The organism is Enterobacter cloacae complex sp. 2022EL-00788, from assembly GCF_026627565.1.
Lineage (GTDB): Bacteria > Pseudomonadota > Gammaproteobacteria > Enterobacterales > Enterobacteriaceae > Enterobacter > Enterobacter pasteurii.
Window position 1 is genome coordinate 114,103 of sequence record NZ_JAPNMC010000008.1, and the last position, 57,671, is coordinate 171,773.

Genomic DNA, 57,671 nt, shown 5'->3' on the forward strand with positions numbered 1-57,671 from the left:
CGCATCACGCAGCGCTGCGCGCAGCGGCACGGTGAACTTACGGCAGAACTTCATCAGCTCTTTGCTTTCGTTGGTGTCGGCCACCTCAACGCGCAAATCGCCGCCCTTCTCCACCACGCCCTGTAACATGCCCACAATCGGCGTGATGCGGTCTTCCGGCGGAAGATCCTTCAGCAGCTCGCCGGCAACGAACATCTGGCGGGCGAAGATCAGCGAGCTGAACGGCAGCTCACGCGCCAGCCTGTCGGCATCATCAGGCTGATAGCATTCAAATACCACGTAGCCCGCGTTCTCTTTGACGCGAGCAAATCCGAAGACTTCACGCTTCGCCGCTTTATCGGTGATTTCCGCGGCGCACTCTTTCTCAAACCCCGGGCGACAATATAAAACAACCTTATTCATGAACAACGCCCTTGCGTTTCAGACGGATGGCTCCGATAAACATTAATACCCAACCCGCCAGGAAGCTGAAGCCGCCGACGGGTGTAACAAACGCCCACAGGCGTAAATGCGACAGCGCCAGACAGTAGAGGCTGCCGCTGAACAGTACGGTACCCAGCGCCAGGAAGACGCTGCTCCAGTAAAACCAGATGCTGATGCGGCGCTGCATCGCCACCGCCAGCCCAAAAATCGCCAGCGTGTGGAATGCCTGATACTCAAGGCCGGTCTGGATCCAGCCCATCTCCACAACGCCCAAAGACTTGCTTAACACATGCGCGCCAAACGCGCCCAGAGCTACAAAAATAAAGCCACTCACCGCGGCGAAAATCAGCATGAATCGGCTGGTCATGTTTATGTCCTGAAGTGATGCGTGCCCGGCACACAAAAGTTATTGTTCATACCTGAAGCGGAATTTTTCTTGCTCGCTTGCCGCTTTCGCCAGTATCCACTGCCGGAAAGCGGCTATTTTACCCAGTTCTGCCTGACTGTCATGACAAACCAGATAAAACGCATTCTTGCTGACCAGAACATCATTAAATGGGCAAACCAGTCGGCCTGCCTCAATTTCGGACTGCGCCATGACGTTATTGGCCAGCGCTACGCCCTGCCCGTGAATGGCAGCCTGTAGCACCATCGCACTGTGGCTAAAGATGGGCCCCTGCTGCACGTTTATATGGTTAAGACCTAATTGGCGGGTATAAGTTTGCCAGTCACGGCGCGAAGCATCGTGCAAAAGCGTATGTTGCGCCAGATCGGCGGGCGTTTTAAGCGCTTTATCGCCCGTCAGCAGCAGCGGCGAGCAGACCGGCAGCAGATATTCTGCGTATAATTTCTCCACGCGCAAGCCCGGCCAGTTACCGCGACCGTAAAAAATTGCCACGTCTACATCATCCGCCAGCTTGTCTTCCTGACGGTCGACAGCCTGGATCCTTACGTCGATTCCCGGATAAGTTGAGTTAAAGCTTGAGAGCCTCGGCACCAGCCACTGAATGGCAAAACTGGGCAATAAACTGACGGTCAGCGCCCCTTTTGCACTTCGGGCCTGCAGTTTGCGAGTGGCTTCCGTAAGCTGGGAAAAAATCTCTTTAATATCCTGAAAATAGCTCTGTCCCTCTTCGGTCAACAGCAACGACCGGTTGCGGCGACGGAACAGCTTCAGGCCCAGAAAATCCTCCAGAGACTTGATTTGATGACTTACTGCGGCCTGCGTCACAAAAAGCTCATCGGCTGCGCGGGTGAAGCTAAGGTGACGTGCTGCTGCATCAAAAACACGTAATGCATTAAGGGGTGGCAATCGCTTGGACATGGTTATCTGGCTTAGATGTTAACGAGATTTAACATATAGGAAACAACGTTTAACCTATTAGTTTTTTTTATCTGAGCCATTATAATTTGTCCGTTGAGGAACTACCAGCAAATACCTATAGTGGCGTCACTTCCTGAGCCGGAACGAAAAGTTTTTTTGGAATGCGTGTTCTGAAGGGCTTTTGGCTTACGGTTGTGATGTTGTGTTGTTGTGTTTGCAATTGGTCTGCGATTCAGACCACGGTAGCAACGCTACCAATTTTTCACTTCCTGTACATTTACCCTGTCTGTCCATAGTGATTAATGTAGCACCGCCAACTTGCGGTGCTTTTTTTTGCCTGAGATCTGTTAATGCTCGATCTCTTTCATCTCTTTCACGTCCGTGCGGTTAATCTGCTGCTTGTTCCCGTTAGCATCTTTGTATGAAATCATACCGGTATCATTATCGGTTGTCGGTTTCCCTTCAGAGACGATAGATCGACCATCGTTGGTATGCATTACGTAGTTATTACCAGAACAGGCGCTCAGGGCAAAGGTCAACGCACAGGCAGAAATGATTGCAGCTGTCTTTTTCATGATTATTCTCCTTTAGCAATTAATGCTATTCAAACCTCGATTTATAACAGGCTAAAACATCCGCCTAACACTATTTAGCATAACCTGCTTTTTCAGACTCGCCAGGATAAGCAGACAAATCTGATAGATATCAACTTCCTTGCCCTGCCGCTGAAATTGCGCGACGATCGCAGGATCGATATGAGGAATGCCATGAACGCTTTCAGTCCCGCGCAGTTTCGCGCACAGTTTCCCGCGCTGGCCGATGCCGGCATTTACCTTGATAGCGCCGCCACGGCCCTTAAACCGCAGGCGGTGATTGAGGCAACCCGCCAGTTTTACAGCCTGAGCGCCGGGAGCGTGCACCGCAGCCAGTATGCCGAAGCCCGCCGCTTAACGGCGCAATACGAAGCCGCACGCGACCAGGTCGCGCGCCTGATCAATGCCGACAGCGGTAAGAATATCGTCTGGACGCGGGGCACTACCGAAGCCATTAATATGGTGGCGCAATGCTACGCGCGTCCGCTGCTGCGGGCTGGAGATGAAATTATCGTCAGCGAGGCGGAACATCACGCCAACCTGGTGCCGTGGCTTATGGTGGCTGAACAAACGGGAGCGCGGGTGGTGAAGCTCCCGCTGGGTGCAGACCTTGTGCCGGACGTAGCGCGTCTGCCTGAGCTGATCACTGCGCGCAGCCGCATTCTGGCGCTGGGGCAGATGTCCAACGTCACCGGCGGCTGCCCCGATCTGGCTCGCGCCATCGAGATTGCCCACGCCAGCGGCGTGGTGGTGATGGTCGACGGCGCGCAGGGGATAGTGCATTTCCCCGCTGACGTGCAGGCGCTGGATATCGACTTCTACGCCTTCTCGGGGCACAAACTGTACGGCCCAACCGGGATCGGCGCGCTGTACGGCAAACCCGAGCTGCTGGCCCGGATGACGCCGTGGCTCGGTGGCGGCAAGATGATAACCGAAGTATCCTTCGACGGCTTTAAAACCCAGGAGGTGCCTTACCGCCTGGAAGCCGGTACGCCAAACGTGGCCGGAGTCATCGGCCTGAGCGCCGCGATCGAATGGCTGGCGGAAACCGACGTGGTTCAGGCAGAAAGCTGGAGCCGTGGCCTGGCGACGCTGGCTGAGGAGGAGCTTAAAAAACGGCCCGGCTTCCGTTCGTTCCGCGTGCAGGATTCCAGCCTGCTCGCCTTCGATTTCGCGGGGGTGCACCATAGCGATATGGTGACGCTGCTTGCCGGGTACGGCATAGCCCTGCGCGCCGGACAGCACTGCGCACAGCCGCTGCTGGCGGCTCTGGGCGTGAGCGGTACGCTGCGCGCCTCTTTTGCCCCCTACAACACTAAAAGTGACGTCGACGCGCTGGTTGCCGCCGTTGACCGCGCCATTGAATTACTGGTGGATTAATGACGAGTTCAGCTTTAGCCGGACACCCATTCGGCTCCGTTATTACCGAAGAGACGCTAAAACAGACCTTCGCCCCGCTCACGCAGTGGGAAGATAAATACCGTCAGCTGATCCTGCTGGGTAAACAGTTGCCCGCGCTTTCGGACGATCTGAAATCGCAGGCGAAAGAGATCGCAGGCTGCGAGAACCGCGTCTGGCTTGGGTTTAGCGTATCCGGTGAGAAATTGCATTTCTTTGGCGACAGCGAAGGACGCATCGTTCGCGGCCTGCTGGCGGTGCTGTTGACCGCGGTCGAAGGAAAAAGCGCCGCGGAGCTGCTGGCGCAGTCACCGCTGGCGCTGTTCGATGAGCTGGGACTGCGCGCGCAGCTTAGCGCCTCGCGCGGACAGGGGTTAATCGCGCTCAGCGACGCGGTACAGGACGCCGCGCGTCAGGTTCAGGCCTGACGCTCCGCCTTCGCCATCATCTTCTTCAGGGCGTGAGAGACCGCCACAAACCCGAAGGTGGCAGTCACCATCGTGGCTGCCCCAAAACCTGAGGCGCAATCCATCCGCTTCGGTCCTTCCGCCGTGCTTTTCATCGCACAGACCGAGCCGTCCGCCTGCGGATACACCAGCGCTTCGGTGGAGAACACGCAGTCAACGCCCAGCTTGCCCTTGCTGTTTTTCACGACGTTGAAGTCGCTTTTTAGGCGCTCGCGCAGCTTAGCGGCCAGCGGATCCTGAATGGTTTTCGCCAGATCCGCCACCTGGATCTGCGTCGGATCGATTTGCCCGCCCGCCCCGCCGGTGGTCACCAGCGGCACCTTATAGCGACGGCAGTAAGCGATCAGCGCCGCTTTCGGGCGCACGCTGTCGATGGCGTCAATAACGTAGCTGTAGCCTTTGCTTATGTACTCCGCGACGTTATCCGCCGTCACGAAGTCGTCAATCACCGTCACGCGGCACTCCGGGTTGATCAGACGAATACGCTCCGCCATCACCTCAGACTTCGCCAGGCCGACGCTATCACGCAGGGCGTGAATTTGACGGTTAGTGTTAGTGACGCAAACATCATCCATATCAATCAACGTGATTGCGCCAATGCCGGTTCTCGCCAGCGCTTCTGCCGCCCAGGAGCCGACGCCGCCAATGCCCACTACGCACACGTGCGCATCCGCGAACAGCTGCAGGGCTTTTTCACCGTATAACCGTGCCGTGCCGCCGAATCGCTGGCGCCAGGCATCGCTGATTACCACAGACATAAAACCTCAGATGTAAAAAGGGTGAGGTTTTCCTCACCCTGAACCCTAATCCGTATTGCGCTCAGAATACCACAATCAGCCGCTGAATACGTTTCCGGTGCCCGGCGCGGTCTTCAGCACCCATACGCGTCCGTAGTGGTTATACCAGCCTGCGCGATGGCCGGCATCCGGGCCAATGCCCTGATAGATATCAAAGTGCTGCCCTTTGATCGCCCCGCCAACGTCCAGCGCCACCATCAGACGCAGCTCGTACTTGCCGTTGAACTTGCCGTTGTTATCGAGCAGAGGAACTTCCGCCAGCAGCGTGGTGCCCGCAGGAATGATAGAACGATCCGACGCTACCGACGCACGGCCAATCAGCGGTACGGCGCTCGCCCCCTTCACCGGCGCGAAGTTCTGCGGTTTGAAGAAAACAAACGATGGGTTCTGCTCAAGCAGTTCACGCACTTCGGCTTCGCTGTGCTTTTCGCCCCACTCGCGGATCGCCTGCATCGACATATCTTCTCTCTTCACTTCGCCACGGTCGATGAGCACCTTACCGATGCTGCGGTAGGCGTGGCCGTTCTTGCCGGCATAGCTAAAGAAGTTAAGCGGCGAACCGTCGCCAAAATCGATATAGCCGCTGCCCTGCACGTCCATGATGAAGTTATCCATCAGGGAGTTGCTGTAGGCCAGGACATAGTTTTCGCTTAGCGCACCGGCGTAGATTTCGGCGCGTGACGGCAGACGACCGCGTTTTGGCGGCATGCGGTAAATCGGATACTGGAATTCACCCTGACGCGTGTGTCGCGCCTGGACAACCGGGGTGTAGTAACCGGTAAACTGAACGTTACCGTAGTTATCCGCCCCTTCCATCTGCCACGCGTCAATACCAAACTGGCGCATATTGCGGGTATCGCCGCCCGCGCGCAGCCAGTCCTGGACGGCGCTATAAACGTTGTTTTGCGAACTGTATAAACGCGGAGACGCTTTGCGGATCTGGTAGACCTGCTCGGAGAAATCCCCGGCATTGATCGGTGCACCCACGGCATCTGGCTGGTTAACTAACGAGAAAGGCTGGGATAACTTCCCGTCTTTATACTGTTGACCGCGATCGGTCGGTTTGGAGGAGCAGGCCGCAAGAATAGCTACCATTGCGCCTGCCATCAGATACTTCGCCCAACGTCCTTTCATTATATCTCGTCTTTTAGTTGCCCAATTCCGCGTGATGAAGATAACAAACCCACCGTGCTAATGAAATGCAATCGCCTTCCCTTTGGCAAATTCTGGACAAAAAATAGTCCAAAGTGGCTATTACCGTTCATTTTGCATACAAAATAATGAATTATGTGAAAAAGGGGTTGCATCACAAACCTATCCGAGTATAGTGCGCTTCCACGGACGCGGGGTGGAGCAGCCTGGTAGCTCGTCGGGCTCATAACCCGAAGGTCGTCGGTTCAAATCCGGCCCCCGCAACCAATTAAAATTTGATGAAGTATCTTCTACGACTGTAGAAAGACGGACGCGGGGTGGAGCAGCCTGGTAGCTCGTCGGGCTCATAACCCGAAGGTCGTCGGTTCAAATCCGGCCCCCGCAACCAATCAAAATTTGAGAAGTATCTTCTACGACTGTAGAAAGACGGACGCGGGGTGGAGCAGCTTGGTAGCTCGTCGGGCTCATAACCCGAAGGTCGTCGGTTCAAATCCGGCCCCCGCAACCAATACTTCTAAAACATTAAACACCCTTCCGGGTGTTTTTTTGTATCTGTAGCTTATATAAATGCCGGGCAACTTACCCGGCCTGATGATTTATCCTCGCCGCGCCAGCGTTTCTCCGTCGGAGAAATAGGCCCTGATCCCCGCCAGAATTGACTCCGCCACTTCCTGCTGGAATTTAGCCGTCTTGAGCTTGCGTTCCTCTTCCACGTTACTGATAAACGCGGTTTCGACCAGAATGGACGGGATATCCGGCGCTTTCAGTACCGCAAATCCGGCCTGCTCGACGCTGTTCTTGTGCAGCTTATTGACGCGGCCCAGCTTGCCCAGCACCGCTTTACCGAACTTCAGGCTGTCGGTAATGGTTAGCGACTGCACCATATCGAACATCGTATGGTCGACATAGCGGTCACCGCTTTTGCTTACGCCACCGATTAAATCCGAGGCGTTCTGCGTGTCCGCCAGGTACCTTGCGGCGGTACTGGTCGCCCCTTTCGTTGACAGGGCAAATACGGAAGATCCGCTCGGCTGACGGCTGGTAAAGGCATCCGCGTGGATAGATACAAACAGATCCGCGCGCTGCTTCTGCGCTTTCGCCACGCGGACCTTCAGCGGGATGAACACGTCTTCGTTGCGCGTCATATAGGCGCGCATGTTGCCTTCTTTGTCGATTAACGCCTTCAGACGACGGGCAATTTGCAGCACCACATCCTTTTCGCGGGTGTGGTATTTCCCCACCGCGCCGGAGTCTTCGCCCCCGTGGCCGGGATCGAGCATGATCACAATCGGACGATCGCGTCCCGCCTTGCCCGGCTGCGGCCCGCTTTGCGCAGGCGGTACCTGCCGCTGGAGATCGCCTTTGTTGTAATCCTCCAGCAGGGCGAGGAGCGGATCCTGAATATCCGTCGCATTCGACGGATAGAGATCCATCACCAGTCGCTCCTTGAACGTCGCAACCGGTGCGAGTGCAAAGAGCTGCGGTTTTACGTTCTGCTTCAGCTCAAACACCATGCGCACGGTTTGCGGATCGAACTGCCCGACGCGCGCCGATTTAATAAACGGATCGTCGCCGCGGATCTGCGCCGCCATGCCCTTAAGCACGGAGTTGAGATTTACACCTTCGAGATCAACCACCACACGTTCAGGATTGCTGAGGGCAAATTGCTTGTATTTCAGCACGCGGTTGGACTCGACCGTCACGCGCGTATAGGTCGACGACGGCCAGACGCGCACCGCGACTACCTGGCTTGTGGCGGCAAGACCCACCTGGCTGACGCTAAGCAACCACATCGCCCCGGCCCCTTTTAACAGGCGGCGGCGGCTTATTGCTGAATTGGATCCCGACATGCTTCTCCCGAGCAAGAAATCTGATTAATGAACAAAACGCCCAAATTGACCGAAAACTTTAACGAATGACGCATAAGCTGTCATCTATAAAAGGGTAAACATTCAAACGTTAACGCACGGATTACTTATTATTTTCTGTGGGTCGCAGAAAATTTAGGCTTGCACACGCGGCCACAATCGAATAAAAATACAGAAATTACGAATAAACATTCATTAAGGGTTGTGTCATGGTGAAGGAACGTAGAACCGAACTGGTCCAGGGATTCCGCCATTCTGTTCCCTATATCAACACCCATCGCGGAAAAACGTTTGTCATTATGCTGGGTGGCGAAGCCATTGAGCACGAAAACTTTTCCAGCATCGTCAATGACATCGGCCTGTTGCATAGCCTGGGCATCCGGCTGGTCGTGGTGTATGGCGCGCGCCCGCAGATCGAAGCTAACCTCGCGGCCCATCACCATGAGCCGATTTACCATAAACATACCCGCGTAACGGATGCGAAAACCCTCGAGCTGGTCAAACAGGCGGCCGGTTTGCTGCAGCTGGATATCACCGCCCGGCTGTCGATGAGCCTGAATAATACGCCGTTGCAGGGCGCGCATATCAACGTGGTGAGCGGCAATTTTATCATTGCCCAGCCGCTCGGCGTGGACGATGGCGTGGATTACTGCCACAGCGGCCGCATTCGTCGTATCGATGAAGAGGCCATTCACCGCCAGTTAGACAACGGCGCGATCGTTCTGATGGGGCCGGTTGCCGTCTCCGTCACGGGCGAAAGCTTTAATCTGACGTCAGAAGAGATTGCCACCCAGCTGGCCATCAAGCTGAAAGCGGAAAAGATGATCGGCTTTTGCTCCTCGCAGGGAGTCGTGAATGATGAAGGCGTTATCGTCCCCGAACTCTTCCCGAATGAAGCCCAGGCGCGCGTCGAAGCGCTGGAAGCACAGGGCGATTACTACTCCGGAACCGTGCGTTTTCTGCGCGGTGCCGTTAAAGCGTGCCGCAGCGGCGTGCGTCGTAGCCACCTGATCAGCTATCAGGAAGACGGCGCGCTGCTGCAGGAACTGTTCTCCCGGGACGGTATCGGCACGCAGATCGTAATGGAGAGCGCCGAGCAGATCCGCCGCGCGACGATCAACGATATCGGCGGCATTCTGGAGTTGATCCGTCCGCTGGAGCAACAGGGCATTCTGGTTCGCCGCTCCCGCGAGCAGCTGGAGATGGAGATCGACAAGTTCACCATTATTCAGCGCGATAACCTGACCATTGCCTGTGCGGCGCTTTACCCGTTCCCGGAGGAGCAGATTGGGGAAATGGCGTGCGTCGCCGTGCACCCCGATTACCGCAGCTCCTCGCGGGGCGAGCTGCTGCTCGAACGCGTGGCGGCGCAGGCGCGCCAGATGGGGCTGAGCAAGCTGTTTGTGCTCACCACGCGCAGCATTCACTGGTTCCAGGAGCGCGGCTTTACGCCGGTAGACATTGATTCGCTGCCGGAAAGCAAGAAAGAGATGTACAACTATCAGCGCCGCTCGAAGGTGCTGATGGCCGACCTGGGATGACGGACTACCCTCTCCTCCCGGAGAGGGCGCTCGCTCAGACAGATTCAAATATCGCGCTCAGTCCGCTTCTGCGCTCGGTACGGGTGGCAATCGCCTGTACCAGCACGCGTTCATCCGTATACAGCGAGAGGCGCTGGCGCGCGCGGGTAATGGCGGTATAGACCAGCTCGCGGGTCACCACCGGCGAAAGCTGTGTCGGCAGGATCAGCGCCGCGTGGTTGAACTCGGAGCCCTGCGATTTGTGTACCGTCATCGCCCACGCCGTTTCATGTTCTGGCAGGCGGCTCGGCTGTACGGACTTCACGCTGCCATCCGGCAGCTGGAACCAGACGCGCAGCCCGTTACCGCGATCGAGCGCAATCCCGATATCCCCGTTGAACAGGCCCAGCGCGCTGTCGTTGCGCGAAATCATCACTGGCCGGCCTTCATACCACCGCGAATGCGGCTGTCGGTGAATTTTGCGTTTCTGCACCAGCAGCTGCTCCAGCCTGTCGTTCAGGCCCGCAACGCCAAACGGCCCTTCCCGCAAGGCGCACAGAAGCTGGTACTCACCAAATGCGGCAATGACCTGCTCAGGATCGCTGCGCTGCTGCACGCGGCTCAGGAAATGCTGATATCCCTGAAGAGCGTCCTCAAGCATGGCCTGGTACTCTTCCCCGCTTTGCAGCGATTTCTTTTCAATATCGGTGAAGGTGCCGTCAAACACCGTGCGCGTGGTATGCCGATCCCCACGGTTGACTGCCGCTGCCAGCTGGCCAATGCCGGAGTCGCTACCGAAACGGTAGCTTTTTTGCAGCAGGCACAGGCTGTCGCGTAGCGCACCCGCAACCGGCGTAGTGTCCGGCTCAAGGGAACAACCTGTCAGACGAGCCAGCTCCTGCGCCCGCGCGGGGGTATAACCGTAGCTGGCGTAGGTGCAGATATCCCCCAGCACCGCCCCGGCCTCAACGGAGGCGAGCTGGTCACGGTCGCCCAGGAAAATCACGCGCGCATGCGGCGGCAGGGCGTCGATCAGGCGCGACATCATGGTCAGGTCAATCATGGAGGCTTCATCCACCACCAGCACGTCCAGATGCAGGGGGTTCCCGGCATGGTAGCGCAGCCGCTGGCTACCCGGCTGTGCGCCGAGCAGCCGGTGTAAGGTGCTGGCTTCTCCCGGGAACAGCGCGAGCTGCTCCTGCGTCAGCGGCAGCCGCTGCAGCGCACCACCCAGCGATTCGGTCAGACGCGCCGCCGCCTTCCCGGTGGGCGCAGCGAGACGAATACGGCACCGCTGCTCGCCAGAGAGCTGAATCAGCGCTGCCAGCAGCTTTGCCACGGTCGTGGTTTTACCGGTCCCCGGCCCGCCGGAAATCACCGAGATCCGCCGCGTCAGGGCAACGGCCGCCGCCACTTTCTGCCAGTCTGTTACTTCGCCAGAGTTGAACAGCACGTCCAGCGTCTGGCGAAGCTGCGCTTCGTCACAGGGGAGCGGCGCATTGGTCTCGCTAAAGAAGCGGGCAACGGTCAGCTCGTTTCGCCACAGGCGGTTCAGATACAAGCGCTCTCCCGTCAGGATCAGCGGCGCCTGGTTTTCTCCCGGCCCGACGGCCGACGATTCGCGCAAAATATTTTGCCAGTCCACCGCCTCTCCCAGCAGCGCAAAGCAGGACTGGAGGACAGGCGGCATTTTCTCGTCACACTTCAGGCGCGAGAGCGGCAGGCAGACGTGGCCCTCCCCGGCGTCTTTACTCAACAGCGCAGCGGCAAGCATCACGGCGGGCTGGTCAGCGGCAATCATCATGGCAAACTGCACATCCAGCTGACGCAGCACGCGTTGCTCTACCGCCTCCAGCAATAGTTCCTGCATCGTCATGCCATCTCCTCCGCGTTTGCTGCAAACAGGCTGTCCATTTTATCGATCAGGTCGGCATCCGGGCGGGTGCTGAAGATGCCCGAACGCGGATCGGCTGCGTCCACCCCGCGCAGGAACAGGTAGATAACGCCACCAAAATGGTCGTCATAGCGGTAATCCGCAATGCGGTGGCGCAGGTAGCGGTGGAGAGCCAGGGTATAGAGTTGATACTGGAGATCGTAGCGATGCATTTGCATGGCCGCCGCCATCGCCTGTTGGGTATAGGCCTCGCTGTTCTCGCCCAGCCAGTTTGATTTGTAATCCAGCAGGTAATAGCGCCCTTCGTGACGGAAGACCAGGTCGATAAACCCTTTCAGCATGCCCTGCACCTGACGGAAGTTCAGCGGCGGACAGCCGGCTGACAGCGGATCGTACTGGCGGATCAGCGCGTCAAGCGCGTCGGCCCTAAGCGGCCCCGCGACGGGCAGATAAAACTCCATCTCAACCTGCTTATTTCTGGCCGTTAACTGGCTAAGAGAGATGCCCTGCTCCGTCAGCGGCGCCTGCAAAATGGCGTTGATCCACTCAGTCAGGACGGGCTGCCAGTGCGCGTCATAGCCTCCGCTCTGCAACATCTTTAATACCCACTCCTCGCTGACGGGCTGGGTGAAATCAAGCTCTTCAAACAGGCTGTGTAAAAAGGTTCCCGGCGACGCGCCGCGCGGAAACTGATGCGGGGTTAACGTCGGCTCAGCCGGAACATCACCCACCCCTGCGGCATCCACGTCGAGCTTCGGCATCAGATCCTGCGCGATGCTTTGCCCGTGCTGCTGAAGGCCGGAATAGCTGGTAACCCGCCAGTCGTCGGCAAGCACCCGCGTGATCTGGCGCGCGTTAAGATCGGACTCTGGCTCTTCCGCCATCTGCCAGCGGCTATTGTCTGGCAACGCGGGAATATGCAGCGCAATATCGTCGCCGCAAAGGGATTCAATACACAGACGCAGCCCCGCCGCGTCTTTCGGCTCGCCACGCTGGATAAGCCGCCCTAACGCGCTTAAGTGGAAATCACTCTCCCCTGCTTTCTCACCGCGACGGCGGAAAACCGGCGCCACGCCGAGGCTGCAATGCCAGACGGAACGGGTCAGCGCTACGTAAAGCAGACGCAAATCCTCCGCCAGACGCTCCGCTTCCGCCAGCTCAACGCTGCTTTCCGCTTTGCTGAGGTCGAGCACCGCGTCGAAAGATTCACGATCGTGGTAAAAGGCCTGGTCCTGTTCGCGGTAGTTAGCGATAAACGGCAGCCAGACCAGCGGATACTCCAGCCCTTTCGATTTGTGAATGGTCACGATTTGCACCAGGTGCTTATCGCTTTCAAGACGCATCTGCTGGCTTGAGGAATTGCTGTTGGGATCGGCTATTTGCTGCGCCAGCCAGCGCACGAGCGCATGCTCACTTTCAAGCTGGGTACCGGCTTCCTGCAACAGTTCGCTGATGTGTAAAATATCGGTAAGACGACGCTCGCCGCCGGATGTCGCAAGCATATTCTCGGCAATCTGACGGCGCGTCATCAGCTCGCGCAGCATCGCCATGACGCCGCGCTTTTGCCAGCGCTCGCGGTAATGGACAAACTCTTCCACCACCGTATCCCATGCATTCTCATCATGGTTGAGCACATCGATATCCCGCGCGTTCAGCCCCAGCATGGAGCTGGCCAGCGCGCTTCGAAGCGTACTTTCACGCTCCGGCGCCAGCACTGCCTGAAGCAGCCAGAGCATTTCCTGAGCTTCCAGCGTATCAAACACGCTGTCGCGGTTAGAGAGATAAACGGACGGAATATCGAGCAGCGTGAGCGCATCGCGGATCAATGCCGCTTCCTGGCGACTACGCACCAGCACGGTGATATCGGAGGCCTTAACAGGGTTTGCCTGCTCCCCCTTCCATAACAGCGCCTCGCCGCGCGCGCCCGCGCTCAGCCAGTCCCGGATTTGGGCGGCGCAGTGCTGGGCCATCGCCGCCTGATACTCTGCCACGCCAAAGCCTTCCCCCTCGAGCAGCCAGAAGTTCATGGCGGGCTGCATCGCGCCCCCCACTTCAAAGCGTAAGGTCGCGTTTTTCGCGGCGGATTTCACCGGCAGGAAGGGGATTTCACTGAACATAAACGCCGTCTCCATGCGGCTGAACAGCGTATTGACGCTCTCAACCATGCCCGGGGCGGAGCGCCAGTTAGTGTCTAGCGTGTAGTGCGCGACAACCTCGCTGCGGGCTTTCATGTAGGTAAAGATGTCTGCACCACGGAAGGCATAAATCGCCTGCTTGGGATCGCCAATCAGCAGCAGGGCCGTGTCCGGCTGCTGTCGCCAGATGCGGCGAAAAATGCGGTACTGCTGGGGGTCGGTGTCCTGAAATTCGTCAATCATCGCCACCGGGAATCGGGTACGAATTGCGCTGGCAAGCGCGTCGCCGTTCTCGCTGGACAGAGCCTCGTCCAGGCGGCTCAGCATGTCATCAAACCCCAGCTCGCCCCGGCGACGTTTTTCACGCGCTACGGCGTCGCGGATCTCCTTCATGGCGCGGGCGATCATCAGGTCGTTGAGCGTTAAGGGCTCGGCAAGCAGCGCTTCAATCGCAACAAACAGGGGATGCTCCGGCACGATGCCGTCGGCTTTGGTCCGCTCGGTCAAAAACCGCTGGGAAAATTTCTCCAGCGCGTCCGGAAGCTGGTAACCTCGCGTCTCCTCCTGGGCCCAGGCGCTGATCTTTTCGATCCACTTCCCCTGGTTTCCGCGGTTGAACTTGCGCCTGTCGATACCGGAATTTTCGATAATCCCTTCAATTTCACCGACCGACTCATTCCACTTCTGCTTAAGCGCGGCAATTTTGCTGACGATCTTTTCATGACGCGAGGCCAGCGTTTCATCGGCAGGCGGCGGGGATTTAATGACCGGCGCTTCGCCCTGCAGATAGCGGTCGATGGCGCGCAGGAGCTCTTCGGGGCCTTTCCACAGGGCGTGAACCGCTTCGGCAATATCGCGCGGCAGCGGGTAGCAGTGACGACGCCAGAAGTCCGCGCAGGCCTGATACCGAAGCTCGGATTCATCTTCGATAAGCTGCTGCTCAAACAGCATGCCGGACTCAAACGCGTTCAGGCTCAGCATGCGCTGACAAAAGCCGTGAATGGTGAAGACCGAGGCTTCGTCCATTTGCCGTTCGGCCAGCAGCAGCCATTGCGCAGCCTGCTGCTTATCCGCGATTTCGTCCAGCAGGCTTGCGTAGAGGGGGTTATCCGTGGTCTGGCGCAGACAGGCGATGCGCAGTTCATGAATATTGCTGCGGATACGGCCGCGCAGCTCGGCAGTGGCCGCTTCGGTGAACGTCACCACCAGCAGCTCTTCCACGCTTAGCGGGCGTGAAAAAGCCGCGTTACCGCCCAGCCCTAACAGCAGGCGCAGGTATAGCGCGGCGATAGTGTAGGTTTTTCCCGTTCCCGCTGAGGCTTCAATCAGTCGCTCACCCTGTAGTGGTAATCTGAGGGGATCAAGCGGCTCAGCGGTATGGGTCATTCTTTCTTACTCCAGGGCATAGTTTGTTGCAGTGCGCTAACGCTCTTCCAGAGGGTCCACTCCTTCGACTTCACGTAGTCCGCTTTCCCGCTCTGGCTACCAGAGACCTGGGAAAGGATGGCCATACCCTGCGGTTTTACCACCGCCTGATGGAAGAAATCGGCAACCTTTTGTGGCGTTAGCTGTTTTATTTCGGCCACGATTTTATCACGCGAATCGAATTTCATATTACCGCGATCAAAATCTTTGCTCAGCTGCGACGCCTCTTCACCCAGCGTCTGCGGTGGCTGCATTACCTGGGCAATGACCGCCTGCTGGATCTGGGCAAACTCTTCCGGCTTCATGGCGCGAAGCTTGGCTTCCGCCTGCGGGAAGAAGGCCTGATAGCGCTGCCACAGATAAGCCGGTTGCCTGTCGCTGCTTTGCAGAAGGAAGCCCAGCCCCCACTGACGGCCCACGTTCATGGAGAAGGCGAACACCGCGTAGCCCAGCTGTTCTTCGGTGCGCAGCTGGTTGTAGAACCACGGCTGAATAATTTGTCCGAGCACGGCGCTCTGCGCCGAGCTGGTATATTCGTCATAACCGGTAGGGACAAACACGGCGGCCAGCGCGGAGTCGGTGCTGCTCCCCGCCTTCTCGAAGAGAACGTTCTGCTTTTTCTCCACCAGTACGTCCTGATTACGGCACCACTCATCGCCCTTCGAGCCCAGCTGCTTACGCACGTTTTGCGCCAGCGTTTTTGCCTGATCTTCGCTCATGTTCCCCACCACCAGGAACTCTGGACGGGTGTTGCTTTTCAGCGCATCGCGGTAAGCCAGCACCTCCTTTAAGGTGATTGAGGGCAGTAACGCGCGGCGATCTTCGCGCTGGAAGTAAGGAATTTGCGACAGCATCTGGGCAGGCATAATGGCCTGATCGAAGGCTTTGCCCTTCTCCGCAGAATCCATCATCTGCGCATACCAGGATTTGGCCTGCTCCAGCTGCTCTTCCGTTGGCGTGTAGTTGAAATAGCCGTCCAGCAGCGCCTCGAACAGCTGCGGCAAACGCTGGGTGTAGCCGTTGGCGTTAACCATCAGGCCGTTATTGGCGTTGGTCGAGAAACTGATACCGCCAACGGCGGCCTGGTTGCTGAGCTGATCGAGGGCAATACCGGCCAGATAATCGTTGAGCGCAAACATCACCTGATTTCTGGCGCTGTCCATCGCCTTTGGATTGCGCAGCACCACGCTGACGTCGGCTTTGGGCTCGTCGGCAAAATAGCGGCTTGGGGTGTAAACCACGCGCAGCGTCGGCTCATCAACAATCAGCGTCGGGTGCGGATAAGCTTTGGCGGTTTTGATTAGCGAGAAGTCATCCGGGATGTAGGGATTAAGCTCCGGCAGCTTCAGCGCAATCTCGCCAGCCTTTTTCTGCCAGCCAGCGAAGGTTTGTTCGCTAATTTTTTCTACCTGATACGGGGCATCGACGAAATAGGCCGTTTTGTTATGCGGTTCGTTCGGGCTGATATACCAGACCCTGGCGTTCTGCGGCGTCATCATCGCCAGACGCGCGTTAAGCGCTGCGGCGTCATACTGGTCGGCAATGTTTACCGCATCCAGCGTATGCTCCACCGGCACGCGGATCATGGTATCTGCCAGCCACTCAACGTAATCCATGTCACGCGTAATAGACGGGTAGCGGAAGTCGAGATCCAGCACGTGGGCCAGCTCGTCAAAATAGCGTTTATCGACGCCTTTCTCCCGCAGCAGAGCGAGATAGCTGAAAATGGCCGCAACGACCTCGTCACGGTGCGCCAGCCCTTTATCCGTCAGCGTGGCGGAGATGGCCAGCACGCCGCTGTTACCGTTCACTACGGGATCGGAGTCGGCGCGAATGCCTTCCACCAGCCCCTGCTTTTGCAGCCAGTCGGAAAGCGTGCCCGGGCTGCGGTTGCCGATAAGATAGGTCACCAGCTCGTCGGTTTTGCTGCGGAACTGCGCCGTATTGTTATCAATACGAAACTCAACGCGTAACACCTTGCGCGGCAGTGCCGGCACGTAGTGGATAACGATGCCTTTTTGCGCGTCGGTGACAACCGGCACGTTAATCTTAGGCAGATCGATATTTTTATTTGGTACCCGGCCATAGGTCTTTGCCGCCATGGCCGCCAGCTCCGGCAACGGTTTGTTGCTGTAGATGACCGCCTTCATCAGGTTGGCGGAATAGTATTTATCGCGAAACGCATGCAGCGCGTCGAGCACCGGGCTGCCCGGTTTATCGCTCAGCGTTTCAAGGTTGCCGCCGGAGAAGCGCGAGCCCGGGTGGGCAGGGTTGATGGTTTCAGCGCTAACCTGCGCCATGCGCATACCGTCTCGGGTGCGCGCCATCGTCAGCTCAGCGTTCACGGCGTTGCGTTCACGGTCGGCGTATTTTTTATCCAGCAGCGGTGCGGCAATGGCATCCGCCAGTCGGTCCACCGCTCCGTCAAGCGCATCATTTTCCACTTCAAGGTAAAACGCGGTGCGATATGGTGCGGTGCTGGCGTTATGGCTGCCGCCGTGCATCTTCAGAAATTCGGACAGGCTATCCGGCTGCGGGTATTTTTTAGAGCCCATCAGCGTCATATGTTCGAGATAGTGCGCCAGCCCAGGATGGGCGTCAGGATCTTCCAGCGATCCAACCGGCACAACCAGTGCGGAGAGCGACTTTACCGCCTGCGGATCGGAAACCAGCAGCACGGTCATCCCATTATCAAGACGAATAGCCTGATACTGGCGGGTATCCTTCTCGCTCTTACGGATTGTTTCCTGAACGGGTTGCCAACCGGAAGCTGCCTGAGTGACGGGAGCCCAAAGGGCGATAAACAAAACAAACGCTTTGAACAAGGTGCTGCCTGGCATTACGACCTCTTTATCACGGCTACATCATTAACAACGTGCGTGCTGGACGTGCCAGCATCTCTTTCTTTAGGTACATCAGTCCGTGATAAGAGGTGCATCATAAATGAACACCTCATACTGCGCAATTTTTATACAGCGCTCAGGACTGATTAAATTTAAACAACGGTAACAGGTAGCGTTGTGCCTCTTCCGTGATAATGTCGAAGTATTCTGGCTCAAGCGTGCGCCATAAGCGCTGATACCAGACATCTTCACCTTCGCCACGCACCATCATGTTCCCTTCGTAGGCCTGCAAAAACTTGCTGCGCGCTTTTTGCAGCGAAGCATCATCCGTTAACATGGCATCATTCTGCGCGTCGTAACAGGCTTTTATCCACGCCCCCCCACTTTCAGGCAGCAAAAGCAGAGGTTTGTTCATTCCCTGCCGGTAACCTTCAATATAAAGCGACAGATACGACAGCGCCTGCTCAGGCTTCATCGGTGGGAAGCGCCACTCGCCGTCCTTACGCACAAACAGCCGGCTTTCGCCTTCGTTACCACCCGCACTGTAGACAAGATGTTCGAGCCAGAGTTGCAGGCCATGTGAAACGCTGAGCAGGGACGGACGCCAGCGCAGCAGCCCGTCAGACTGCACATGGGTGAGCCAGCCGCTGAGGTGCACACCGTTACAATCGAGATCGATTTCAATGCTGCTTCCAGGCTGTCGACATGCGATAACGCGGTCAGCAAGGGCTCGCATCTCCTCGCACTGGGCATCCCAGACGATCTCTCCAAAAGCCCCGTACGGTAATAGCCCGGATGCCCGGTAACGACGGAACAGCTTGCTGGCATCTTCCTCATCGACCAGCGCATTCAGAAGCTGGGAATTGAGCTTAAAGCGCTCCAGCCCGTCCAGAATAAACGGTTCGGCATCCGGAATTTCGCTCTCTTCTGAGCGGAAGTTCACCTGCAGGCGTTGCTGGAAAAAGGCCCGAACCGGGTGCGCCCAAAAGCGCTGCAGCTGCTCAAAGGTCAGAGCGTCAATGACGCGCGGCTCAAGCTCCTGAATAAAATCGGTTTGCGGCGTCCCCGCTTTCTTCGCGGCGGGAAGCCACTCCCGGGCGTAGCTCTGCTGTTCATCAGGAACATAGTTGACCGGATCAAACGGCATACGTGAATGGTGACAGGTGATATGCGCTTTCACCCGACGCTCGCTTTCGTCGCAGTTAAGGGCTTCATCCCCAGGCAGGTAGTGACTCTGCCCGATGTAGTCCACCAGCTCCTGCACCAGCACGGACGGGAAACGCTCGCTGTTGTCCTGAATTGACCGCCCGATATAGCTGATGTACAGCCTGCTCTGCGCAGAAATCAGCGCTTCCAGGAACAGATAACGGTCATCATCGCGGCGGCTGCGGTCGCCCCGCTTCGGCTGCGAGCTCATGAGATCGAAGCCCAGCGGCGGCAACGCGCGCGGATAAATGCCGTCGTTCATGCCGAGCAGACACACCACCCTGAACGGAATGGAACGCATGGGCATCAGGGTACAGATATTCACCGGCCCCGCCAGGAAGCGCTGGCTGATACGCTCCTGATCGAGACGCTGCGTCAGCTCATCGCGCAGAAGCGAAAGGGGAACCGCCTCGTGATAGTGTGAGTTTACGCCCTCATCAACGATGGCCTGCCACTGCTTCTCGATAAGCGCCATGGCGGCTTCCGTTTCGCTGTCAGGCAGGAAGAAATCGTTCAGCATTTCGCGGCAAATCGGCAGCCACTCTTCAAGCGGACGAGGCTGCATCAGCGAACGACGCCAGCGATTGAGCTGCATCAGCAGCGAGGCTAAATGGCCGACCAGCTCCGCGATTAACCCACTGGATTCGTCATAGGGCAGCACGTCATTCCATTCTCCCTGGCTGCTCTCCATCGCATACCCCAGCAGCATGCGCGTCAGGCCAAACTGCCAGGTGTGCTGGCCTGTCGGAGGGAGCTCGAACTCCTGGACGTTATCATCGTCAATTCCCCAGCGGACGCCGGATTCGTTGACCCACTGGCGCAGGTAGCGCAGCCCTTCTTCGTTGATATCGAAACGTGCCGCCAGCACCGGCACATCCAGCAAGGCCAGCACGTCTTCAGAAATAAACCGGCTATCAGGCAGCGAAAGCAGGCTGATAAAGGCCTGCAGCGCCGGATGAGACTGGCGGGCGCGGCGGTCTGAGATCGCGTACGGCAGGTAGCGATCGCCCGTTGCGCTGCCAAATACCGCCTGGATAAACGGGCTGTAGCTGTCGATATCCGCCACCATCACCACGATATCGCGCGGCGTCAGGGTTGGGTCGTCGTGCAACATAGCCAGAAGGCGATCGTGCAGAATTTCAACTTCACGCTGGGGGCTGTGGCACACGTGGATCGCGATACTGCGATCGTCGGGATCGAGCCTGCGCTTCTTATCGCTACGGGCAAATTCCTCGGCGGTGATCCCGGCAACGGCACGGTTTTCTAAATCCAGGATATCGAGCTGAATGTTGTGCAGCAGGCTGTCCGGCGTTATGTCCGCAAACGCATCCACATCGCCTTCACCGGAGGAGGTGATTTCCGAAAGCAGATAGATATAGTCGCGCCCAAGCTTGCCCCACGAGGCCAGCAGCGGGTTCGGCAGGTTCTGGATCCCCTCTTCATCAAACAGCTGCGCCGCGTTTTCGCTGTCTTTAAACAGGGGCACGGCGCGTTCTTCAAAGAGGCGCTTTCTCTGGCGGGTGACCAGTCGTGAAAGCCAGCGCGGATCCTGAATATCCCCCCAATAGTGTCGACACGGGTTGGTAAAGAGAATATGGATATCAGTATGGTTACCCAGCGCTTTTAGCGCGTTCAGGTAGACCGGCGGCAGCGCGGAGATACCGCAAATGAACACGCGTGACGGCAGGCGAGCGGGCCGTTCCGGGGTGTTCTCAAGAATTGAGATAAACCGATCGTATAAATTAGCGCGGTGCCACTTAGGCTGACCAAGTTTTTCGGTATGCTCAACCAGCGCTTTCCAGAGCGGAGCCTGCCAGATTTGCGCTTCCGGCAAGCCATCCACCAGTTCACCGGCTTCCCAGCGAATCAGCCACTCCGCGCGGTAAACCAGATACTGGTCATAGAGGTCGGCGGTGCGTGAGGCCAGCTGGAAAAGCTTGCGCTTGTCGGTGTCGTCGTTCAGATAGTGGCGCAGCATGGCAAACTCATCCTGCTCCAGCATGTCCGGGAGCAGCGTCATCAGCTTCCAGGCCATGCTCTGTTTGTTGAAAGCGCTCTGCTCAGGGATATCCGGCAGCACGCGTACAAACATCTCCCAGATAAAGCTCGCGGGCAGCGGAAAGTCGATGTTCGCCGCAATGCCGAATTTCTGCGAAAGGGACATTTGCAGCCACTGCGCCATACCGGTGCTCTGCACCAGCACCATTTCTGGCTCAAACGGATCGTCAAGACGCTCTTGCTCGACGATATACTCCATCAGTGCTTCCAGCACATCCAGACGATTTGAGTGGTAAACCCTTAGCATAAACGCTCCCGACTACCGGCTAACCGGGCAATGCAGACGCGTTAACGCGCTCTGCCGCCCCAGAGGAGAAATAAGTGTGACCGTGATGCTGACACATCCGGACTGCGTTGTCTGCCCCCGACTGACCTGCCAGCCGGGCGGAAGCGGCAACGTTGAGAGCTGCGACTGATTCCAGGCATGATGCCATAGCTGCCGATACTGGCTCAGCGCCGTAAACCGCGTTGCCAGCGCGCGATAATACCCGGTCAATGCCGTGACAACCACAACCAGCAGCATCATTGCCAGCAAAGCTTCCACCATGCTAAATCCTTGTTGCTTACTCAGGGTAACTGACATAGCGCATTCTCCTTAAGCGGGCAGAAATCGCTCCAGCCGTGGGTGGAAAACCGTATCTGCCCTCCCGCCACCTCTCCTCCTCGCCACAGCAGCAGGTCGTCATTGCCGGCGATGAGCAACACGCGATCGTCAAACCGCCGTAAGCAAACCCGCACACGCTGCACCTGCCTGCACTGCACCTCCGGCTGCAAAGCCCAGCGCTGAACCCGTCCCCACTCCAGGGCAGATTGCACGGCAGCCTGCTGGCGGACAAAATGGCTCTCGCCACTTACCAGCATGCTGTAGGTTTGCAGCTGCTGGTTTAATCCGGTGAGGATCAGCGTGCCGAGCATCAGCACAAGCAGAACCAGCGCCAGCGACGCCATTCCCCTCTGGCGACTCACAGGTTAAACCCCGTAACGCTATAGCGGGCCGAAAAGGGCGCGGTCAGTGCACCCTTGCTGCGGCCGCTCAACTCAAGCGTCATTACCGGTGCAAAGCCAGGATGGTCGGATTTGCTGACCCTGAACTGCTCTATGAAGATCCGCTCAGGATCGGTGAGTTTATCCCACCCCTTACCCTCACAGGATGTCGCGCCCCGCAGCGTTTCAAGCGAACCGGCCTCAAGCCGATACCCCGTGCTGTCATTTTCTGACGCGGTGGCATCCCACTGGCCGTTGCTGTTGGCATCCCATCGCACAATAAGACACTGCCCTTGCCTGCCGAGGGTCATTCCCTGCCCCTGGCAATGCCCGGCACAGTAGCCTGCTCTCTGTAGCTGTTTACCGATCGCGAGCAGACGCTGCCAGACCTCACCTTCCAGCTCAAGCTGCCCGGATTGCAGCAAAACGCTCCGCTGAAGCCCCGGCAGCAAACGCGACGTGCTGAGTAACAGAATGCTGCCTATTGCCATTGCAATCAGCACCTCCGTGAGCGAGAACCCTTTTTGATTTACTGACATCCAGCTTCTCCTGCGGCATTGCACAGCCGGATACGCCCGCCGTTTGAGACAATCACCCACCACGTACCGGCACGGCTCTCCACCCGTATATGTCCGGCCCACGCGGTGTCCCTTAAGCCGTAAAACCCCAGCGATGGCGTGATGTCGCCCATCGCGATCCCGGGCCACAGCGGCTTCATCGCAAAGGGGCTGGCGCTATCACACCCCGAAGCCGCAGAGCTGACCAGGCAGGCGTTTTCCCCGTCACTCTGAAGCGCGATCGTATGTTCGCGGTTGTGACGGTTAGCGTCATTACGCAGGAACACCAGGAAATCCCTCACCTGACAGGCGGTTTGCCAGAGCCGCTGCCGCTGCTGCCAGCGGTCCCAGCCGGAAAGCCCTGTGGCGCTGAGGATCACCACCAGCGAGATGGCAATAAGGGTTTCTGTCAGCGTAAAGCCATGTTCTTTTTTCATGGCGGGAGTGTGGCGGAATGCCCTTTTAGGCGCGAGCGGCAAACCATAGCGTTACGAGGCGCATTCCGGAGAATTTAGCCTGTTGCAGCGCGTTGCATATTCTCTGGAAACAGGCTCGAAGAACGCAACGGGCGCAAAAAAAAACCGGCGCCAGGAAGCGCCGGTTGTGTCAGGATTTGCCGTATCAGATGGCGACAGGTGCCTTGATGCCGGGATGCGGGTCGTAGCCCTCGATCTCGAAATCATCAAAACGATAGTCAAAGATCGAGTCCGGTTTACGTTTGATCACCAGCTTCGGCAGCGCGCGTGGTTCGCGCGTCAGCTGGAGATGCGTCTGTTCCATATGGTTGCTGTAGAGGTGAGTATCCCCACCCGTCCAGACAAAATCGCCTACTTCAAGATCGCACTGCTGGGCCATCATGTGCACTAACAGCGCGTAGCTGGCGATGTTAAACGGCAGGCCGAGGAACACGTCGCAGGAACGCTGATAAAGCTGGCAGGAGAGCTTGCCGTCCGCCACGTAGAACTGGAAGAAGGCGTGGCACGGGGCCAGCGCCATTTTATCCAGCTCACCGACGTTCCAGGCCGAAACGATGATACGGCGCGAGTCCGGGTCATTTTTCAGCTGGTTCATTACCGTGGTGATCTGGTCGATATGGCGACCGTCTGGCGTAGGCCACGCGCGCCATTGCTTGCCGTAAACCGGCCCCAGGTCGCCGTTCTCATCTGCCCATTCGTCCCAGATTGAGACATTGTTTTCATGCAGATAAGCAACGTTGGTATCGCCTTGCAGGAACCAGAGCAGTTCATGAATGATCGAGCGCAGGTGGCAGCGCTTCGTCGTCACCAGAGGAAAGCCTTCCTGCAGATTGAAGCGCATCTGGTGGCCAAAAATGGAGAGCGTCCCGGTGCCGGTGCGGTCGTTTTTCGGCGTGCCCTCGTCGAGCACTTTTTTCATCAATTCAAGATACTGTTTCATGATTCCTCAGGAAAGTTGTTGCTGTGGACGACGGCGATACGCCCAAATCATCATAATGGCACCCGCGACAATCATCGGAATGGAGAGGATCTGCCCCATGCTGATGTACTGTACCCATTCGCCGGTAAACTGTGCATCCGGCTGGCGGAAGAACTCGACGATGATACGAAACGCGCCGTAGCCAATCAGGAACAGACCGGAGACGGCCCCCATTGGGCGCGGTTTGCGGATGTACAGATTCAGGATGATAAACAGCACCACGCCTTCCAGCGCCAGCTCGTAAAGCTGGGACATGTGGCGCGGCAGAACGCCGTAGGTATCGAAAATGGACTGCCACTCAGGATGCGAAGGCAGCAGCGCGATATCCTCTGCGCGGGAGCCCGGGAACAGCATGGTAAACGGCACGCTCGGATCGACGCGACCCCACAGCTCCCCGTTGATGAAGTTGCCCAGACGCCCTGCGCCCAGGCCAAACGGGATTAACGGCGCAATAAAATCAGCCACCTGGAAGAAGTTACGTTTGGTGCGTTTGGCGAAGATCACCATCACCAGGATCACACCAATCAGCCCGCCGTGGAAGGACATGCCGCCGTCCCAGACGCGGAACAGATAGAGCGGATCGTTCAGGAATACCGGGAAGTTATAGAACAGGACATAGCCGATGCGCCCGCCCAGGAACACGCCGAGGAAGCCAGCATAAAGCAGGTTTTCCACTTCGTTCTTCGTCCAGCCGCTGCCCGGACGACTGGCGCGACGGCCAGCAAGCCACATGGCAAAGACAAAGCCCACCAGGTACATCAGACCGTACCAGTGAAGCGCTACGGGACCAATTGAGAAAATAACCGGATCGAATTCCGGAAAATGCAGATAACCACTGTTCATCTGTCACCACAAGATGTTGTTATTCCGCTGAAAGTGGACAGCGGCTGAATTGCATTCCCGCCAGTGGCAGGTGCTCCAAAGTTGCGAATAATAGCATAAGGCAGGCGCGGAGGATGCGCCTGAGATGTAAAAGATGTGTATATGGAATGGTGCATACTGATGCCCTCCCCCGTCTCTCTTATTCAACAGGAGGGATAAAGAGGGTTTAGCGGCCGCCGCGGATCAACCCGCCCATGCCGCGTCGTTCCATAAACGCAGCCACCTGATGGCGCACCTCGGCGGCCAGCTGTGCTTCCAGGCTACGCGCGGCCAGCTCGCGCGCATCGTCATGTGCGATATGACGCAGCAGGTATTTCACGCGCGCAACGGAACGCCCGTTCATGGACAGGTGACGGAAGCCAAGGCCAATCAGGATCGCCACGCACATCGGATCGCCGGCCATTTCACCGCACAGGCGCAAATCGATATTATGCTGCTCGGCTTCACGGGCTATCATCGCCAGGGCACGAAGCATCGCCGGATGCAGGCTGTCGTAAATGCTGGCGACGCGGGTGTTGTTGCGATCTACCGCCAGAATGTATTGCGTTAAATCGTTGGTGCCGACGGAGATAAAATCAACGCGGGTCGCCAGCTGCGGCAGCATAAAGACCATCGAGGGCACTTCAAGCATCACGCCGATACGTGGTTTAGGGATCGCATAGCCGATCATCTCTTCCACTTCGCGTCCTGCTCGTTCAATCAGCCGCCGCGCCTCGTCGATTTCGTCAATGCTGGTGACCATCGGCAGCAAAATGCTGAGGTTCCCGGTGGCCGCATTGGCGCGCATCATTGCCCGGACCTGAATCAGGAAGATTTCCGGCTGGTCGAGCGTAATGCGGATCCCGCGCCAGCCAAGGCAGGGGTTCTCTTCGCTGATGGGCATGTAGGGCAGCTGTTTATCCGCGCCGACGTCCAGGGTACGCAGCGTAACGGGCTTATCGTTAAACATCTGCAGCATGCCCTGATACTGTGCGACCTGCTCCTCTTCCGACGGGAAGCCGCTTTGCAGCATGAAGGGGATTTCGGTTCGGTACAGACCAATGCCATCGATGCGGCTGCCGAGCTTTTCTTCGTGCTCGGGGCTTAAGCCCGCGTTAAGCATCACCTTCACCCGCTCACCGCTTTTCAGCTGCGCGGGCAGGTTGACGTCATCTTCCGCCAGCTTGCTTAATTCATTCTCTTCGCTAATGAGACGCTGGTACTCCTGGAGGAGAACCGGCTCAGGATCCACCAGCAGCTCACCGCGATATCCGTCCACCACCAGCGTGCGTCGGTGCAGCACCGACGGCTGAATGTCCGCGCCCATCACGGTCGGGATTCCGAGCGCGCGCACCATAATGGCGGCATGGGAGTTAGCGGCACCATCGCGCACCACTACGCCCGCCAGCCTGTCCTGCGGTAATTCTGCCAGCGTCGTCGCCGAGAGCTCGTCCGCCACCAGCACAAACCGGTTCGGCCAGGCGTTTGCACCCTGAATGGTATCATCGAGGTGGAACAACAGACGCTGCCCAAGCGCGCGCAGATCGCCAGCGCGCTCTTTCAGGTAACCATCCGTCAGGACCGCAAACTGCTCGGCAAATTTTTCAATGACCTTTTTAACCGCCCACTCAGCCACCGCGCCTTTATCGACCTCGGCGAACAGCTCCCGTCGTAAGCGCGCATCGGAAAGCAGGTGCGAATAAAGATCGAAAATGGCCGCCGTCTCTTTTTGCGCGCCTGCGGCAAAGCGTTTGCTGTAGCGACGAAACTCATTCGCCGCCTCTTCCAGCGCGGCGGTAAGCCGTTCGCGCTCGAGTGCTTCATCAAGCGTCGAGGCTTCGTATACCTGCTCCATCAGCGGCAGCGTGGCGTCCATCCAGCCTTCGGCAATGGCGACGCCCGGCGAGGCCGGAAGCGCGCGGATACGCGTATGACGATACTGGCCAAATAGCGCGGCGAGCTGAGACTGAGAGAGGATGGCGGCCATCTGCGTTGCCAGCGTGACGAGGAAAGATTCTTCGCTTTCATCATACTGACGCAGCTCGCGCTGCTGGACAACGAGCACGCCAAGCAGCTGGCGGCGCTGAATAATCGGCACCCCGAGGAAAGCGCGGAAGCGCTCTTCTTTTACGGAGGGGATATATTTAAAGCTGGGGTGTTTTTGCGCGTCAGCAAGGTTGATTGGCTCGGCCAGTCGCCCGACCAGCCCAACAATACCTTCATCAAACGCAAGCGTGACGGTGCGGCCCCGCGGTTTTTTTAATCCCCGGGTCGCCATCAGGTAGTAGCACCGTCGGTCATGGTCGGCCAGATAGACCGAACAGACCTCGGTTTCCATCGCAAGACAGATGTCCGTTACCAGAATGTTTAGCGCCTCGTTGAGGCGAGGCGCGCTGGCAACCTTTTCAACTATTTCTCGCAAGCGGGTGAGCATGATTTGCGTAGCTTAACCTCTTTTACGTCGCCAGGCAGGTGCGCTCTGCGGCTTAGGAGGCGTCTCCTGAAGCTGCATAACAGCACTTGCGAACTCTTTCATCACCCTACGGTAAACATCGCGCTTAAATGACACGACCTGACGAACAGGATACCAGTAGCTTACCCAGCGCCAGCCATCGAACTCCGGCGTGCTGCTGGTTTGCATATTGATATCTGAATCGTTGCCCACCAACTGCAAAAGAAACCACTTCTGTTTCTGGCCGATACAAACCGGCTTTGTGTCCCAACGCACCAAACGTTTCGGTAACTTGTAACGCAACCAGTTGCGGGTCGACGCCAGGATGCGAACATCTTTCCGGCTTAAACCAACCTCTTCAAACAGCTCCCGGTACATCGCTTGTTCTGGGGACTCTCCTGGGTTGATCCCGCCTTGCGGGAACTGCCAGGAGTGCTGACCATATCGCCGGGCCCACATCACCTGGCCCTGACGATTACAAATTACTATTCCTACGTTTGGGCGGTAGCCATCGTCATCAATCACCGGACTACCTCAAACTAAATCTGATATATGAATGATTGTTTCACACTACAGGGAGGCGGTAAACCACTCTCTTACAGGCCTGCAGCCTAATAACAATTGAATAACTCACAATTTTGTGGGGAGTTATAAACAGATAGAGGCGATCGAGACCATTTTTATTCACCTTTTCTGTGGATATAGTTGTGAAGAAGTACGGAATTACCGATGAACAACCTTTCAGACCACCTTATCCCCTCCGCCAGCCATTTTTAAAAATCCGTTTAATTTCATTATATTGATAGCATACAAAAGGGAGAAAAGGTGATTAACGTGACGATCGTCACATCAAAGATCCCCGTGCTGATGAAAGATCGAACAGCGTCGGTTTTATCCACAGATTGTGCCAATAAGTTAGGCACAATTTGTGTGAAAATTCGATTTTCATCGCACGTCAAGGCTGTAAATTGAAACAGTAGTGGGGGTTATTCCCAGTTATCCCATTTTTCTGTGGATAACATGGTGTAAGATCCTGTTTATTGTCAGTGACCAGAATTGAACAACCCATTTTTTAGCCGTATCCTGACGCTTTCAGCGCTGAAAATTATTATTAAAATCATCCACATGTAATATTTACTCAGAAAAAGGTAAACTCTATCCACAAGGGATAAAATATCAGCTCATTTTTTAATCAAAAAGGTTGTTAACATGCATTCGCTCGCCCCATTGCCCAGTGCCCCCGTCAGTGAAGCCCAGCTGCTCCAGCAGGCGCAGCGTCTGGCTGGCTATACGCTGGGCGAGCTCGCGGCGATGGCGGGGCTGACGATACCTAACGACCTTAAGCGCGATAAGGGCTGGATCGGCGTGCTGCTGGAACGCTGGCTGGGCGCAAGCGCGGGCAGTAAGCCCGAGCAAGATTTTGCGGCGCTGGGCGTTGAACTGAAAACTATCCCCATCGACGCTCAGGGCAGACCGCTGGAAACCACCTTCGTCTGCGTTGCGCCGCTAACGGGTAACAGCGGGGTGACATGGGAAACCAGCCACGTCAGGCATAAGCTGAAGCGGGTTCTGTGGGTACCCGTTGAGGGCGACAGGCAGATCCCGCTGGCAGAGCGTCGCGTTGGCGCTCCGCTGCTCTGGAGCCCTGACGAAGAAGAAGAGAGGCAGCTTTCCCAGGACTGGGAGGAGCTGATGGACATGATCGTGCTGGGACAGGTGGAGCGGATCACCGCCCGGCATGGTGAGGTGCTGCAACTGCGCCCGAAGGCCGCCAACAGCAAAGCGCTCACTGAAGCGGTTGGCGCACGTGGCGAGCCGATCCTGACGCTGCCGCGAGGCTTCTATCTTAAAAAGAACTTCACCGGAGCACTGCTGGCACGCCATTTCCTGCTGAAAACATAGTTTTTTACCAATTATGCGCTCCGGCTAACATAATCTCCCGCTTTTTAAGATTTCCCCCCTTTCACCTGTCGTAATATCAGGTTATTACTACACTATGATTTGATACGAGCCAGGTGAGGACGAGAACGATGAAAAAATGGGCAGTAATTATCTCAGCAGTCGGTTTAGCGTTTGCAGTATCGGGTTGTAGCAGCGACTATGTCATGTCAACCAAGGATGGCCGCATGATCCTGACCGATGGCAAACCCGAAGTCGACGACGATACCGGCCTTGTGAGTTACCGCGATCGGGAAGGCAATCAAATGCAAATCAATCGCGACGAAGTATCCCAGATTATCGAACGATAAACCGATAAAGGTCAGTGGCTTGCTGGCCTTTTTGATTTTTTCCTTCCCCTTTTGCCTTCCCTCTGCCATGTTTATATTCCTTTGTCGGGAGGTTCCTGACGCGGTCTGTATATCTTTAAAGGAAACCGGCTATGCATTATCACCGTATCCCCCACAGCGCTCTGGAGATCAGCCAACTGGGGCTGGGCACGATGACATTTGGTGAACAAAACAGCGAAGCCGATGCCCATGCACAACTTGACTACGCGGTCAGCCAGGGTATTAACCTGATTGACGTGGCGGAGATGTACCCTGTTCCTCCACGTCCGGAAACGCAGGGCCTTACCGAAACGTACGTTGGCAACTGGCTGGCGAAACGCGGCAATCGCGAAAAGCTGGTTATCGCCTCCAAGGTCAGCGGCCCTTCCCGCAATAACGATGCCGGGATCCGCCCTAACCAGATCCTCGATCGCAAGAATATCCGTGACGCGCTGGATGCCAGCCTTAAGCGCCTGCAAACCGACTATCTCGATCTGTATCAGGTGCACTGGCCGCAGCGTCCGACGAACTGCTTCGGCAAGCTCGGCTACGCCTGGAACGAAAGTGCTCCGGCCGTAACCCTGCTGGAAACGCTGGAGGCGCTCGCGGAGTGCCAGCGCGCGGGTAAGATCCGCTACATCGGGGTTTCCAACGAAACGGCGTTTGGCGTGATGCGCTACCTGCATCTGGCCGATAAGCACGACCTGCCGCGCATCGTCACCATTCAGAACCCTTATAGCCTGCTGAACCGCAGCTATGAAGTGGGCCTGGCGGAAGTGACGCAGTACGAAGAGGTGGAACTGCTGGCCTATTCCTGCCTGGGCTTCGGTACCCTGACGGGGAAATACCTGAACGGCGCGAAGCCCGCCGGCGCACGAAACACGCTTTTCAGCCGCTTCACCCGTTACAGCGGCGAGCAGACGCAAAAAGCCGTTGCGGCCTATGTGGATATCGCGAAGCGCCACGGGCTCGATCCGGCGCAGATGGCGCTGGCCTTCGTGCGTCGTCAGCCGTTTGTCGCCAGCACCCTGCTGGGCGCGACGACCATGGAGCAGCTGAAAACCAATATTGAGAGTTTCCACCTGACCCTCAGCGAAGAGGTGTTAGCGGAGATTGAAGCGGTGCATCAGGTTTATACCTACCCGGCACCGTAATAAAAGCATCGGCAACGCGCGTTGCCGTTTGTTGTGTTTTCACCCTCTCCCGGCGGGAGAGGGTCTGGTCGAGGGCATCAGACCGCACAGATCAGCGGCGGCGCTGCCAGATCCACAGCCCCGCGATCGCCAGCGCAAACAGCGCGCCAAACCCCACGCCAATGGCCACCACCGGTGCGCCCGCTTTTACCGCCAGCGAGTAAACGCCAAGCATCAGCAGCATCGCCATGTTTTCCCCGAGGTTTTGCACCGCGATGGCGTTGCCCGCCCCAACGGTCTGCTTGCCGCGCTCCTGCAAGAGCGCATTCAGCGGCACCACAAAGAAGCCGCCCAGGATGCCGATCAGTAACAGCAGGGCATAGGCAGGCAACAGGGCATGTTGCAGGGAGAAGAAGAGAACGCCAGCGCCGATGAGGATCCCCGCAGGCATGCAGCGCGCGACGGTTTCAAGGGTGACCAGCTTCGCCGCTGCCCCTGCCCCGACAACAATCCCGACGGCGACCATGGCATTCAGGTAAGTTGGCGTGGCGTTATCGGTAATGCCCAGCGCTACCGGGACCCACAGCACCAGCAGAAAACGCAGCGTGACGCCGGCCCCCCAGAACATGCTGGTGCCCATCAGCGAGAAGCGCGTTTCACCGTTACGCCACAGCACGCGGCAGGCAGTGAAGAAGCTGCCGGTCATAGGCCCGAAGCGCCAGGATTGCCCTGGACGCGCCACCGCCAGCCTGGGGATAAACAGGTTGGCGATCACCGCGCCACCGTACATCAGGGCACAGATGCCCAGCGCGGCAAGGACATGCCAGTCTGCCAGCACGCCTCCCGCCACCGATCCCAGCAGAATCGCCGCAATGGTGGAGGACTCCATCAAGCCGTTGGCCTTCACCAGCTTATCGCCGGTGGTCAGCTCCCCCAGAATGCCGTATTTCGCCGGCGAGTAGGCCGCCGCGCCAATGCCCACCAGCGTGTAGCCGACAAACGGATTGATACCGAAGCAGATACTTGCCGCCCCCAGCAGCTTTAGGCTGTTGGCAAACATCATTACTCGGCCTTTCGGGAAGCTATCCGCCACCTGACCGACAAACGGCGCAAATACGATGTAAGCACCCACAAACACCATCTGCAGGATCGGCTGGCTCCAGTCGGGATAAAACTCAGCCTTCAGCAGCGCCAGCGTGGCAAACAGCAGCGCGTTGTCGCCGAACGCGGACAGGAACTGGGCGGCAATAACCGCCATCATGCCTTTCGACCAGATAGAAGTGTTAGTGTGTACTGACTCACGCATTTTGCTGTTCCGCCTCTTCAACCATGCCCTTAAGGGTCACGAAATCGGGTTTACCGCTGCCCAGCACCGGAAGCTGTTTGAGGTAACGAATATCGCGCGGCACCGCCAGTTCGGGAATACCGTGTTCGCGGGCGTACTTAAGCAGCGCGTCACGCTTCAGCTCGCCGTCGGTGGTAAAGAGCACCAGCGCCTCGCCCTTGCTGGCATCGCTCTTCACCACGGTCGCGTGCATTTTTTCGGCAGAGACCGCGGTCGCCAGCGTTTCCACCATTTCAAGAGAGACCATTTCACCGGCAATCTTGGCGAAGCGTTTTGCGCGCCCCTGGATCTGTACAAAGCCCTGTTCGTCGAAGCGAACAATATCACCCGTGTCGTACCAGCCCGTTTCAGTCTCGCCATCGACGTTCTCGGCCGTCGGCGCTTCGAGCACGCCCGGGTTTTCCACACGCAGATAGCCGTTCATGACGTTCGGCCCTTTAAGCTGCAGGCGACCGCCGTCCTCAATGCCCGGCACCGCCAGCAGGCGCGCGTCCAGCCCCGGCAGAATGCGGCCTACCGTACCCGGTTTTGCCGCCATCGGTACGTTGATCGATACCACCGGCGCACACTCGGTTACGCCATAGCCTTCCAGAATGCGCAGGCCAAACTTGTCCTGCCAGATCTGACGGGTGCTGTCCTGTAATTTTTCCGCCCCAGCTACCACGTAGCGCACCCGGAAGAAATCATACGGGTTGGCGAAGCGCGCGTAGTTACCGAGGAAGGTGGACGTACCGAACAGCACGGTACAGTTACGGTCATAGACCAGCTCCGGCACGATGCGGTAGTGCAGCGGGCTTGGGTAGAGGAACACTTCGGCACCGGTCAGCAGCGGCGTGAAGAGACCGACGGTCAGACCAAACGAGTGGAACAGCGGCAGCGCCGACATAAAGCGATCGCTGGCGGTAAAGTCGGCAATGGTTTTAATCTGTTCGACGTTAGCCAGAATGCTTTTGTGGCTGTGAACCACGCCTTTCGGGTTACCTTCAGAGCCTGAGGTAAAGAGGATGATGGCATCATCTTCCGGCTGCTGTTTCACCTGCGCCAGACGCGGCATCAGCAGGTGCGCAAAAATCCACAGCTTATCGGCGGTGGTAACGTCTGCTTTAAGATCTTCCAGGAACACCCAGCGCACCTGCGTAAGCTGCTCCGGCAGGTGCCACAGTTTGCCCTTATCCAGGAACTGGCGGGAGGTAAAGACGGTGTTGATCTGTGCAGCGGTAATCGCGCTGGAGAGCCCTTTCACGCCCGCCGTGTAGTTCATCATCGCCGGAATACGGCCCCGGGAAACGGCGCCGAAAATCACCGCCGCGCTGATGGCGGCATTCGGCAGCATCAGGCCAATCTTTTCACCCTGCTGGCTGTACTTCTCAAGAATACGCCCGACGAACAGCGTTTTGGTCAGCAGCTTGCGGTAGGTATCCGGCGTGAAGTTGATATCTTCAATGCAGTTTTTCTTTGCGCCATAGCGGTACTGGGCCGACAACAACGATTCATACAGCGTTTCGCGCGGGCGAACGGCCATGCGCGCTTCCATCATAATCTGGTGCAGCATTTCACCGGCGATTTTACGACGGTCGCGCGCGCGGGGTGCCTCGGGCATCGGCAGTGAGGTTGGCGGCAAAATATGCAGCGTAATTTTCGGGAACAGGCGCTGCTTCACCAGCCCTTTCAGACGGCTGAACCTGGTCAACTCGGCGCCATCAATGCGCATCGGCACCACGGTGGCCCGGGACTTCGCCGCGACAAAACCGGCTCCGTCGTAAATTTTCATCAGCGAGCCCGTCACTGAAATCCGTCCCTCAGGAAAAATGACCACCGGACGCCCCTGCTCAACCAGACGCACCAGATGTTTAATCATCATCGGCTTGGTGGGATCCAGCGGCACAAAGTCGATGAGCGGCTTCAGCCAACGCATGTACCATTTTTCACTGATGGAGCTGTATACCGCGAAAACGGGCCGTACGGGCAAAAACAGCGCCAGCAGTACGCCATCAAGAAACGAAACGTGATTCGGCGTGATGAGAACACGCTCGCCATAGAGTGCCTGCGCGTCGCCCGTTACGCGGATGCGAAACAGGACACGAAACAGCGTACGGAAGAACCCAAAAAGCATTTCAACTCCCTTTGCCAGCCAGTGTGAAAGGTATAAATGGTGGCAGATTACACGAGAAGTAGTAAGGGAGCGATAGCAAAAGCAGAGACGAAAAAAAACCTGCGCATCCGCGCAGGTTGGTGCAAGAGAAGAGTACGAAAACGTACTAAGAATTCTCACCAATCAATACCTCTGGGATCTTGATTGTGGCTCCAGGCGGCCGGCTTCGCCAGCGGGAAAACGCAAGGGAATGAGCCTAAGTGCAACCAGGTGTGAATATTCTCTTTTGCTGTTACAGGTTGAACTTACAGGCAAAAAAAAACCTGCGTAGAACGCAGGCTGGTGTAAATCGTGTTAATCAACCGAAGCTGATTCCACCTATCAATACCTCTGGGATCTCGACTCTATCAATTCGCGGTGCTTCGGCGCTAACGGACAATCGCAACAGCCTGAGGCAAAGTGTAACTAAAGGTTCAGACTGTCATTATTCAGACATGACTGGCCGTGTAACGATTACACGGTGAGGGATGTTCTGCATCACGTTTGTGGACTGCGCTAGCCCGCTCCCCTTGAATGCGCGCCGCTTTTCCGCAACACTAGGTAGTGTGTAAACGCTTACCCCAATAAGAAGGTGTTAAATGGCGACAATTAAGGATGTGGCTCGTCTGGCCGGCGTGTCCGTCGCGACCGTCTCCCGCGTGATCAACAACTCTCCTAAAGCCAGTGACGCATCGCGCCAGGCCGTTCAGGACGCCATGGAAAACCTGAATTATCACCCTAACGCCAACGCGCGCGCCCTCGCCCAGCAGTCAACGGAAACCATCGGGCTGGTGGTGGGCGACGTGTCCGACCCTTTTTTTGGCGCGATGGTCAAAGCCGTGGAGCAAGTCTCGTATCACACCGGTAATTTTCTGCTGATTGGCAATGGCTACCACAACGAACAAAAAGAGCGCCAAGCCATCGAGCAGCTGATCCGCCACCGCTGCGCAGCGCTGGTGGTTCATGCCAAAATGATCCCCGATGCCGAGCTGATTCACCTGATGAAACAAATGCCGGGAATGGTGATTATCAACCGTATTATTCCCGGTTTTGAAACGCGCTGCGTGGCGCTCGATGACCGTTATGGCGCATGGCTCGCTACCCGCCATCTTATCCAGCAGGGCCATACCCGAATCGGCTATCTGTGCTCGAACCACCCGATCTCCGATGCGGAAGATCGCCTCCAGGGCTATTACGACGCGCTGCGCGAGGCCGGTTTGCCGTGCAACGATCGTCTTGTGGCCTACGGTGAACCCGATGAGAGCGGCGGCGAGCAGGCGATGACGGAGCTGCTGGGCCGCGGGCGAAATTTCACCGCCGTTGCCAGCTATAACGATTCCATGGCCGCAGGCGCGATGGGCGTGCTAAATGATAACGGGATAGACGTTCCGGCAGAAATTTCGCTGATTGGCTTTGATGATGTGCTGGTGTCCCGCTACGTTCGCCCTCGCCTGACCACCGTTCGCTATCCGATTGTGACCATGGCAACGCAGGCGGCGGAGCTGGCGTTAGCGCTGGCCGAGCATCGCCCGCCACCGGACATTACGCATCTGTTCAGCCCGACCCTGGTGCGCCGTCACTCGGTGGTGCCGCCCGCGGACGCATCGAGCGAATAGCGATAGAGATGGACGGTTTTATCCGGGTATTCCAGCGCATCGCCGATGTAGCGCCAGCCGTAACGTTCGTAGAAGTCGCGGCAGGCGGACCAGAGATTAAGCTCCTGATACCCGGCGCATCGGGCATAACCAATGACGTGTTCCTGAAGTTTTCCCGCCAGTCCTTTTCCCCGGGCGGCCTCATCGACATACAGCGCGGCCAGCCACGGGTAAAGATCCTGCCGGGAGATCAAATCGCAACGCCACAGCCCAACGGTGCCAAGCAGGCGGTTGTTTTCAACCGCAATAAAGGTGAGAGGTAGCGCGCCCGGCATCCTGCTGTGCTCAACAATGCTCTGGAAAAACCCTCGCGGCAGCCCCTCGCCAAAGGCGGCCCATATCCAGTCGATAACCTGCTCCGTGAACTGCGGCGCAGCGTAAAGCGGCAGAATAGTCACACCAGCTTCCCCTGGAAAATGGGTACTGATTCGAAGAGAAAGCCGTCAAAATCCGGCGCGTCTTCGTCCGACAGCTCAAGCAGGCTCTTTTTGACGTTTTCAAGATGCTGGAACATCGCCTGCCAGGCGCCCATCACGTCGCGACGGCGGAGCGCGGCAAGGATGGTTTGCCTGTCGCCAAGCCACTTCAGGCGCCAGGCGCGGCTGGCGATGTGTCCGTTAAACTGCTGCCATAGCGGGCTGCTGTCCATGTGGTGCCAGACGCTCTCCACGGTCGCCAGCAGCATCTGGTTTTGCGTGGCTCCCGCCAGCACCAGGTGAAACATCTTGTTGTTGTCCTGGCTGCGGTCGTCGGTGGCAATCGCCCGCTGCTCCTGCTCGATGATGCGGCGCAGGTTATCAATGTCGGCGCGCGTCGCCATTTTTGCGGCAAAGGCAGCAATGTTGCTTTCGAGCAGCTGGCGCGCCTGGAGAATTTCAAACGGACCGACGTCGCTGTTCAGAAAACGCTCTTCCTCGTTTTCGTGCTCCTCCGGGATGCGCATCACGTAAACGCCAGACCCCTGGCGAATATCTACCGTCCCCTGAAGCTCAAGCATCAGCAGCGCCTCGCGCACGATGGTGCGGCTGACGCCATAGGTTTCGGCAATATTGCGCTCCGGCGGCAGGCGCGATCCAACGGGATAGTGCCCCTGGATAATTTGCGCCCGCAGATCCTCGCCAATTTCCTGGTACTGTTTTTTTTCCGGCAGGATGACAGCCTTATCCACGTTTTCACCTGTGTTTTTCAGTTAATGCGCGGGCCGGGCGTCCTCCCGGCCAGTTTGTGCGCTATTTTACCAGAAGGCTTACTTCCATTCATCGTCAACCCTGAGCGTAAGCACGCGCTCATCGCGCAGCTGACGGAACCAGGACGCCGATTTTTTGGCCCGCCGGGCGCGATGGTTATCAAGGTCGATCTCGATTAACCCGTAGCGGTTTTTAAACGCGTTCATCGGCGAGACGTTATCGGTGAAGGCCCAGAGCATATAGCCGCGACAGTTCGCCCCCTCCTCCCGCGCCAGCAGCGTGTAGTAGAGATGTTCGCCGATAAACGCGATGCGGTAGCCGTCATCAATAACGCCGTCTCGATTGCGGAACTGCGCTTCGTTCTCCACGCCCATTCCGCTTTCCGCCACAAACCAGTCGATGTTGCGATAGTCGTTTTTGATCCGCATCGCCATGTCGTAAATGATGCGCGGGTAGATCTCCCAGCCGCGGGAGGCGTTCATCCGCCGTCCGGGCAGCTCGAACGGCTCGTAGTAGTACGCCGGGTGGAACGGCGTCTCCGGATGCCAGGCGCGGGATGGCGCTTTAACGCGGTGCGGGTAATAAAGGTTGATGCCCAGCTCGTCGACGGTGTTGTTGGCAATCAGCGCCAGCTCGTCGGCGGTATAGTCCCACGGCACCTGATGCTGCTCCAGCAGGGTAAAAAGCTCTGCGGGATAGCGCCCGTGCACCAGCGGATCGAGAAAGACCCGGTTATAGAACAGATCGTACTTTTCCGCCGCCCGAACGTCATGCGGCGCGCGGGAGCGCGGATAGGTCACCTCTGGGTTGAGAATACAGCCCACCGAGCCGCCATACCCCTTCTCGCGAAACAGCTTCACGACTTTGGCCGTCGCCAGCACCTTATGGTGATTCCACTGCATCCAGGTACCGGTGTTCTGCTCGTACGGCCAGCGCAGCGCGTCGAGGTAGACCCGCATCTGGACGACAATCGGCTCGTTGAAGGTAAACCAGCGGGTGACTTTCCGGTGATAGCGCTCCAGCACCTTTTCCGCATAGCGGACAAACAGGTCGACGACGTGCTTTGACGCCCAGCCGCCGTAGCTCTCCAGCAGCACGCCAGGCAGTTCGTAGTGCTCCAGGCAGATCATTGGCTCAATGCCCTGGCGGTGCATTTCATCGAACAGCGCGTCGTAATACGCGGCGTACTCTTCGTCTACCGTCGCGTTTTCGTAGTCGGTCAAAAAGCGCGACCAGTTAATTGAGGTCCGGTAGTGCGTCAGCCCCGCCTGCTTCATCAGCGCCACGTCTTCGCGAAAGCGGTTGATAAAATCGGTTGCCACCGCCGGACCGTAGCCGTTGTGCCAGACGTGACGATCGTTTTTGTACCAGAGATCGATCCACGAATCCTGCCCCGGCTTTTTGCCGCTCCAGCCCTCGGTCTGCCAGGCCGATGCCGCCGCGCCCAGCATAAAATCCTGCGGTATAGCTATCTGTTTTGTACTCATCACATCCTCATGCGTTATCGGTGGCTTGTTGCAGCGCGGCCTGCTCTGCCCGGCGTGAGGCGATCTTCACAAACGGCAGATAGATAAGGACCGCGGTCACGATGCAGATAAGCTGGGTGACTACCGCGCCCATGGAGCCCGCGGTGGACAGCCAGGCGTTGATCAGCGGCGGCGTGGTCCAGGGCACCATCACCACGGCTTTCCCGGCGAATCCGGTCACGGTGGCAAAGTAACCGATAGTTCCCGTTACCAGCGGCGTGATGATGAACGGAATGGCGAGGATCGGGTTGAGCATGATTGGCATACCGAAAATCACCGGCTCGTTGATGTTAAAAATCCCAGGGCCGATGGACAGCTTGGCGATCTCCTTCATCTCCTTACGTTTGGTGGCAATCATGACCGCAATCAGCAGGCCGATGGTGAGGCCGGAGCCGCCGATGCTCATATAAACGTCCCAGAACGGCATGGTGATGATGTTCGGCACCTCTTTGCCCTGCTCGAACGCGCTCATGTTAACGGTAATGGCTCCCAGCAGCAGCGGCTCGCGGATCGGCTTGATCATCTGGTTGCCGTGAATGCCGATCACCCAGAACAGCTGGGCGACAAACATCAGCAGCAGGATCCCCGGCAGGCTCTGCACCACGCGCTCCAGCGGCTGTTGCACCACCTGGTACACCGCGTCGTAGAGGTACATACCGGTAATTTGATGGAACACGAAGCCGAAGGTGGCAATGGCGGTGGTGGTGATAATCGCCGGGATCAGGGCGGAGAACGATGCGGCGACGTTCGGCGGCACGGTGTCCGGCATCCTGATCTTCAGGCCGTTACGGTTTTCCAGCCAGCAGTAGATCTCCACCGACAGGATGGCGATAAACATGCCGAGGAACAGGCTGCGGGTATCCGAGAACTGGCGCAGCAGCACGTCTTTCACCACGTGCATCTCTCCGTCCACCAGCATTTCTACCGTCGTTGGCGTCACGCAGATAAAGCAGATCACCGCCAGCAGGCCGGGAAACAGGGACTTAATGCCGTTGATACGCCCAAGCTCAATGCCAATTAAAAACACCGCGCCGATGTTGAGGAAGTTCAGGGTAGCGTAGTTGAGCGCGCTGGTGATCGGCTTTAGCGCCGCGAGAAACGACAGGAATTCGAAGCTCGCAAGGCCGTTTTTCGGATCCAGCACCATATTGGAGATCAGTACCGAGAACGCCCCCACAATGATGACCGGCATTAAGGTAATAAACGCAGACTTGATCGCCATAATGTAGCGATAGCTGTTGAACGTGGTGGCAAAACTGCCCAGAGCGTCGATCAGTTTTTCCTGAAATGCCATAGGGTGATACCTCAGTAAAAGGGCTTTTATTGGATAAGGAGTACAGCCGGATACTATTGGTATGCCAAAAATAGCTTCCGTAGGCGCTTTGTTCTGTGATTAAGCTCCCAACGACGCCACAGGTATCCCAGATAGTGATTTATCACCATTTTGGTATACCACTTGCAGACGTTTATCCCGCAGGCGCGGATCGTTACCGAAAAGCGTGATCGTTATGGGGTTTTGCCTGCCCCGCGTCGCTTATGCGCCGGATGGTCTGTGTTAAACTGCACACCATTACGTGGAAGCAGGAATTTCGAATGGCAACAATGCTGGATGTCTCACTGCGTGCGGGCGTGTCGAAGGCCACCGTTTCGCGCGTGCTGAACGGCACGGGTCAGGTTAAAGAGAGTACGCGTCAGCAGGTATTCCGTGCGATGGAGGAGCTGGGCTATCGTCCGAACTTTCTCGCCCGCTCGCTGGCTAACCAGACCAGCAACAGCATTGGTCTGGTGGTCTCGACCTTTGACGGTTTTTACTTTGGCCGGCTGCTTCAGCAGGCGTCGCGGCAGACCGAAACGCACGGAAAACAGCTGATCGTCACCGACGGCCACGATGCGCCAGAACAGGAAGAACAGGCGGTGCAGATGCTCGCCGACCGCAAGTGCGACGCCATCGTGCTGTACACCCGCTACATGAGTGAAAAGACGATCCTGAAGCTGATCGACAGCGTGCAGACGCCGCTGGTGATCATCAACCGTGAAGTGAGCCAGGCGGCAGACCGCTGCGTCTTCTTCGAACAGCAGGATGCGGCCTTCAAGGCGGTGGATTACCTGATAGGCCAGGGCCACCGGGAGATCGCCTGTATCACCGTTCCGATCCACACCCCGACGGGCAAGGCGCGGCTGATGGGCTACCGGAAGGCGCTGGAGAAGCACGGCATTCGCCTGGACGAGCGGCGGATTAAATACGGCGATGCAGGAATGACGCGGGGCTACGAGCTGTGCAAAGAGCTGATTGCAGAGAAAACGCCGTTTAGCGCCCTGTTTGCCTGTAACGATGATATGGCGCTTGGCGCCTCCAAAGCATTACACCAGGCCGGGCTTAAGATCCCGCAGGATATTTCGCTGTTTGGCTTTGACGACGCCCCCAGCGCGAAGTGGCTGGAGCCGGCGCTGTCGTCGGTGTATCTGCCGATCGACAGCATGATCGTCACGGCCATCGACCAGGCGATCCGGCTGGCAAAAAACCAGCCGGTAGAGGCCATCCCACCGTTCACCGGCACGCTGGTGTTGCGCGACTCCGTGACAACGGGCCCCTGGTTTAATCAGACCAGCTCTAAGGCCAGCAGCTCCTGAATGGTCTGGCGACGGCGAATCAGCCGCGCCGCGCCGTTATCAAACAGCACTTCCGGCAGCAGCGGGCGGCTGTTGTAGTTTGACGACATCGACGCGCCGTACGCGCCGGTATCGTGCAGCACCAGGTAATCTCCCGGCTTCACCTCGGGCAGCGAACGGGTCTCCACTTTGCCGCCCTCCTGCTGGGTAAAGACGTCACCGGATTCACACAGCGGGCCGGCAACCACGGTCTCGATGCGCGGCGCGTTGACCAGATCGCGGCCATCGGCGGCCAGCGCCGTAATATGGTGATAGCTGCCGTACATGGACGGACGCATCAGGTCGTTGAAGCCTGCATCAATCAGTACAAAGTGACGCCTTCCCATCTCCTTCACGCTACGCACCTGCGCCACCAGCACCCCGGCTTCGGCAACCAGGAATCGACCCGGCTCAATTTCCAGCTTCACCGGATGGCCCAGATGGGCGGCGATGCTGTCGCGCGCGGCGCTCCACAGCCCGTAATAGTGATCCGTGTCGATCGCCTCTTCCCCTTCGCGGTAGGGGATCGAGAGACCGCCACCGGCGGAGATCGCCTCCAGATCCTGACCAAAGTCGATAACCTGGCGCACCATCGCGCCGCAGACCTGCTCAAGATGTCCGTAATCAACGCCGGAACCGATATGCATGTGGATCCCCACCAGCTTCAGGTTATAGCGCTGCAATACCTCAAGGGCGGCGGGCATATCGGCATACCAGATCCCGTGCTTGCTGTTTTCGCCCCCGGTGTTGGTTTTCTGGCTGTGACCGTGACCAAAGCCCGGATTAATGCGCAGCCAGACGCGATGGCCAGGGGAAACCTGACCAAGCTGTTCCAGCATATCCACCGAGCCGGCGTTGACCGGAATCTGCAGCTCGTGCACGCGCGCCAGCGTGGCGTCGTCAATCAGGTCGGCGGTAAAGACGATCGCGTCGCTGTCGGCCTGTGGATCAAACCCGGCCGCCAGCGCGCGCTCGATTTCACCCAGCGATACGGAGTCAACCTTAACGCCCTGCTCGTGCATCAGGCGCAGGATGTGAATATTGGAGCAGGCCTTCTGCGCAAAGCGCACCACGTCAAACTGATGCAGCGCGGCGATCTTCTCGCGGACAATCTGCGCGTCGTAGACCCACACCGGGCAGCCAAATTCGGCAGGCAGGCGCAGCAGGTTATCGGCGTTTAAATCGGTATCGGTCTGGTTGAGCGGGCGCGGCATGGTAGTCTCCGTAAAGCTGTGTTTTTGTCATTACGCCACAGCCTGAAGGGAATAAAAAATATCGTTTTATCGTGAGTCTATGCAAAAATGATATGGATAACGCTCAGCCATCAGGTGCCCTATGCCCGCCGTTAACCTACGCCATATCGAGATTTTCCATGCGGTGATGACCACCGGCAACCTCACCGAAGCCGCACAGATGCTGCATACCTCGCAGCCAACGGTCAGCCGCGAGCTGGCCCGCTTTGAGAAAGTGCTGGGCCTGAAGCTGTTTGAGCGCGCGCGCGGCAGGCTGCATCCAACGGTTCAGGGGCTGCGTCTGTTTGAGGAGGTGCAGCGCTCCTGGTACGGACTGGACAGGATCGTGAGCGCGGCGGAAAGCCTGAGGGAGTTCCGCCAGGGCGAGCTGTCCATCGTCTGCCTGCCGGTCTTTTCCCAGTCGTTTCTGCCGGTGCTGTTAGCGCCGTTTCTGGCCCGCTACCCGCAGGTCAGTCTTACCATCGTGCCGCAGGAGTCGCCTCTGCTGGAAGAGTGGCTATCAGCCCAGCGCCACGATTTAGGTCTGACCGAAACCCTCGTCACGCCAGCGGGTACGGAACGCACGGAGCTGCTGTCGCTGGATGAGGTCTGCGTACTGCCCACCAGCCACCCGCTTGCCCGCAAAGCGGTGCTGACCCCGGCGGATTTTCACGGTGAGAACTACATAAGCCTGTCGCAGACCGACAGCTACCGGCAGCTGCTGGACGGCCTGTTTGCCGAACATCAGGTGAAGCGGCGGATGGTGGTGGAGACGCACAGCGCCGCCTCGATCTGCGCGATGGTGCGCGCGGGCGTCGGTATTTCAGTGGTAAACCCGCTTACGGCCATGGATTACGCCAGCAGCGGGGTTGTCCTGCGCCGGTTTAGCGTTTCCGTTCCGTTTACCGTGAGCCTGATCCGCCCGCTGCACCGTCCGGCATCTGCGCTGGTAGAGGCGTTTACCGACCATTTAATCGCCCATGCCCGCCAGGTGGCGCTTCGTTTACCTGACCTGCAAAACGTCCTCTGACAGCATAAACTCCACCGCATCGGCGGCATGAATGGCGGCGGTATCGAATACCGGGATCGGGCTTTGCGCGGCCGGCACCAGCAGGCCGATTTCGGTACAGCCGAAGATCGCCCCTTCCGCCCCCTGCTGCGCCAGCTTTTCGATGACGCTGACATAATAGGCGCGGGAGCGTTCGCTGAAGGTGCCCAGGCAGAGCTCGTCAAAAATAATCTGGTTAATGCGCGCCCGGTCAGCCTCGTCCGGGATCAGGCTTTCAATGCCGAACTGACTGCTCAGCCGCCCACGATAAAAATCCTGCTCCATGGTATAGCGCGTGCCCAGCAGCGCCACGCGCGACATGCCGGCGGCAACAATGGCGCGCCCGGTGGCATCCGCGATATGTAAAAACGGCAGCGAGCAGCGGTTTTCAATGTGCGACGCCACCTTGTGCATGGTGTTGGTACACAGCAAAATCCCCTGCGCTCCCGCCCGCTCCAGCCCGAGCGCGGCGTTGGCCAACATTTCCCCGGCCTTGTCCCACTCCCCGCTGGACTGGCAGGCCTCTATGTCGTGGAAATCCACGCTGTGCAGCAGCAGGCTGGCAGAATGCAGCCCGCCCAGACGCTGCTTAACGCCCTCATTAATCAGGCGGTAGTACGGGATGGTTGATTCCCAGCTCATTCCCCCTAACAGACCGATCGTTTTCATTTTTCCTCCCGTTCGTTTCACCCAGTGAAGCAAACTTGTGATCGCCTTTCCAGTTATTTGGCTAACCGTTTCCTTTTATCCACGGCTGAGATAAGTTAAATGAAACAATGTTTCATTACTTAACGGGGCAAAGAGATGTTTATATTCCATAAAGAGACCACGCTTGAGGATCTGGGGAATGGCGTGACGCGTCGTATTCTGGCGCACGACGGCAAGATGATGGCCGTGGAGGTGAATTTTGAACAGGGGGCGATTGGCCCGATGCACAACCATCATCATGAGCAGCTCACCTACGTTCTCTCGGGCGAGTTTGAGTTTACGATTGGCGAAGAGAAGCACGTGGTGACGGCGGGCGACACGCTCTATAAAGAACCGCACGTAATGCACGGCTGCGTCTGCCTGAAGCCCGGCACGCTGCTGGATACCTTTACGCCGGTGCGCGAAGATTTCCTGAAATAAAAAAAGGCGCCCGGTGAGCGCCTCTTTTGGACGTTATTCCGTTACCGCCTCAGAAAGCGGCGCCGGCAGCGGAGTGCGGGCGCTCATTGCCTCGCGCAGCAGCACGCTGCCGCAGGCAAACAGTCCACCCAGCATACCCGCCAGAAGAACGATCAGGGCTTTGCCCGGGCCATCTTTTTTCACCGGCATTGATGGAGAGAGCTGATACTTGAATGGCTCAACGCTCACATCCTTGAAGGACAGCTTTTGCAGCTGTGCCAGGTAGTATTCACGGTTCTGGAAATCGGCATTCAGCTCGGAAACGTCCTTCAGATTTTTCTCGATCTGGAGCTTCTGGGCAATCCCGTCCGCGCCGAGGGCGACGGAGTAATCCGGATCGTCTTTTACCGCCTGTCCGTTGCTGTACACCGGCTTTTTGATCCCCGCCGCGTTCGCTACCTCCAGCGAGTAGTTCAGGCGCTGCAGGTTCGTATTGTGGATATTGGTCAACCGCACGCGATCCAGCTCCAGCTGCTGCTCCACCGTTCGGGTTTTCAGAAGCAGCTGATCGCGGATGTTCTGCATGGTCTCCTGCTCAACGATGCCGGAGATGTAGTGAATGTACCCGTCCAGAACCTTCTGCGCGTCTTCCGCCGTTGGGGCGGTAAAGCTCAACGTCCAGGAGAGGTACGGCGCTTTATCGGCATTTTTTTCCAGGGTGTTATCGGTTGCCTTCATTTTTTCGGAGATGCTGACCACCGCACGGTGCAGCTCCAGCGGGTCAACCTGGGCGCCATCGAGCTGAGCCATCACGTACGGTGAGCTCTTCATATACTCTTCGAGCAGGGACTGCGACTGAAACTTTTTGATAAACTGATTAAACACGTCCGAGCGAGAGACCTTCACGTCCACGTCAAGCACCTGTAGCGCAACCATCATCTGGCGCAGCGAGCTCCACTGCGTCTGTTCCGCCGGGGTGATCACCGCTTTACTGGTCCATTTTTGCGGCATCAGAAAGGCGATAGCGAGACCGACCAGCGCAAATGCGAACGCGATGGTGATGATTCGTTTTTTTGCCGCCAGCAGAACGTCCAGCAGGCCCAGAAGATCTATTTCTTTAGCGGTTACCGCCGGGGGAGCGTATTGAGGAAAATCGAGATCCGTATGTTTTTTGAAATCCATTGCTGACATAACTGTTCTTCTTCTAATGATGCAGTGAAATTCTGCCTGACAGGTTCCGGTTTACCGAATCATACAAGAAAGTAAGAATTATCTGAATGCCGAAATGGTACATCTGTAGACCTGCTATCAGATTTGGTAGTTAGCCACCTACCGTGACTATAGCCATGTTTGGCTTCACTTAAGCGCCGTTCCCCCTCTCTCCATCGTCTGCGGCAACCGCGCGGAAAAACGTCAAAAATGCCACCCACCTCACTATATTGAAACACCGTTTCGACACCGATCACATTTCCATCATTAAGCGAATGACGCGGAAACAAATCGCAATAATATAAAATAAAACGACGTTTTAATATTCAAGAACACCGGTTCGCCTCTTTTGAAACCCGAGGCGTCCGAAGCAAGCATCACACCAAAAAAGCGTTAAAAAACAAAATCTCATTACGTTATTGCCAGAAGCAGCACCCTGAATTTCAGCCCCTATGCCTCACAAATAAGGCCTGGGGAGATGTAACAGAGCAGATTCCGTTTTAAACCATTGATTGCCAGGTAGGTATATATGAATGAAAACAAGCTGCTGGGGCTCGCGTGGATATCACCCTACATTATCGGGTTGATACTCTTTACGGCATTCCCCTTTGTCTCTTCGTTTTTCCTCAGCTTTACGGATTACGATTTGATGAGCCCGCCGGTGTTTAACGGCATTGAAAACTATCGCTACATGTTTACCGAGGACACGCTCTTCTGGAAATCCATGGGTGTGACCTTTGCCTACGTATTTTTAACTATTCCGCTAAAGCTCGCGTTTGCATTAGGTATTGCCTTTGTTCTGAACTTTAAATTACGCGGCATCGGCTTTTTCCGCACCGCCTACTATATTCCGTCGATCCTCGGCAGCTCCGTCGCCATTGCCGTATTGTGGCGCGCCTTATTTGCGATAGACGGTCTGCTGAACAGCTTTATTGGCGTATTTGGTTTCGACCCGGTGAACTGGCTGGGCGAACCGTCGCTGGCGCTGATGTCCGTTACCCTGCTGCGCGTCTGGCAGTTTGGCTCCGCGATGGTCATCTTCCTGGCCGCGCTGCAAAACGTCCCGCAGTCCCAGTATGAAGCGGCAATGATCGACGGTGCCTCAAAATGGCAAATGTTCATGAAGGTGACCGTGCCGCTGATTACGCCGGTGATCTTCTTCAACTTCATCATGCAGACCACGCAGGCGTTCCAGGAATTTACCGGGCCATACGTCATCACTGGCGGCGGACCGACCTACTCGACCTACCTGTTCTCGCTCTATATCTACGATACCGCGTTCAAGTATTTCGATATGGGTTACGGCGCGGCGCTGGCGTGGGTCCTGTTCCTGGTGGTGGCCGTCTTTGCCGGTATCGCCTTTAAGTCGTCGAAATACTGGGTGTTCTACTCCGCCGATAAAGGAGGCAAAAATGGCTGATATTCAACAACTCTCCACGGCACGCGGCGTTGCCGAACGCGAAGTGGCCCGCACGCTGCGCAGAGAGAAAATCAACGCCAGTATTCGCTATGCGATCCTGCTGTTTGTCGGCCTGCTGATGCTCTACCCGCTGGTGTGGATGTTCTCGGCGTCGTTCAAGCCGAACCACGAGATCTTTACCACCCTCAGCCTGTGGCCCGCGCACGCCACCTGGGATGGCTTTGTGAACGGCTGGAAAACCGGAACCGAGTACAACTTCGGCCATTACATGCTGAACACCTTTAAGTACGTGATCCCGAAGGTGATCCTGACCATTATCTCCTCCACCATCGTGGCGTATGGCTTTGCGCGCTTCGAAATCCCGTGGAAGAAATTCTGGTTCGCCACGCTCATCACCACCATGCTGCTGCCCAGCACCGTGCTGCTTATCCCGCAGTACCTGATGTTCCGTGAAATGGGCATGCTGAACAGCTACATGCCGCTGTACCTGCCGCTGGCCTTCGCCACGCAGGGGTTCTTCGTCTTCATGCTGATCCAGTTCCTGCGCGGCGTGCCGCGCGACATGGAAGAAGCCGCACAGATTGACGGCTGCAACTCCATTCAGGTGCTGTGGTACGTGGTGGTGCCGATCCTGAAACCGGCCATTATCTCCGTCGCCCTGTTCCAGTTCATGTGGTCCATGAACGACTTTATCGGGCCGCTGATTTACGTCTATAGCGTGGATAAATACCCAATTGCACTGGCGCTGAAAATGTCTATCGACGTCACCGAAGGCGCGCCGTGGAACGAAATTCTGGCAATGGCGAGCATCTCCATTTTGCCATCCATCATTGTCTTCTTCCTGGCACAGCGCTACTTCGTACAGGGCGTCACCAGCAGCGGAATTAAAGGTTAAGAGGGAAAAAACATGGCTGAAGTTATTTTCAACAAGCTGGAAAAGGTCTACTCCAACGGTTTTAAAGCGGTGCACGCTATCGATCTTAAGATCGCTGAAGGAGAATTCATGGTGATCGTGGGGCCATCCGGCTGCGCCAAATCCACCACCCTGCGCATGCTGGCGGGGCTGGAAACCATCAGCGGCGGCGAAGTGCGAATCGGCGACAGGATTGTGAACAACCTCGCGCCGAAAGAGCGCGGGATTGCGATGGTGTTCCAGAACTATGCGCTCTACCCGCACATGACGGTGCGCGAGAATCTGGCCTTTGGCCTCAAGCTGAGCAAGCTGCCGAAAGATCGGATCGAGGCCCAGGTGAATGAAGCCGCCAAAATTCTGGAGCTGGAAGAGCTGCTGGACCGCCTGCCGCGCCAGCTCTCCGGCGGCCAGGCGCAGCGCGTGGCGGTCGGCCGCGCGATTGTGAAAAAGCCGGACGTTTTCCTGTTCGACGAGCCGCTCTCCAACCTCGACGCCAAGCTGCGCGCCTCAATGCGTATCCGCATCTCCGACCTGCACAAGCAGCTGAAGAAATCCGGCAAACCGGCGACCACCGTGTACGTCACCCACGACCAGACCGAAGCGATGACCATGGGCGACCGCATCTGCGTGATGAAGCTCGGCCACATCATGCAGGTTGATACGCCGGACAACCTTTACCACAAGCCGAAGAACATGTTCGTGGCGGGCTTCATCGGCGCGCCGGAGATGAACATCCGCAGGAGCGTGCTGGTGGAAAAAGCGGGGCAGCTGCACATCGCCATCGGCGATGAAACCATGCCGCTAAGCGCGGAACAGCAGGAGAAGGTCTCAGATTACGTCGGCCAGGAAATTTTCTACGGCGTGCGCCCGGAGTTTGTATCGCTCTCCGACGCGCCGTTCCCGGAAGGCGGCTGCAGCGGCGAGATGGTGCGCGTTGAGAATATGGGCCACGAATTTTTTGTCTACCTGAAGGTCGCGGACTACGAACTGACCGCCCGAATCCCTTCCGATGAAGCTAAGCCAATGATTGATAAAGGCCTTCACCGTCAGGTGTATTTCACGTTTGATATGAACAAATGTCATATTTTTGACGCTAAAACCGAACAGAACCTCTCTCTCTGATGGAGTGATAAAAATGAAAAAAGTGCTTTTAAGCGCAGCAATCTCCGCCACCCTGGGCCTTACCGCTTTGCCATCGATGGCGCAGAACGTGGATCTACGGATGTCCTGGTGGGGCGGCAATGGCCGTCACCAGGTCACCCTGAAAGCGCTGGAAGAGTTCCATAAGCAGAACCCGGACATTAACGTGAAGGCCGAGTATACCGGCTGGGACGGCCATCTCTCCCGCCTGACGACCCAGATTGCGGGCGGCACCGAGCCTGACGTGATGCAGACTAACTGGAACTGGCTGCCGATCTTCTCCAAAACCGGTGACGGCTTCTACGATCTGAACAAGATGAAGGACGTTATCGACCTGTCGCAGTTCGATCCGAAAGAGCTGCAAACCACCACCGTTAACGGCAAACTCAACGGCATTCCGATTTCGGTGACCGCGCGCGTGTTCTACTTCAACGACGAGACCTGGAAAAAAGCGGGCATTGCCTACCCGAAAACCTGGGACGAGCTGATGGCTGCCGGTAAGACCTTCGAAAGCAAGCTCGGCAAGCAGTACTACCCGGTCATTCTGGAGCACCAGGATACGCTGGCGCTGCTGAACTCGTACATGATCCAGAAGTACAACATCCCCGCCGTGGACGAGAAAACCAAAAAGTTCAGCTACACCAAAGCGCAGTGGGTGGAGTTCTTCCAGACCTACAAAAAGCTGATCGACAGCCACGTGATGCCGGACACCAAATACTATGCCTCGTTCGGCAAGAGCAACATGTATGAGATGAAGCCGTGGATCCAGGGCGAATGGGGCGGCACCTACATGTGGAACTCCACGATTAACAAATATTCCGACAACCTGAAGCCACCGGCGAAGCTGGTGCTGGGCAGCTACCCCATGCTGCCGGGCGCCACCGACGCGGGCCTGTTCTTCAAACCGGCGCAGATGCTGTCGATCGGGAAATCAACCAAAAACCCGGAAGCGGCAGCGAAGCTGATTAACTTTCTGCTGAACAGCAAGGAGGGAGTGGATACGCTGGGTCTGGAGCGCGGCGTACCGCTGAGCAAGGTGGCGGTGCAGTATCTGACCGAAGACGGCACCATCAAAGAGGACGATCCTTCCGTGGCGGGCCTGCGTCTGGCGCAGTCGCTGCCTGCAAAACTCACCGTCTCACCTTACTTTGACGACCCGCAGATTGTGGCGCAGTTCGGCACCTCGTTGCAGTATATCGACTACGGACAGAAAACCGTTGAAGAGGCTGCCGTGGACTTCCAGCGTCAGGCAGAGCGTATTTTGAGACGCGCGATGCGCTAAGGCCGTCTACCGCACCGGACAGTTCCCTCTCCCCTTGGGGCCGAGGGATCCCCAGTAATTTTTTAAGCAGAAGCAATAATGTTGCTTTCTGAATGACTGAGGGCTGTCAGCGATGCCCTGGTCCGGCTGTAAATCGCTGAGGCGTTTCCTGCAGGCCGGGGCGAGGCGCAGGGATGCGCCGAGAGGGCGGAATTTACAGGGACGTTGCCTCCGCCCGTACCCGATAAGCCGGAAGGAATAAGCCGAGGGCACCGCGAAGCGGCGATTTACCGCCGGGAGCCCGGGTCGCCAGGGTGGTGGCGACTGAGCCACCCTGGCACGTTCACCGGTCATGTCGTTACAGAGTAGCAAGGAACATAAAGTGAACGGAATTACCTCAACAGCCATATGTTCCCCCTCACCCCAGCCCTCTCCCTCAAGGGAGAGGGGGTCCTCCGTGCAGGCATTGTTTTGTGGGGAACCCTCAGCCCCTTGGGGAGAGGGTCACGGTGAGGGGGATAAATCACACGCCGATATTACGCAGTTTCTCCCCGCTCATCAGCCTGCGTTCAATATGCTCCAGCGTCACGCCTTTGGTTTCCGGGATCAGCCAGAAGGTCACTCCGATAAACGCCACGTTCAGCACCGTATAGAGCCAGAAGGTGCCCGCCGCGCCAATCGCATCCAGCAGCGTCAGGAAGGTCGCACCGATGATCATGTTCGACACCCAGTTGGTGGTGGTGGAACAGGTAATGCCAAAGTCGCGGCATTTCAGCGGCTGAATTTCAGAGCACAGGATCCACACCACCGGGGCGGCGCTCATTGCATAACCGGCAATGCACATCATGGTCATGCCAACGGAGAGCCAGGAGAGGCCGCTGGACGCCGTGCCGTTATCGAACTGCATCAGGCAGTAGCCTAAGATCAGCGTGCCGAGCGCCATCACGCTAAAACCAATTTTCAGCGCCGGTTTGCGTCCGGCCTTATCAACGGTGAACACCGCGATAAAGGTCGCGAACATAAAGGTCAGTCCCACCACCAGCGTGGCGATCATCTGCTGCTCGGTCGTGGTGAAACCGGCCATTTTGAAGATGCGCGGCGCATAGTACATGATGATGTTCATACCGGTGAACTGCTGCATCGCCTGCAGCAGCATGCCGAGGAACACCGCACGGCGCACGTTGCGGTTAGCCCGGAAGAGCGACCAGCCGCCCTGCTTCAGCTTCAAGCTTTCGCGGATCTCGTTCAGCTCTTCACGCGCTTTTTCGGACGTGTCGCGCAGCATGCGCAGCACCTCTTCCGCCTCCACGTGACGCCCCTTTTGCGCCAGCCAGCGCGGGCTGTTCGGCAGGAAAATAACTAACACAATCAGCACCAGCGCAGGCAGCGCCAGTACGCCAAGCATTGCCCGCCAGTTGCCGCTGTAGCTGAAGTAAGTGTCCGACAGGAACGCCAGCACGATCCCGAGCGTCACCATCAGCTGGTACATGCTGATCATTTTACCGCGCACGTTCTCGCTCGCCATTTCGGAGAGGTACAGCGGTGCGGTGTAGGACGCGATGCCCACCGCCACGCCCAGCAGCACGCGGGAGAGCAGCAGCACTTCAACGTTGGTGGCAAACGCCGAGCCGATAGAGCCGGCAACGAACAGGATCGCCCCGACCATCAGGCTGTATTTACGCCCGAGACGGAACGAGAGCCAGCCGTTAAACAGCGCGCCGATGGCTGCACCCAGCATCATGCTGCTCACCACCCACTCCTGAAGGCGGTTACTCAGCGTGAAGTGGTCGGTAATAAAGGGCAGTGCGCCGGCGATAACGCCGATATCCAGTCCGAACAGTAAGCCGGCTACGGCAGCCGCAACAGAAACAAACTGGTTCATGCGTCGGGTATCGCGCAGCGCAGCGGGCATAAGGGTAGAGTCATTTATAGATGTCATAGTTTCCTGCCTCAACAGCGAAATTCGTTAACTGAAATTACGAGATACCGGCAGAAAGTGTCAGGTCGGAACTGGTGAAGATATGGATTTTTTCGCTACGACATATGGAACTGTGATGGACATTACAATTTCAAATCAGGGTAATTAAACCTGCTTTTTTATTAATCAGTTCATTTTCAAGCAATTAATGTGTGATGCGCGTCATTTATTCTTTTTTGATATGGATTTTTCATCTTTCAGGATATGGATAATGGCTATTTTGGCGCAAAAAAAACCTCCGCCCGTGGGCAGAGGTTCTTTATTCTGGCTGAATTAACGCGCCAGCCAGCCGCCGTCGACGGCAATGGTGTAGCCGTTAACGTAATCCGATGCCGGGGAAGCCAGGAACACAATCGGCCCCATCAGATCGCTCGGCAGGCCCCAGCGCCCTGCCGGAATACGCTCGAGGATCGCCGCGCTGCGTTCTTCATCCGCGCGCAGCTGCTGGGTATTGTTAGTGGCCATGTAGCCCGGCGCAATCGCGTTAACGTTAATGTTGTGCTGCGCCCACTCGTTTGCCAGCAGGCGGGTCACGCCCATCACGGCGCTTTTCGACGCGGTGTAAGACGGTACGCGGATGCCGCCCTGGAAGGAGAGCATGGAGGCAATATTGACGATCTTGCCGCCTTTCCCCTGCGCGATGAAGTGCTTCGCCGCCGCCTGAGACATGAAGAACACGCTCTTGATGTTCAGGTTCATGACGTCGTCCCAGTCCGTCTCGCTGAAGTTAATCGCGTCTTCACGACGGATCAGACCGGCGTTGTTAACCAGAATATCAATATGACCGAACTCCGCCACGGCGCGATCCAGCAGCTCGGGGATGGCGTCGATTTTGCGCAGATCGGCGGTCAGGCTCAGAAAACGGCGGCCCAGCGCGGTTACGCGCTCGATGGTTTCAGTCGGCTCAACGATGTTAATCCCAACGATGTCGCAGCCCGCTTCCGCCAGACCTAACGCCATGCCCTGGCCCAGGCCGGTGTCACAACCGGACACCACGGCCACTTTACCCTGCAGAGAAAATGCATCCAGAATCATGTTTTTTCCTTAATCATTCAGCGCCTGTCACCAACAGGCAGAGTTGTGCTTAACTGCCTGCGGCTAGCGCAGATCCTTAACAGCGACGTGGTCCATGTCATCAAAGACCTGGTTTTCACCGACCATACCCCAGATGAAGGTATAGGCTTTCGTCCCCACGCCGGAATGAATAGACCAGCTCGGGGAGATGACCGCCTGCTCGTTGTGCATCACGATATGGCGCGTCTCCTGCGGCTGTCCCATCATGTGGAACACGCAGGCATCTTCATCCATGTTGAAGTAGAAGTAGACTTCCATGCGGCGCTCGTGGGTATGGCACGGCATGGTGTTCCACAGGTTGCCCGGCGCAAGCTCGGTCAGCCCCATGCTGAGCTGGCAGGTCTCCAGCACGTCCGGAACGAAGTATTTGTTGATGGTGCGGCGGTTGCTGGTGAGGTTATCGCCAAGCGTGACCGGGGCAACGTCCGCAGGCGTTACTTTTTTGGTCGGGTAAGTGGTATGGGCCGGGGCGCAGTTATAGTAAAACTTCGCCGGCTTGCCGGCGTCGACGCTGGCAAACACCACTTCTTTCGCCCCTTTGCCGACGTAAAGCGCGTCGCGGTGGCCAATCTCGTAGCACTGGCCGTCAACCGTAATGGTGCCCGGCCCGCCGATGTTAATCACGCCCAGCTCGCGGCGCTCGAGGAAGTAGCTCACGCCCAGCTGCTTGCCCACTTCGCCGCCCACGGAGACGGTGCTCGCCACGGGCATAATTCCGCCCACGATAATGCGGTCAATATGGCTGTAGACCATGGTGTATTTGTCGGCTTCGAACACCTGCTCGACTAAAAACTCGCCGCGCAGCCCCTGAGTATCCAGCGTTTTTGCATGCGCACTGTGGATGCTTTGTCTGACTTCCACATCAACCTCCAGAATGGATCGTGCCCGAAGGCAAAGTTAATTAACGAAACAACGTTCCGTTTTCGTGATGAGCACATATTATCCCCTGATAAATGCCTTTTCAATTACATTTAAAACAACGTTTCATTTTTTCTGCGTGTTTCTTCCAGAAATGGCGTTTCGATCACGATAAATCTATCCCGACGCAATCCCCAGCACTGAAACTGATAAATTGCGCTGTCAGTCACACATAATGAAACGATGTTTTGATAATTTAACACCCAGTTTTCAACCCATTCTTCGCGTTCAAAGGAGTGCATTATGGCTAAAGGCATGCGGGTCAAGCTGAACTATGAGGTCAGCCGCGATCCGGATACGGGCGTGGAAGTCACCCGCCTGACCCCACCGGAAGTAACCTGTCATCGCAACTACTTTTACCAGAAGTGCTTCTTTAACGACGGCAGCCATCTGCTGTTCGCCGGGGAGTTCGACGGTCACTGGAACTATTACCTGCTGGATCTGAACAATGCCGAAGCGGTGCAGCTCACCGAAGGCCCGGGCGATAACACCTTTGGCGGGTTCCTCTCCCCGGACGATAAATCCTTCTACTATGTGAAAAACGATCGCATCCTGCTGGAGGTGGATTTAGAGACGCTGGCGGAGCGCGAGGTGTACCGCGTCCCGGAAGAGTGGGTGGGCTACGGTACCTGGGTCGCGAACAGCGCCTGCACCAAACTGGTGGGCATTGAGATTGCCAGACGTGACTGGACGCCGCTCAACGACTGGAAAATTTTCCACGACTTCTTCCATAAGGGGCCGCACTGCCGCCTGCTGCGCGTTGACCTGAAAACGGGTGAAAGCGCCACCGTTCACGACGAGAAGATCTGGCTGGGACATCCGATTTATCGCCCGTTCGACGACAATACCGTGGCCTTCTGCCATGAAGGGCCGCACGATCTGGTTGACGCACGCATGTGGCTGGTCAATGAAGACGGCAGCAACGTGCGAAAGGTCAAAACGCACGCGGAAGGTGAAAGCTGCACGCATGAATTTTGGGTGCCGGACGGCTCCGCGCTGGTCTATGTCTCTTACCTGAAGGGCCAGCAGGGGCGCACCATCTCCCGCTACAGCCCGGATACCGGCATTAATGAAGCGGTGATGAGCATGCCTGCCTGTTCGCACCTGATGAGCAACTTTGACGGCACCATGCTCGTTGGCGACGGTTCCGGCACGCCTGTCGACGTAAAAGACACCGGCGGCTACACCATCGATAACGATCCTTACCTGTATGCCTTTGACGTGGCGAAGAAAGCCTGTTTCCGCATCGCCCGTCACGACACCTCCTGGGCCACGGTAGCGAACAGCCGCCAGGTGACCCACCCGCATCCATCCTTCACTCCGGATGAGAAAGCGGTTCTGTACAGTTCCGATAAAGACGGCAAGCCGGCGCTCTATATCGCGAAACTCCCCGAGCAACCTGAAATGTTGCATGCCTGACTTGAGTTAGTGTTTCTGTAACTGGCCTTGCCCTCCGTTTCGGGGGGCTTTTTTTTGCGTAATGCGCTTTTCCCCGGCACAAAAAAACCGGCTCAAGCGAGCCGGCCTTTTCCCGGAGGTACTGCCTGTTTTAGAAAGAGTACGCCACGCCTAAACGGAAGCGGGTCTGACGTTCGTCAGTCTCTTTAACGCCCACGTTCCCTACCTCAACATACGGCGCCCAGTTTTTATCCCATTTATAGGCCAGCTTGGCGTTATATTCGTTGGAGTAATCTTTATTATTATTTCGGGCCATGCCCTCTGCGCTTTTCGCATAAACATAGTTCAGCTCGGTACGCCAGTCGCCTAATACCCAACCGACCCAGGCATCGCCACGGTTAACCTTGTCATCGTCTTTATTTTCGCTTGACGGATAACGGGTATATTCATAGCGGTAACGCGCGGCCACGTAGAAGCCATTATCGAAGCTATATTGTAAATGCAGATTCGGTTTATAAATGGTGCGGCTGTCGGTGCTTTCAATCGTAAACGCTGGCGTCAGGGCAATATTGTCCGTCGCTTTCCAGCGCCAGCTGATCTGATCTTCATGACCGTTACCTACCACATCGGCAAACGGCCGATCGGCTTTGTCACCGCCCGACTTCCACTTCGCCTCTACCGAAAAACCAAGACCATTATCAAAGCGATGCGAGACGGCAACGCGGTCGGCGTTCGAGCCGCTGTCGATGTATTCGTGACGCAGATCGACGGTGACGGCGTGAGACATAAAAGAGGCACTAATAAGAGAGGCAAGGACCAGAGATTTTTTAAGCATGAAAAAACCCTCAATTAAAATGATGTTTCGTTTTTATGAAACTTGAGTTTATTTTTTATGCACCTGTACTTTAGTGACAAAGATCGAAATTATTTGTTTCATTTTTTTTGGCAAAGATCGGCGTGAACCCCATCAACAAAAAAGGGGATTTAACCGTAAATTTCAGGAGAGAGATCACACTGAGAAGATCGCAACGCGAATTATTATCCGCGCAAGGATCGCCGCAAGTTTAAGAAAGAGCTTATAAAGGTAAAAAAGGTTTAGGGAGGCAAAAAAAAACCTCCCGTTGGGAGGCTTTTACGCGCAGAGGGGGAGATTACCGTTCGATAGCCAGCGCCACCCCCTGCCCTCCGCCAATGCACAGCGTCGCAATCCCTTTGCGGGCGTTACGCTTTTTCATTTCATGGACTAACGAGACCAGAATGCGGCAGCCAGAGGCTCCGATAGGATGGCCAAGCGCGATGGCGCCGCCGTTTACGTTAACCCGCAGCGGATCCCACTCCAGCATTTTTCCGACCGAGATCGCCTGCGCGGCGAAAGCTTCGTTGACTTCAATCAGATCCACTTCGCTCAGCTGCCAGCCCGCCCGCTCCAGGCAGCGGCGCGTGGCGTAAACCGGGGCAATCCCCATGAGTGCCGGATCAACGCCGACGCTGGCAAAGGCTTTGATCCGCGCCAGCACCGGCAGCGCCAGCTCCTGGGCTTTGCTTTCGCTCATCATCATCACCGCCGCGGCGCCGTCGTTGATGGAAGAGGCGTTGCCCGCCGTCACCGAACCCTGCGTTTCGAAGGCCGGATTGAGCTTTGCCAGCCCTTCTGCGCTGGTATCGGTA

Annotated in this window: 48 protein-coding genes, 3 tRNA genes and 1 pseudogene (2 of these 52 only partly in view); 19 read left to right on the plus strand and 33 right to left on the minus strand. The window is 57.0% G+C overall.

The annotated features are described in order from the left end of the window. The 4 genes from rlmM to OWK27_RS14365 all read right to left on the minus strand — a co-directional run. Positions 1-402 carry the start of a 23S rRNA (cytidine(2498)-2'-O)-methyltransferase RlmM gene (gene rlmM, locus OWK27_RS14350; RefSeq protein WP_176609588.1) on the minus strand. The gene continues 699 nt to the left of window position 1, outside the view, so the window shows 402 of its 1,101 coding nt (coding positions 1-402); it begins with the start codon at positions 400-402; its stop codon lies beyond the left edge, outside the window. Beyond that, positions 395-790 carry a DUF423 domain-containing protein gene (locus tag OWK27_RS14355; RefSeq protein WP_148421159.1) on the minus strand — a complete coding sequence of 132 codons (396 nt, stop codon included), beginning with the start codon at positions 788-790 and terminating at the stop codon, positions 395-397. Before OWK27_RS14355 ends, rlmM begins: the two co-directional genes overlap by 8 nt. 39 nt (positions 791-829) lie before the next feature. Beyond that, complete coding sequence (gene gcvA / locus OWK27_RS14360; RefSeq protein ID WP_003862758.1) at positions 830-1,747, minus strand: glycine cleavage system transcriptional regulator GcvA; 918 nt, start codon at positions 1,745-1,747, stop codon at positions 830-832. 347 nt (positions 1,748-2,094) lie between these two features. Beyond that, positions 2,095-2,322, minus strand: coding sequence for a YgdI/YgdR family lipoprotein (locus OWK27_RS14365; RefSeq protein WP_003862759.1), 228 nt, complete (start codon positions 2,320-2,322; stop codon positions 2,095-2,097). Positions 2,323-2,514: 192 nt separating this feature from the next. On the opposite strand from OWK27_RS14365, the gene csdA reads away from it, so the two are divergent. Both csdA and csdE read left to right on the plus strand, forming a co-directional pair. Continuing rightward, on the plus strand, positions 2,515-3,720 hold the full coding sequence (gene csdA, locus OWK27_RS14370; RefSeq protein WP_267590634.1) for a cysteine desulfurase CsdA: 1,206 nt from the start codon (positions 2,515-2,517) through the stop codon (positions 3,718-3,720). Continuing rightward, a complete protein-coding gene (csdE, locus tag OWK27_RS14375; RefSeq protein WP_242171019.1) occupies positions 3,720-4,166 on the plus strand; it encodes a cysteine desulfurase sulfur acceptor subunit CsdE in 447 nt (148 codons plus the stop codon). Before csdA ends, csdE begins: the two co-directional genes overlap by 1 nt. Here the strand turns inward: csdE and tcdA are convergent. Continuing rightward, entirely contained in the window at positions 4,157-4,963 is an 807-nt protein-coding gene (tcdA, locus tag OWK27_RS14380) for a tRNA cyclic N6-threonylcarbamoyladenosine(37) synthase TcdA (RefSeq protein WP_267590635.1), read from the minus strand. The two genes, csdE and tcdA, sit on opposite strands and share 10 nt — an antisense overlap. 75 nt (positions 4,964-5,038) lie before the next feature. Beyond that, the gene (gene mltA / locus OWK27_RS14385; protein WP_267590636.1) at positions 5,039-6,136 is read right to left on the minus strand and encodes a murein transglycosylase A; all 1,098 of its coding nucleotides are present in this window, start codon (positions 6,134-6,136) and stop codon (positions 5,039-5,041) included. Positions 6,137-6,344: 208 nt separating this feature from the next. On the opposite strand from mltA, the gene OWK27_RS14390 reads away from it, so the two are divergent. The 3 genes from OWK27_RS14390 to OWK27_RS14400 all read left to right on the plus strand — a co-directional run bounded on the left by OWK27_RS14390 (position 6,345) and on the right by OWK27_RS14400 (position 6,662). Beyond that, positions 6,345-6,421 (plus strand) — tRNA-Met (locus tag OWK27_RS14390). A gap of 44 nt (positions 6,422-6,465) precedes the next feature. Next, positions 6,466-6,542, plus strand: a tRNA-Met gene (locus tag OWK27_RS14395). Positions 6,543-6,585: 43 nt separating this feature from the next. Then, positions 6,586-6,662, plus strand: a tRNA-Met gene (locus OWK27_RS14400). Between the two features lie 88 nt (positions 6,663-6,750). Here OWK27_RS14400 and amiC read toward each other — a convergent pair. Beyond that, positions 6,751-8,004, minus strand: coding sequence for an N-acetylmuramoyl-L-alanine amidase AmiC (gene amiC, locus OWK27_RS14405; protein ID WP_242171016.1), 1,254 nt, complete (start codon positions 8,002-8,004; stop codon positions 6,751-6,753). A 227-nt stretch (positions 8,005-8,231) separates the two neighbouring features. Between amiC and argA the strand changes: the two genes are divergently transcribed. Continuing rightward, positions 8,232-9,563 (plus strand): amino-acid N-acetyltransferase, encoded by a 1,332-nt coding sequence (gene argA, locus OWK27_RS14410; protein WP_006811807.1) that lies wholly within the window; start codon positions 8,232-8,234, stop codon positions 9,561-9,563. Positions 9,564-9,597: 34 nt separating this feature from the next. Here argA and recD read toward each other — a convergent pair whose 3' ends face one another. The 12 genes from recD to rppH all read right to left on the minus strand — a co-directional run bounded on the left by recD (position 9,598) and on the right by rppH (position 27,937). Further along, positions 9,598-11,418, minus strand: a complete 1,821-nt coding sequence (recD, locus tag OWK27_RS14415; protein WP_267590637.1) for an exodeoxyribonuclease V subunit alpha — start codon at positions 11,416-11,418, stop codon at positions 9,598-9,600. Beyond that, a complete protein-coding gene (recB, locus tag OWK27_RS14420) occupies positions 11,415-14,957 on the minus strand; it encodes an exodeoxyribonuclease V subunit beta (protein ID WP_267590638.1) in 3,543 nt (1,180 codons plus the stop codon). Before recB ends, recD begins: the two co-directional genes overlap by 4 nt. Next, entirely contained in the window at positions 14,954-17,836 is a 2,883-nt protein-coding gene (ptrA, locus tag OWK27_RS14425; protein WP_267590639.1) for a pitrilysin, read from the minus strand. The genes recB and ptrA overlap by 4 nt, the downstream gene beginning before the upstream one ends. A 139-nt stretch (positions 17,837-17,975) precedes the next feature. Continuing rightward, the gene (gene recC / locus OWK27_RS14430) at positions 17,976-21,350 is read right to left on the minus strand and encodes an exodeoxyribonuclease V subunit gamma (RefSeq protein WP_267590640.1); all 3,375 of its coding nucleotides are present in this window, start codon (positions 21,348-21,350) and stop codon (positions 17,976-17,978) included. A 12-nt stretch (positions 21,351-21,362) separates the two neighbouring features. Beyond that, the gene (locus OWK27_RS14435; RefSeq protein ID WP_267590641.1) at positions 21,363-21,686 is read right to left on the minus strand and encodes a prepilin-type N-terminal cleavage/methylation domain-containing protein; all 324 of its coding nucleotides are present in this window, start codon (positions 21,684-21,686) and stop codon (positions 21,363-21,365) included. Then, positions 21,671-22,069 (minus strand): DUF2509 family protein, encoded by a 399-nt coding sequence (locus tag OWK27_RS14440; RefSeq protein ID WP_267590642.1) that lies wholly within the window; start codon positions 22,067-22,069, stop codon positions 21,671-21,673. The genes OWK27_RS14435 and OWK27_RS14440 overlap by 16 nt, the downstream gene beginning before the upstream one ends. Continuing rightward, positions 22,066-22,626, minus strand: coding sequence for a prepilin peptidase-dependent protein (locus OWK27_RS14445; protein WP_148421136.1), 561 nt, complete (start codon positions 22,624-22,626; stop codon positions 22,066-22,068). The genes OWK27_RS14440 and OWK27_RS14445 overlap by 4 nt, the downstream gene beginning before the upstream one ends. Next, entirely contained in the window at positions 22,617-23,081 is a 465-nt protein-coding gene (locus tag OWK27_RS14450; RefSeq protein WP_148421134.1) for a prepilin peptidase-dependent protein, read from the minus strand. Before OWK27_RS14450 ends, OWK27_RS14445 begins: the two co-directional genes overlap by 10 nt. Positions 23,082-23,265: 184 nt before the next feature. Beyond that, positions 23,266-24,060: a thymidylate synthase gene (gene thyA, locus OWK27_RS14455; RefSeq protein ID WP_006811817.1), complete on the minus strand. Its 795-nt coding sequence runs from the start codon at positions 24,058-24,060 to the stop codon at positions 23,266-23,268. Between the two features lie 6 nt (positions 24,061-24,066). After that, a complete protein-coding gene (gene lgt / locus OWK27_RS14460; protein WP_022649236.1) occupies positions 24,067-24,942 on the minus strand; it encodes a prolipoprotein diacylglyceryl transferase in 876 nt (291 codons plus the stop codon). A 205-nt stretch (positions 24,943-25,147) separates the two neighbouring features. Further along, entirely contained in the window at positions 25,148-27,394 is a 2,247-nt protein-coding gene (gene ptsP / locus OWK27_RS14465) for a phosphoenolpyruvate--protein phosphotransferase (protein WP_148421130.1), read from the minus strand. A gap of 12 nt (positions 27,395-27,406) precedes the next feature. Continuing rightward, positions 27,407-27,937, minus strand: coding sequence for an RNA pyrophosphohydrolase (gene rppH / locus OWK27_RS14470; protein WP_063451936.1), 531 nt, complete (start codon positions 27,935-27,937; stop codon positions 27,407-27,409). A 454-nt stretch (positions 27,938-28,391) separates the two neighbouring features. Here rppH and OWK27_RS14475 point away from each other — a divergent pair. The 4 genes and pseudogenes from OWK27_RS14475 to OWK27_RS14490 all read left to right on the plus strand — a co-directional run. After that, positions 28,392-28,466: pseudogene (locus OWK27_RS14475) on the plus strand (hypothetical protein); the annotation flags it as partial. A gap of 155 nt (positions 28,467-28,621) precedes the next feature. After that, a complete protein-coding gene (gene mutH, locus OWK27_RS14480) occupies positions 28,622-29,314 on the plus strand; it encodes a DNA mismatch repair endonuclease MutH (protein WP_267590643.1) in 693 nt (230 codons plus the stop codon). A gap of 128 nt (positions 29,315-29,442) precedes the next feature. Further along, positions 29,443-29,661 carry a YgdI/YgdR family lipoprotein gene (locus OWK27_RS14485; RefSeq protein WP_003862794.1) on the plus strand — a complete coding sequence of 73 codons (219 nt, stop codon included), beginning with the start codon at positions 29,443-29,445 and terminating at the stop codon, positions 29,659-29,661. A 131-nt stretch (positions 29,662-29,792) separates the two neighbouring features. Continuing rightward, entirely contained in the window at positions 29,793-30,833 is a 1,041-nt protein-coding gene (locus OWK27_RS14490; RefSeq protein WP_193354907.1) for an NADP(H)-dependent aldo-keto reductase, read from the plus strand. A gap of 91 nt (positions 30,834-30,924) precedes the next feature. Here the strand turns inward: OWK27_RS14490 and lplT are convergent, their stop codons facing one another. Further along, positions 30,925-32,118, minus strand: a complete 1,194-nt coding sequence (gene lplT / locus OWK27_RS14495; protein ID WP_267590644.1) for a lysophospholipid transporter LplT — start codon at positions 32,116-32,118, stop codon at positions 30,925-30,927. Next, on the minus strand, positions 32,111-34,270 hold the full coding sequence (aas, locus tag OWK27_RS14500; protein WP_267590645.1) for a bifunctional acyl-ACP--phospholipid O-acyltransferase/long-chain-fatty-acid--ACP ligase: 2,160 nt from the start codon (positions 34,268-34,270) through the stop codon (positions 32,111-32,113). The genes lplT and aas overlap by 8 nt, the downstream gene beginning before the upstream one ends. A 617-nt stretch (positions 34,271-34,887) precedes the next feature. On the opposite strand from aas, the gene galR reads away from it, so the two are divergent. Then, positions 34,888-35,904, plus strand: coding sequence for an HTH-type transcriptional regulator GalR (gene galR / locus OWK27_RS14505; protein ID WP_148418625.1), 1,017 nt, complete (start codon positions 34,888-34,890; stop codon positions 35,902-35,904). Here the strand turns inward: galR and OWK27_RS14510 are convergent. From OWK27_RS14510 to OWK27_RS14525, 4 genes are all read right to left on the minus strand, one after another. After that, the gene (locus OWK27_RS14510; protein WP_267590646.1) at positions 35,865-36,341 is read right to left on the minus strand and encodes a GNAT family N-acetyltransferase; all 477 of its coding nucleotides are present in this window, start codon (positions 36,339-36,341) and stop codon (positions 35,865-35,867) included. The genes galR and OWK27_RS14510 overlap by 40 nt on opposite strands. Then, a complete protein-coding gene (locus OWK27_RS14515; RefSeq protein ID WP_148418621.1) occupies positions 36,338-37,111 on the minus strand; it encodes a GntR family transcriptional regulator in 774 nt (257 codons plus the stop codon). Before OWK27_RS14515 ends, OWK27_RS14510 begins: the two co-directional genes overlap by 4 nt. Positions 37,112-37,189: 78 nt before the next feature. Continuing rightward, entirely contained in the window at positions 37,190-38,617 is a 1,428-nt protein-coding gene (locus tag OWK27_RS14520) for a glycoside hydrolase family 1 protein (RefSeq protein WP_267590647.1), read from the minus strand. 7 nt (positions 38,618-38,624) lie between these two features. Continuing rightward, positions 38,625-39,950, minus strand: coding sequence for a PTS sugar transporter subunit IIC (locus OWK27_RS14525; RefSeq protein WP_267590648.1), 1,326 nt, complete (start codon positions 39,948-39,950; stop codon positions 38,625-38,627). 299 nt (positions 39,951-40,249) lie between these two features. On the opposite strand from OWK27_RS14525, the gene OWK27_RS14530 reads away from it, so the two are divergent. After that, positions 40,250-41,287, plus strand: coding sequence for a LacI family DNA-binding transcriptional regulator (locus OWK27_RS14530; protein ID WP_176609567.1), 1,038 nt, complete (start codon positions 40,250-40,252; stop codon positions 41,285-41,287). Here OWK27_RS14530 and lysA read toward each other — a convergent pair. After that, positions 41,257-42,519: a diaminopimelate decarboxylase gene (gene lysA / locus OWK27_RS14535; protein WP_267590649.1), complete on the minus strand. Its 1,263-nt coding sequence runs from the start codon at positions 42,517-42,519 to the stop codon at positions 41,257-41,259. The two genes, OWK27_RS14530 and lysA, sit on opposite strands and share 31 nt — an antisense overlap. Before the next feature lie 121 nt (positions 42,520-42,640). Between lysA and OWK27_RS14540 the strand changes: the two genes are divergently transcribed. Continuing rightward, positions 42,641-43,567 (plus strand): LysR family transcriptional regulator, encoded by a 927-nt coding sequence (locus tag OWK27_RS14540; protein WP_267590650.1) that lies wholly within the window; start codon positions 42,641-42,643, stop codon positions 43,565-43,567. Here the strand turns inward: OWK27_RS14540 and OWK27_RS14545 are convergent. Continuing rightward, positions 43,541-44,254 carry an aspartate/glutamate racemase gene (locus tag OWK27_RS14545; RefSeq protein WP_148418611.1) on the minus strand — a complete coding sequence of 238 codons (714 nt, stop codon included), beginning with the start codon at positions 44,252-44,254 and terminating at the stop codon, positions 43,541-43,543. The two genes, OWK27_RS14540 and OWK27_RS14545, sit on opposite strands and share 27 nt — an antisense overlap. A 135-nt stretch (positions 44,255-44,389) precedes the next feature. On the opposite strand from OWK27_RS14545, the gene OWK27_RS14550 reads away from it, so the two are divergent. Beyond that, positions 44,390-44,713: a cupin domain-containing protein gene (locus tag OWK27_RS14550; protein ID WP_148418610.1), complete on the plus strand. Its 324-nt coding sequence runs from the start codon at positions 44,390-44,392 to the stop codon at positions 44,711-44,713. 33 nt (positions 44,714-44,746) lie between these two features. Here the strand turns inward: OWK27_RS14550 and wzz(fepE) are convergent, their stop codons facing one another. After that, positions 44,747-45,883, minus strand: coding sequence for an LPS O-antigen length regulator Wzz(fepE) (gene wzz(fepE) / locus OWK27_RS14555; protein ID WP_148418608.1), 1,137 nt, complete (start codon positions 45,881-45,883; stop codon positions 44,747-44,749). Positions 45,884-46,430: 547 nt separating this feature from the next. Between wzz(fepE) and OWK27_RS14560 the strand changes: the two genes are divergently transcribed. Genes OWK27_RS14560 through OWK27_RS14575 form a run of 4 tightly spaced genes read left to right on the plus strand, consistent with a single transcriptional unit; the run spans position 46,431 to position 50,656 of the window. Next, entirely contained in the window at positions 46,431-47,321 is an 891-nt protein-coding gene (locus tag OWK27_RS14560; protein ID WP_006811834.1) for a carbohydrate ABC transporter permease, read from the plus strand. Beyond that, the gene (locus tag OWK27_RS14565) at positions 47,314-48,216 is read left to right on the plus strand and encodes a carbohydrate ABC transporter permease (protein WP_148418606.1); all 903 of its coding nucleotides are present in this window, start codon (positions 47,314-47,316) and stop codon (positions 48,214-48,216) included. The genes OWK27_RS14560 and OWK27_RS14565 overlap by 8 nt, the downstream gene beginning before the upstream one ends. A gap of 12 nt (positions 48,217-48,228) precedes the next feature. After that, the gene (locus OWK27_RS14570) at positions 48,229-49,356 is read left to right on the plus strand and encodes an ABC transporter ATP-binding protein (protein WP_267590651.1); all 1,128 of its coding nucleotides are present in this window, start codon (positions 48,229-48,231) and stop codon (positions 49,354-49,356) included. Positions 49,357-49,369: 13 nt separating this feature from the next. Continuing rightward, positions 49,370-50,656 (plus strand): ABC transporter substrate-binding protein, encoded by a 1,287-nt coding sequence (locus OWK27_RS14575; RefSeq protein WP_267590652.1) that lies wholly within the window; start codon positions 49,370-49,372, stop codon positions 50,654-50,656. Positions 50,657-51,158: 502 nt separating this feature from the next. Here OWK27_RS14575 and OWK27_RS14580 read toward each other — a convergent pair. From OWK27_RS14580 to kduI, 3 genes are all read right to left on the minus strand, one after another. Further along, positions 51,159-52,574 carry a sugar porter family MFS transporter gene (locus OWK27_RS14580; protein WP_148418600.1) on the minus strand — a complete coding sequence of 472 codons (1,416 nt, stop codon included), beginning with the start codon at positions 52,572-52,574 and terminating at the stop codon, positions 51,159-51,161. A 312-nt stretch (positions 52,575-52,886) separates the two neighbouring features. Then, the gene (kduD, locus tag OWK27_RS14585; RefSeq protein ID WP_148418598.1) at positions 52,887-53,648 is read right to left on the minus strand and encodes a 2-dehydro-3-deoxy-D-gluconate 5-dehydrogenase KduD; all 762 of its coding nucleotides are present in this window, start codon (positions 53,646-53,648) and stop codon (positions 52,887-52,889) included. Between the two features lie 63 nt (positions 53,649-53,711). Continuing rightward, complete coding sequence (gene kduI / locus OWK27_RS14590) at positions 53,712-54,548, minus strand: 5-dehydro-4-deoxy-D-glucuronate isomerase (RefSeq protein WP_148418596.1); 837 nt, start codon at positions 54,546-54,548, stop codon at positions 53,712-53,714. 300 nt (positions 54,549-54,848) lie between these two features. Here kduI and OWK27_RS14595 point away from each other — a divergent pair, with 300 nt between their 5' ends. Then, positions 54,849-56,024, plus strand: a complete 1,176-nt coding sequence (locus tag OWK27_RS14595) for an oligogalacturonate lyase family protein (RefSeq protein WP_267590653.1) — start codon at positions 54,849-54,851, stop codon at positions 56,022-56,024. A gap of 130 nt (positions 56,025-56,154) precedes the next feature. Here OWK27_RS14595 and OWK27_RS14600 read toward each other — a convergent pair whose 3' ends face one another. Together OWK27_RS14600 and OWK27_RS14605 are read right to left on the minus strand one after the other, a co-directional pair. Then, the gene (locus OWK27_RS14600) at positions 56,155-56,838 is read right to left on the minus strand and encodes an oligogalacturonate-specific porin KdgM family protein (RefSeq protein WP_252004232.1); all 684 of its coding nucleotides are present in this window, start codon (positions 56,836-56,838) and stop codon (positions 56,155-56,157) included. 316 nt (positions 56,839-57,154) lie between these two features. Next, on the minus strand, positions 57,155-57,671 hold the end of the coding sequence (locus OWK27_RS14605; RefSeq protein WP_148418590.1) for an acetyl-CoA C-acetyltransferase. Its footprint extends 662 nt past the window's final position; the window shows 517 of its 1,179 coding nt (coding positions 663-1,179); its start codon lies off the right edge, out of view — the gene reads right to left on this strand; the stop codon is at positions 57,155-57,157.

Bases quoted from the DNA above. Each gene is read 5' to 3' on its own strand.
- csdA (WP_267590634.1), top strand. From the start codon at position 2,515: ATGAACGCTTTCAGTCCCGCGCAGTTTCGCGCACAGTTTCCCGCGCTG.
- OWK27_RS14545 (WP_148418611.1), bottom strand. From the start codon at position 44,254: ATGAAAACGATCGGTCTGTTAGGGGGAATGAGCTGGGAATCAACCATC.
- tcdA (WP_267590635.1), bottom strand. From the start codon at position 4,963: ATGTCTGTGGTAATCAGCGATGCCTGGCGCCAGCGATTCGGCGGCACG.
- recC (WP_267590640.1), bottom strand. From the start codon at position 21,350: ATGCTAAGGGTTTACCACTCAAATCGTCTGGATGTGCTGGAAGCACTG.
- OWK27_RS14595 (WP_267590653.1), top strand. From the start codon at position 54,849: ATGGCTAAAGGCATGCGGGTCAAGCTGAACTATGAGGTCAGCCGCGAT.
- ptrA (WP_267590639.1), bottom strand. From the start codon at position 17,836: ATGCCAGGCAGCACCTTGTTCAAAGCGTTTGTTTTGTTTATCGCCCTT.
- gcvA (WP_003862758.1), bottom strand. From the start codon at position 1,747: ATGTCCAAGCGATTGCCACCCCTTAATGCATTACGTGTTTTTGATGCA.
- argA (WP_006811807.1), top strand. From the start codon at position 8,232: ATGGTGAAGGAACGTAGAACCGAACTGGTCCAGGGATTCCGCCATTCT.
- mutH (WP_267590643.1), top strand. From the start codon at position 28,622: ATGCATTCGCTCGCCCCATTGCCCAGTGCCCCCGTCAGTGAAGCCCAG.
- csdE (WP_242171019.1), top strand. From the start codon at position 3,720: ATGACGAGTTCAGCTTTAGCCGGACACCCATTCGGCTCCGTTATTACC.
- OWK27_RS14435 (WP_267590641.1), bottom strand. From the start codon at position 21,686: ATGTCAGTTACCCTGAGTAAGCAACAAGGATTTAGCATGGTGGAAGCT.
- OWK27_RS14570 (WP_267590651.1), top strand. From the start codon at position 48,229: ATGGCTGAAGTTATTTTCAACAAGCTGGAAAAGGTCTACTCCAACGGT.
- lysA (WP_267590649.1), bottom strand. From the start codon at position 42,519: ATGCCGCGCCCGCTCAACCAGACCGATACCGATTTAAACGCCGATAAC.
- OWK27_RS14485 (WP_003862794.1), top strand. From the start codon at position 29,443: ATGAAAAAATGGGCAGTAATTATCTCAGCAGTCGGTTTAGCGTTTGCA.
- mltA (WP_267590636.1), bottom strand. From the start codon at position 6,136: ATGAAAGGACGTTGGGCGAAGTATCTGATGGCAGGCGCAATGGTAGCT.
- OWK27_RS14565 (WP_148418606.1), top strand. From the start codon at position 47,314: ATGGCTGATATTCAACAACTCTCCACGGCACGCGGCGTTGCCGAACGC.
- OWK27_RS14530 (WP_176609567.1), top strand. From the start codon at position 40,250: ATGGCAACAATGCTGGATGTCTCACTGCGTGCGGGCGTGTCGAAGGCC.
- recB (WP_267590638.1), bottom strand. From the start codon at position 14,957: ATGACCCATACCGCTGAGCCGCTTGATCCCCTCAGATTACCACTACAG.
- kduD (WP_148418598.1), bottom strand. From the start codon at position 53,648: ATGATTCTGGATGCATTTTCTCTGCAGGGTAAAGTGGCCGTGGTGTCC.
- aas (WP_267590645.1), bottom strand. From the start codon at position 34,270: ATGCTTTTTGGGTTCTTCCGTACGCTGTTTCGTGTCCTGTTTCGCATC.
- OWK27_RS14525 (WP_267590648.1), bottom strand. From the start codon at position 39,950: ATGGCATTTCAGGAAAAACTGATCGACGCTCTGGGCAGTTTTGCCACC.
- OWK27_RS14445 (WP_148421136.1), bottom strand. From the start codon at position 22,626: ATGTCAGTAAATCAAAAAGGGTTCTCGCTCACGGAGGTGCTGATTGCA.
- OWK27_RS14600 (WP_252004232.1), bottom strand. From the start codon at position 56,838: ATGCTTAAAAAATCTCTGGTCCTTGCCTCTCTTATTAGTGCCTCTTTT.
- OWK27_RS14550 (WP_148418610.1), top strand. From the start codon at position 44,390: ATGTTTATATTCCATAAAGAGACCACGCTTGAGGATCTGGGGAATGGC.
- OWK27_RS14365 (WP_003862759.1), bottom strand. From the start codon at position 2,322: ATGAAAAAGACAGCTGCAATCATTTCTGCCTGTGCGTTGACCTTTGCC.
- OWK27_RS14450 (WP_148421134.1), bottom strand. From the start codon at position 23,081: ATGAAAAAAGAACATGGCTTTACGCTGACAGAAACCCTTATTGCCATC.
- OWK27_RS14520 (WP_267590647.1), bottom strand. From the start codon at position 38,617: ATGAGTACAAAACAGATAGCTATACCGCAGGATTTTATGCTGGGCGCG.
- galR (WP_148418625.1), top strand. From the start codon at position 34,888: ATGGCGACAATTAAGGATGTGGCTCGTCTGGCCGGCGTGTCCGTCGCG.
- thyA (WP_006811817.1), bottom strand. From the start codon at position 24,060: ATGAAACAGTATCTTGAATTGATGAAAAAAGTGCTCGACGAGGGCACG.
- OWK27_RS14490 (WP_193354907.1), top strand. From the start codon at position 29,793: ATGCATTATCACCGTATCCCCCACAGCGCTCTGGAGATCAGCCAACTG.
- OWK27_RS14540 (WP_267590650.1), top strand. From the start codon at position 42,641: ATGCCCGCCGTTAACCTACGCCATATCGAGATTTTCCATGCGGTGATG.
- OWK27_RS14575 (WP_267590652.1), top strand. From the start codon at position 49,370: ATGAAAAAAGTGCTTTTAAGCGCAGCAATCTCCGCCACCCTGGGCCTT.
- lplT (WP_267590644.1), bottom strand. From the start codon at position 32,118: ATGCGTGAGTCAGTACACACTAACACTTCTATCTGGTCGAAAGGCATG.
- recD (WP_267590637.1), bottom strand. From the start codon at position 11,418: ATGACGATGCAGGAACTATTGCTGGAGGCGGTAGAGCAACGCGTGCTG.
- amiC (WP_242171016.1), bottom strand. From the start codon at position 8,004: ATGTCGGGATCCAATTCAGCAATAAGCCGCCGCCGCCTGTTAAAAGGG.
- OWK27_RS14560 (WP_006811834.1), top strand. From the start codon at position 46,431: ATGAATGAAAACAAGCTGCTGGGGCTCGCGTGGATATCACCCTACATT.
- ptsP (WP_148421130.1), bottom strand. From the start codon at position 27,394: ATGCTCACCCGCTTGCGAGAAATAGTTGAAAAGGTTGCCAGCGCGCCT.
- OWK27_RS14580 (WP_148418600.1), bottom strand. From the start codon at position 52,574: ATGACATCTATAAATGACTCTACCCTTATGCCCGCTGCGCTGCGCGAT.
- OWK27_RS14355 (WP_148421159.1), bottom strand. From the start codon at position 790: ATGACCAGCCGATTCATGCTGATTTTCGCCGCGGTGAGTGGCTTTATT.
- lgt (WP_022649236.1), bottom strand. From the start codon at position 24,942: ATGAACAGTGGTTATCTGCATTTTCCGGAATTCGATCCGGTTATTTTC.